This window comes from Blautia sp. MCC283 (assembly GCF_018785565.1).
GTDB lineage: Bacteria > Bacillota > Clostridia > Lachnospirales > Lachnospiraceae > Blautia_A.
Genome location: NZ_WQQB01000032.1, coordinates 1 through 57,671, shown reverse-complemented (window position 1 = coordinate 57,671; position 57,671 = coordinate 1). Strand labels below are relative to the sequence as shown.

Below are 57,671 nucleotides of genomic sequence, written 5' to 3'. Positions count from 1 at the left end.
GACTGGAAAAAGCAGCGAAGGCGAAAGACTGTTTCATTAAAATAGAGACAAGAGGCTCCGGCGGAGCAAAAAATGTACTTACGGATCAGGAGATCCAGGAAGCAGACTGCATTATCGTAGCAGCAGATGCCAAGGTTCCTATGGACCGTTTCGATGGAAAGAAAGTCATCGAATGTCAGGTTTCCGACGGAATCAGCAAGGCAGACCAGCTGGTTGACCGTGCCATTTCCGGAGATGTTCCGGTATATCATGGGGCAGCAGGCAGCCAGAGTTCTTCCTCAAATGCAAAAGCAGGCGGCGGAGCAGGCCACAAGATCTACATGCAGCTGATGAACGGTGTATCTCATATGCTTCCACTGGTTGTTGGCGGTGGTATCCTGATCGCCCTTGCATTTCTGATTGATGGTTTAAGCGTAGATTTAAGTTCCCTTCCGGCAGACCAGAGAGCAAACTTTGGTACCATCACACCGGTAGCGGCTGTTCTGAAAAATATTGGTGGAACCGCATTTGGGTTCATGCTTCCTGTACTGGCCGGCTTTATCGCAATGGCTATCGGTGACAGACCGGCACTTGCAGTTGGCCTTGTAGGCGGTATGATCGCAGCAAACGGAAAATCCGGTTTTCTTGGAGCTCTTCTTGCAGGTTTCCTTGCAGGATATCTGATCCTGGGACTTCGTAAAGTCTGTGATAAACTTCCGGAAGCTCTGGAAAAAATCGCACCGGTACTGATCTATCCGGTTGTTGGTGTCCTTCTTATGGGACTTTGTATGACATTCATTGTAGAGCCGATCATGGGTGGTATCAATACAGGATTAAATAATGCCTTGACAGGCATGGGAAATTCAAGTAAAGTAATTTTAGGACTGGTTCTCGGTGGCATGATGGCCATTGATATGGGAGGCCCGTTCAACAAAGCAGCATATGTATTTGGTACAGCGGCCATTGCGGCAGGTAACTATGACATTATGGCAGCAGTTATGGTAGGAGGCATGACTCCTCCATGTGCTATCGCACTTGCATCCCTGCTGTTTAAAGACAAATTTACAAAAGAAGAGCGTGAGGCAGGACCGACAAACTTTATCATGGGACTTGCATTTATTACAGAAGGAGCTATTCCTTTTGCAGCATCTGACCCGATCCATGTACTTCCGTCCTGTATCGTCGGTTCCGCAGTAGCCGGAGCGATCTCCATGTTCTTCAACTGTACACTGATGGCACCGCACGGCGGAATCTTCGTATTCCCGGTTGTAGGTAACGCACTGATGTATCTGGTCGCACTGGTTGTGGGAACTCTGATCTCAGCAATACTTCTCGGTGTACTGAAGAAAAAAGTTGCTTAAATTTTTAACCAAACTGCGGAGCAGTTATTTGGTTATGAGCAAGTAGCGAAGCGGATTGCGAATATCCGCTTGACAATTAAAAATAAAAACCTGGAGGATAAAAAAATGAAAGAATTCAAGTATGTAGTAACAGATAACGAAGGAATCCATGCACGTCCGGCAGGAGAGCTTGTGAAACTTGTAAAAGGCTTCGAGTCCAAGATCACAATCGAGAAAGACGGTAAGACTGTAGAGTGCAGAAAGCTTCTTGCACTTATGGGCCTTGGCGTAAAGAAAGGCCATGAGGTTACCTTCACATTCGATGGTGCAGACGAGGATGCAGCATACGAGGCAGTAAGCAAATTCATGCAGGAGAACCTGTAATTTCTGAATGAGTGAACAGAAGACATCCCGGTCCGGCTGATCGGGGTGTCTTTTTTAAAGGAGGAAAAACATGCTGACGGAGCAGAGATATGAGATCATACTCGGCCTTCTCAGAGAAAAAAACAGTGTCACGGTAACAGAACTGAAAGATATCCTGAATGCATCGGAATCCACGGTTCGCAGAGATATCACAGCACTTTACAAGGCAGGAAAACTGACCAGGGTTTTTGGCGGCGCAGTGGCACTGGAGCATACAGTCAATGCTTATGAGCCTACTGTAGCCCAAAAATCCGAGCTTAATATCGAGGAAAAAAAGAAGATCGCAGCTTATGCGGCATCTCTGATCCAGCCGGAGGATTTTGTATATCTGGATGCGGGAACGACGACCGGATATATGCTGGAACATCTTAACGGCTCCAGGGCGACTTTTGTGACCAACGGTGTTTCCCATGCAAGGACCCTGGCCCAGATGGGAATCCGTGTGCTGCTGATCGGCGGGGAGTTGAAAGGCTCCACGGAAGCGGTGATCGGAAGCCAGGCCATGCAGATGCTGAAGAATTATCATTTTACCAAGGGCTTTTTTGGAACCAACGGAATGACCCAGAGAGAAGGCTTTACCACACCGGAGGCCAATGAGGCACTGGTAAAACGAACAGCTATGGAGCAGTGCCTGGAAAAATATGTAGTGTCCGACAGTTCCAAATTCGGACAGATCAGTGCGGTGACGTTCTTTTCATTTGAAGGGGCGGTAATCCTGACGGAAAACTGTTCCAGAGAATATAAGGACTGCAGAAATATTCAGATCGTATCATAGAAAATTATAAAATGAAAAGATTATAAAAAAACCGGTTTGGAAGAAAATTCTTCGGAACCGGTTTTTGTGATCAGTTTTCCTTGGAGATCATGGATTCCAGATCTTCCACAGAAATGTCTTTCTTATGCATCAGTTTGAGAAGACGTTTCAGCTCTGCGGCTTCTTCTGCTTTCTTGGCTGCTTTATGAATTTCCTCCAGCTGAGCTGCAAGAGCAGTTTTCTCATCTTCCAGAGCTGCAATCTTCTCTGTGTAGGCAGCAATCTTGGAATCTACTTTGGAAATCTTTTCGTTCAGTACTTCTACTTTGGTACGTCTCTGTCCCATATGAAACCTCCTGATAAAATATTATTACTTATACAATAGCATAAAAGGTCTGAAAATACAATTATCAATTATATTTCATATTGACTTAGTGGGGAAAGTATGATAACTTAACGGAATGCGAACAGGAATGATCGTTTCAGATAAAAATAAATGGCAAAATTGTAATAGAAATTAAAGAGGTGAAGAAAACAATGGAAGAAAAAGAATTACAGGAAGCATTAAAAAAAGAAGAAGATCTGAAAGTCTATTTCCGCCAGCTGAAAAGCGTGGCGGTTGCCTTTTCGGAGGTGTGGATTCCACCTATCTTCTGAAAACAGCTCATGATACTCTTGGAGATCAGGTGATTGCGGTAACTGCAAAGTCCTGTTCTTTTCCGGAGAGAGAACTGAAAGAGGCGATCCACTTCTGCGAAAAAGAAGGCATCCGTCACTTTGTATGTGAATCCGAGGAACTGGACATTGAAGGCTTTTCCCATAATCCGAAGAACCGATGTTATATCTGTAAGCACGAGCTGTTTGAGAAGATCATCAACATCGCAAAGGAGCAGAAGATCGCATATATCGCAGAAGGCTCCAATATGGATGACAACGGAGATTACAGACCAGGGCTTCAGGCAGTGGCAGAACTTGGGGTGACAAGTCCTCTGCGCCATTCCAAGCTTGCGAAAGAAGAAATCCGTATCCTGTCCAGAAATCTGGGACTTCCTACCTGGGATAAGCAGTCTTTTGCCTGTCTTTCTTCCAGATTTGTTTACGGAGAAGAGATCACAAGGGATAAACTTTCCATGGTAGATAAAGCAGAGCAGCTTCTTCTGGATCTGGGATTCCATCAGGTTCGTGTGCGGATCCACGGAATGATGGCCCGCATTGAAGTGGAACCGAGAGAATTTTCCAAAGTTCTGGAAAACCGGGAAAAGATCACAAAAGAGTTTAAGACATATGGCTTTACCTATGTTACAATGGATCTGACAGGCTACCGGACAGGAAGCATGAACGAAACATTGGGAGAGTAATATGAAAATAATTGCAAGGATCAGAAGTGATTTTCCAACAAAATTTGGAATCCCGCGCCAGAGCGGCCGTGTGGAAGAACTGACAGCCCGTGTTGTTTTTGAACCGGAATACCGGGTACGTGAAGCGGTGAAGGGGCTGGAAGATTTTTCACATATCTGGCTGCTCTGGGAATTTTCTAAGGCAATCCGTGAGAACTGGTCACCTACGGTACGTCCGCCACGTCTGGGCGGGAATGAAAGGATGGGTGTATTTGCCACCAGATCCCCCTTCCGTCCAAATCCGGTAGGGCTGTCTTGCGTGAAACTGGAAAAGATCGATCTGGAGAGCAAAGAAGCCCCTGTACTGATCGTATCCGGTGCGGATCTGATGGACGAAACCCCCATCTATGATATCAAGCCATATCTGCCGGCGGCAGACTGCCATCCGGAAGCTCTGGGCGGCTTTGCGGCAAAAGTGGAGCAGCATTTCCTGAAAGTGGAGATCCCCGAAGAATGGAAGGCAAAGATCCCGGAAGATAAGATCTCTGCCCTGGAAGGGGTGCTTAAAGAAGACCCAAGACCTGCATACCAGAAAGATCCGGAGCGGATATATGGAATGCCTTTTGCAGGAATGGATGTACATTTCCAGGTAAAAGAGGGCATACTTACTGTATGCGGGATCACAGAATATAAAAAATCTGACAAAATTTAAAATTACCTTTGACAAACTTTTTAAGGCATGGTATTATAATAAACGAGTTAGCAAATACTAACTCAATATTTTAAACCAAGAGTTAGTTAAAGATAACCAGTAACAGTTATATAAAAAAAGTTCAGAGATCAAAGGAGAGTGAATTATGAGCGTTGTAATCGTAGGCGGTAATGAAAGAATGGTATGTCAGTATGAGGATATCTGTAAGGGATTCGGATGTAAGGCAAAAGTTTTTGCAAAAGAAAAAGGAGCCATGAAGAAAAAGATCGGTGTGCCGGATCTGATGATTCTGTTTACAAGTACCGTTTCCCACAAAATGGTAAACTGTGCAGTAGAAGAAGCAAAGAAAAAATCCATCCCTGTATGCCGCTGTCACACAAGCAGCGCTGCAGCTCTTGAGAATATTCTGAAACAGTACTGTGCATAAGAAACAGGTCAGGAGATACTTTTCTCTTGTATAATTTGACTTTTTTGCGGAAATGTAACGGAAAGACTTGCAAAATCATGAATTATTCAATAAAATAGCCGTAGGTTTCTGTGGTAAAGCGTTGCAGTGAATCGTGAATATGCAGCGCTGGAAGTCGAAATTACAGGTGAGAGGTGTTATCATGAAAAAAGTTGTAAAATTCGGTGGAAGTTCTCTTGCAAATGCGGAGCAGTTTCAGAAAGTGGGCGATATCATCCGCAGCGATGAGAGCCGCCGTTATGTAGTTCCGTCAGCTCCCGGAAAGAGATTTGACGAAGATATCAAAGTAACGGATATGCTTTACGGATGCTATGACGCAGCATCCAAAGGTGAGGATATCACTGAGAAACTTAATGCCATCAAAGAGAGATATTACGAGATCATCAAAGGTCTTGGGCTGAGCCTTTCTCTTGAAGACGAGTTCAAGAAGATCGATGAGGATTTCCGTGCACAGGCGGGAATTCAGTATGCGGCGTCCAGAGGAGAGTTCCTCAATGGTAAGATCATGGCTGCATACCTTGGATACGATTTCGTGGATGCGGCTTCAGTGATCCGTTTTGATAAAGACGGTAATCTGGAAGCGGAGGAGACAAATAAACTCCTTTCCAAGAAGCTCAGCAAATCCCAGCATGCGGTTATCCCGGGATTCTACGGAGCATGTGCGGATGGCACGGTGAAGACATTTTCCAGAGGTGGTTCTGATGTAACCGGATCCCTGGTTGCAAAAGCCATCCATGCAGATATTTATGAGAACTGGACCGATGTTTCCGGTTTCCTTGTAACAGATCCGCGTATCGTTCACAATCCGGAACCGATCGAGGCAATTACATACAGAGAGCTTCGTGAGCTTTCTTATATGGGTGCAACTGTTCTTCATGAGGATGCGATCTTCCCGGTTCGTAAAGAGGGAATTCCGATCAACATCCGTAACACAAACAGCCCGGAGGATAAGGGTACACTGATCGTGGAGAGCACCTGCAAAAAACCGAAATTTACCATTACCGGTATTGCCGGAAAGAAAGGTTTCTGTTCTATTAACATTGAGAAATCCATGATGAACAGTGAGATCGGTTTTGGCCGTAAGGTTCTCCAGGTATTTGAGGATCAGGGAATCAGCTTTGAGCATGTACCGTCCGGAATTGATACCATGACTGTATATGTTCACCAGGATGAATTTGAGGAGAAAGAGCAGCAGGTTATCGCAGGCATCCACCGTCTGGTACAGCCTGACTTTGTGGAGATGGAATCTGACCTTGCGCTGATCGCAGTTGTAGGCCGTGGAATGAAATCCCAGAGAGGTACTGCAGGAAGAATCTTCTCTGCTCTTGCTCACGCAAATGTAAACGTAAAAATGATCGATCAGGGTTCCAGTGAGCTGAATATCATCATCGGCGTTGAGAACCGTGATTTCGAAAAAGCTGTCAGAGCGATCTATGATATTTTTGTTCTGACACGGATCTGAACAAAATCCGAATATCCGCTTGACTCCGGAAGCAGTATCCGCCACAGGACATGTAACATACAGTCCTGTGGCGGATTTTTCTGTTAATCTGACCTGTTTATCCAAAAAAAATCCAAATAAATCTGACAAAATTTCCAAAGAAAAAGCAAAGATATTATACATTGTGTCGAAAAACACCTGACAGGAAATAAACAGTATTGACAAAAACTTAACTTTTGTGTAAAACAGACATATACAAAAACTTCAGAAAGGCAGGCGGTCAGCAATGGAGAAACAGATCAAACTGGATGAAAAAAGCGCACAGGAGTTTGTCAGTGCAGCCAGCAGATGCAATTTTGATATTGATGTATTTTACAACCGCATTATCATCGACGCAAAGTCAATCCTTGGACTTCTGAGTCTGGATCTGACAAAAACCCTGACAGTAAAGTGTTACGGAGAGGATGAAAATTTTAACCAGGTTCTTTCCAAATATGCGGTAGGCTGAGAAATATGAATAAAGAAAAAAGGTAATAAAAAGGCGCAGTTCATGAAAAGTAAAGCAGAACATGCGTCTTTTTTGATTGCAGAGAGATTTTTGTATGTGTTTTTGTGGTATAATCTTGAAATACAGCATTGCAGAAAAGGACAGCTGCAGGGTGAAGAACTCTGACAGCTGCAGGAGTAAATTATGGAAAAACCAAAAGTGCGAATTTCTGTCAGAAACCTGGTGGAATTTATACTGAGAAGCGGAGATCTGGATAACAGCCGTGGATCATCCGGAGATAAAGAAGCCATGCTAAAAGGTGGAAGACTTCACCGGAAGATCCAGCGAAGTATGAAGGGCAATTATCAGGCAGAAGTTTCCCTGAAAAGAGAAAGTGAATATGAAGATGTAATCATCCAGGTAGAAGGCCGCGCAGATGGAATTTTTACTGAGGACGGGGAGTTCTGGATTGATGAGATCAAAGGCACCTATGGAAATCTTCAGGCAATGGAGGTACCGGTACCTGTCCACCGCGCACAGGCAATGTGTTACGGGTGGATTTACGGAGAAAAAGAAGGCCTTTCCCAAATTGGGATCCAGATGACCTATTCCCATCTGGATACAGAAGACACCAGAAGGTTTCGAGAAATTTTTTCCATGGAGGAACTTAAAAACTGGTACCAGAAACTTCTGGATGATTACCATAAATGGATTTCCTGTTCGCTTTCCTGGAAAAAAGAACGGAATGCATCCATGAAAGATCTGCAGTTTCCGTTTCCTTACAGAGAAGGGCAGAGAGAGATCGTCAGTGGTGTATATCATACGGTTTCCAGTAAGAAAACGCTGTTTGTCCAGGCACCTACCGGAGTGGGAAAAACCATGTCTGCAATTTTTCCATCTGTACGTGCCATCGGAGAGGGGAAGGGCGAAACACTTTTTTACCTTACCGCAAAAACCATTACAGGAACAGTTGCCTGGGAAGCGTTCCATACTTTGCGTGAAAATGGACTGAAATTTAAGGTCACAGCCATTACCGCAAAAGAAAAGCTTTGTTTCCTGGATTCACCGGAATGTACACCGGAGAAATGCCCCTATGCGAAAGGACATTTTGACCGGGTGAACGATGCAGTCTATGAACTTTGGACAACCGAAGAGGTATATTCCAGAGAAGTGATCCGTGCTCATGCAGAAAAATGGCAGGTATGTCCTTTTGAGATGTGCCTGGATCTTTCCGTCTGGGTAGACGGGGTGATCTGTGACTATAATTACGCCTTTGATCCCAATGTCCATCTGAAACGCTTTTTCGGGGAAAATATTTCCGGAGATTATATTTTTCTCATTGATGAAGCGCATAATCTGGTAGAACGCGGAAGAGAAATGTACAGTGCGGAGATATCCAGACAGACACTTTTTACATTGCGGAAAAAAATCCGGAAACATTTTCCAAAACTCGCCAGGGCACTGGATAAAGCCAGCAGGCAGATGCTGGAACTGGAAGAGGATCTTAAGGCATCCCAAAATCCGTATCAGGTGCTTTCCAACCCAGGTGTACTGCCGGTTACGTTTCTTACCATTTCCGGTGAGCTGGAAGAAATTCTGGAAGAAAAAAATCTGGAAGAGGAGCTTCGAAAGGAGATCCTGGAATTTTATTTTGTTGTGCGTGATTTTCTGAATGTGTCAGAACTGGTGGATGAGAACTATGTGGTCTATACGGAATGCTTTGGGGAAAATGATTTCCGGCTGCGCCTGTTCTGCGTGAATCCGGCTGCAAACTTAAGTGAATACCTGAAAAAGGGAAGAAGTGCGGTATTTTTTTCCGCAACACTTTTTCCGATGTTGTATTACCGGGAACTTCTTACAACAGAAACAGATGCTTATGGAATTTATGTGCAGTCCCCGTTTTCGGCAAAAAACAGGAGAATTCTCATTGGAAGCGATGTAAGCAGCCGGTATACAAGAAGAAACCATACAGAGTACCGTAAGATTGCGGAATATATTTCCAGGTGTGTATGGCAGCGCCAGGGGAATTATATGGTGTTTTTTCCTTCCTATCGTCTGATGGAAGATGTATATCAGGTTTATGAGGAGGAATTTTCGGTAGACTGGGTGCGCTGTATCCGGCAGAATTCTGATATGACCGAACGGGAACGGGAGGAATTTCTGGAAGAATTTCAGAGCAGGGAAGGAACACTGGTAGGTTTCTGCGTACTTGGAGGAATTTTTTCCGAGGGGGTTGATCTTACAGGTGAAAGTCTGATCGGAGCGATCATAGTGGGAACCGGACTTCCGCAGATCGGCAGTGAGCGGGAGATCCTGAAAGAATATTATGACCGAAAGAAACAGAGCGGTTTTGATTATGCCTATCGTTATCCTGGTATGAATAAGGTTCTTCAGGCCGCCGGACGTGTGATCCGGACCAAAGAGGACAGAGGTGTGATCCTGCTTTTGGATGACCGTTTTCTGGGACGGGATTACGGAGAAATTTTTCCGAGGGAATGGAAAGACCGGAGCAGCTGCAGACTGAATACTGTAGAAGAGGCAGTAAGCAGGTTCTGGCGGTCGTTTACTTGACAGACGTAAGAAATCCGGTATACTGATAGAGAATTTATCCACATTGCAGACAGGAAGATATGAGACCCGGATAAAATCAGTAACTGTTAAATCCAAAGATAAGAAAAGTGAAAGAAGTATATGAGACAGAAAAAAATATTAAAAATACTGGCAGTGTGTTTCAGCACGGTAATGCTTACTCAGCCGGCATCAGCGGCGGCGCCGCAGCAGACGGCACAGGGCAGCCTTGGGTCTGTTACGGAGGAGTCCCAGATACTTCCGATTCCCGATGGAAGTGGGAAATACATTTTAAAAAGCAGTGGTTTTTACTGCCTGAATGAAGACGGAACCAGAGAAAATGCACCGGCAGTGCATTATTTTGATCATTTTGTGATTGATGGTACGGTATTTGACGGATATTATTATCATGATGAAAACGGTAAATTTGCAGCAGGAAATCCGCATATGGTCCAGATCAGAAATCTGACTGCCCCCACAGAGGACGGGAGCGGGGCGGAAGTTTCTTTTGATGGCTGTTATATGGTGAATAATCTGGGAAAACTCAGTGCTTCGCCGCAGGTGCGGTATATGGACAATCTGGTGGTGGATAAGACTACCTATAATGGTTTGTATTATTTTGATCAGTATGGAAAGATGGTCACAGATCCCGGAATACATTATCTGGAAATGAATGCGGCAGGACAGATGTTTGATGGCTATTATTATTTTGGCGGAGAAAACGGAGTCCTGGTGCAGGAAGAAGGTACCACACCGGAAGGCTTTCCTGTTGATGGAACAGGAAAGGTAGAAACAAAGGACCTGGGTATGGAGGGCCTGGAAACCAGGCTTACGGAACTTTTCGGTTCCTATGACGGTATCTGGAGTGTATATGTAAAAGATCTTACCAATGATAAGGAATTTCAGCTGAACAGCCAGCCCTTATATTCGGCCAGCCTGATCAAGGCGTTTGTTATGGCACAGACATATGCCAATATGGATACTGTTCTTCAGAGTGAAGCCGCAAAAATGAAAAAAGATGTTTCTGATCCGGCAGTCTCGACAAAAGTTAATGATCTTCTCTGGAATATGATCACAGTCAGTGATAATGAATCTTTTAATGAGCTGGTACGCCTGCAGACGACATCCGGTGTTTTTAAAGACGGGGCAGAGGCAGTGAATGCTTTCCTTGCGGAAAGTCAGTTTGCGGATACATCGGTACAGCATACCTTGAGTCCTTCCGCATCCAAAGATGCGGGGCTGGGAGGGAGAAATACCACTTCTGTAAAGGACTGTGGAGAGCTTCTTTCCCGGATTTATAAAGGGGAATGTGTATCAAAGGAAGCTTCGGAAGCAATGCTGAACCTCCTTCTGAATCAGCAGGTGACAACCAAGATCCCCAGTGGGATTTCCGCTTCTGTGGAAATCGCAAACAAGACCGGGGAGACGGATACAGACCAGCACGACATTGCCATTGTATATGGGGAGAAGACAACCTATATTCTCTGCGTAATGTCTGAGAACTGTAAATCCGGGGATGCAGTTTCGCACATTCGTGATATTTCAGGGATTGTTTACAATTATCTGAATATGCGGCTTGACCAGGATTGATTTGTGAGCTAAAATGAAAATCAGCCGAGCGGTATCTGAATGTTTCATACAAAACAGGAGGATTTCACGAGCTCACGAAAGGAGATTTTTATTATGAAGACAGTACATACAGACAAGGCACCGGCAGCCATCGGACCGTATTCCCAGGCAATCATCCATGGAGATACTCTTTACACATCCGGTCAGATCCCGGTTGACCCGGCAACCGGAGAAGTTGTGGGAACAACCATCGAGGAGCAGGCAGACCGCGTAATGAAGAATCTTGGTGCAGTTCTTGAGACAGCAGGTTCCAGCTATGAGAAAGCAGTCAAAACTGTATGCTTTCTTGCAGACATGAACGATTTTGCCGCATTTAACGAAGTATACGCAAAATATTTCGTAAACAAACCGGCACGTTCCTGTGTCGCAGTTAAGACACTTCCGAAGAATGTACTCTGTGAGGTAGAAGTAATCGCAGCAGTATAATATAAAACGAGCAGTAAATCCCCTGTCAGGAAGAGATGATCTTCCGGCAGGGGATTTTTTGCTGTGATTGATTTTTAAAAAGAAATCCTGTATAATACCAAACTGTAATATTGTATCATTCAGCGGATTGAGACGTACGCTGTGAATTATCAAGATAAGTCAGGAGGATATAAATACATGCGAGTCGATGCGGACGATTTTGCCCGACCTTGCAGCTGCGGGAGGGAGCACCACATAGACGTTAAGGAAATTGTAATTGAATCAGGAGCTATCGGGAAACTGGAAGAAGAAATGTCAGACGGAGATCTGAGAGAATACATTTCCCCGCTTCTGATCTGTGACACAAACAGTTACAAGGCAACAGAGGAACTGATGGAAGATATCTACGACCGGTGCCAGGTGCTGATCCTGGATGCCGAAGATCTTGAGGCAGATGAACGGGCCGTGGAAATTGTGGAGAATTATATGGAAGAGGACATTGATCTTGTTCTTGCGGTAGGCGCAGGTACGATCCATGATCTCAGCCGGTTTGTGGCCCATCAGTACCGGATTCCTTTTGTCTCTGTGCCCACCGCAGCCAGTTCAGACGGATTTACTTCTACAGTAGCAGATATGACATGGAACGGTGTGAAAAAGGCAGTAGCAGCATCTGCGCCGCTTTTTGTTTTTGCGGATACGGATATTTTTGCAAAAGCACCGAAGAGACTTACCGCTGCAGGTGTGTCGGATATTCTGGGGAAATATATTGCTCTGGCAGACTGGAAAATAGCCAGCATTCTTTCGAAAGAATATTACTGTGCAGAGGTGGTAAATCTGGAAACAAAAGCTGTCAGGACTGTGAAGGATAATCTGAAGGAGATTGCGGCTGGCGAAGAAGAAGCATGTGAGAAACTGATGTATGCCCTGGTGCTGTCAGGGCTTGCCATGCAGATGACCGGAAATTCCAGACCTGCATCCGGAGCAGAACATCATCTGGTACATCTCTGGGATATGGAAGTTGTGAACGGGCATCTGGATGCGCTGCACGGTGAAAAAGTTTCTGCAGGAACCATGCTGGTACTTCTGGAGTACAAGAAAATTGCGGATGCCATCCGAAAAGGAAACTGCAAAGTGCATACCTGTACAGAGGAAGACCGGGAACTTCTCCAGAGTACTTTTGGAAAAAAAGGAATTCTTGGAGCAATCGAAAAAGAAAATACGCCGGAACTTCTGGATGATGTGAGCACGAAAGAACTTTCCGATACGCTTCCCGGAATTCTTAAGATCATTGATGCACTTCCGGCGGTTACAGATATGCAGGAAATGATGAATACAGCTGGTTGTGTAAGCAGAGTCCGGGATATCGGACTGCCGGGAGAGGTGATCGAAGAGAGTCTTCGCCTTGCACCGTATACAAGAAGAAGGCTGAGTCTTTTAAGGCTTCGGAAGATGCTCACATACTGATCAGAAAAAGATCACAATAAGTTCTGTTGACTTGGCATAAATTTCAGGAAAGGCAGTGAGGAATGGTTTGATAAGAGTAGGAATGGGATATGATGTACATAAACTGACAGAAGGCAGAGATCTGATCCTTGGAGGAGTAAACATTCCCTGGGAAAAAGGCCTTCTTGGTCATTCCGATGCGGATGTGCTGATCCATGCGATCATGGATGCACTTCTGGGAGCTGCGGCTCTTGGAGACATCGGAAAACATTTTCCGGACACAGACCCTGCATATAAGGGAATTTCCAGTGTAAAACTTCTGGTACATGTTGCCGGACTTCTGAAAGAAAACGGCTATGCGGTGGGGAATATTGATGCTACGATCATTGCCCAGAAACCAAAGATGGCACCACATATTCCAGAGATGAGAGAAAACATTGCGAAAGCACTTGGAATTGAAATATCACAGCTGAATATCAAGGCAACTACAGAAGAGGGCCTTGGTTTTACAGGACAGGGAGAGGGAATTTCTTCTCAGGCGATCTGCTCCCTGTATAGAATCGGGAAATTGGAGGAAGAGTAACATGAAGATTTTTAACACACTCACAAGAAGAAAAGAGGAGTTCGTACCTCTGGAAGAGGGCAAGGTAAAAATGTATGTCTGCGGACCTACGGTTTACAATCTGATCCATATCGGAAATGCCCGCCCCATGATCATTTTTGATACGGTACGAAGATACATGGAATATAAAGGATACGAGGTTAACTATGTATCCAACTTCACAGATGTGGATGACAAAATTATCAAAAAAGCCATTGAAGAGGGTGTTTCCGCAGAGGAAATTTCCACCCGCTATATCAAAGAGTGCAAGAAAGATATGGCAGACATGAATGTAAAACCTGCCACAACCGCACCTCAGGCAACACAGGAGATCCAGGGCATGATCGACATGATCCAGACCCTTATTGACAAGGGATACGCGTATCCGGCAGCCGACGGAACCGTATATTTCCGTGTAAAGAAATTCAAAGAGTACGGCAAGCTTTCTCATAAGAATCTGGATGATCTCCAGTCCGGTTTCCGTTCTCTGAAGGTATCCGGTGAGGACCAGAAAGAAGATCCGCTGGACTTCGTACTCTGGAAACCGAAAAAAGAGGGCGAGCCGTCCTGGCCGTCACCGTGGTGTGACGGACGTCCTGGCTGGCATATCGAGTGCTCTGTCATGTCCAAAAAATATCTTGGAGAAGAGATTGATATCCATGCAGGCGGAGAGGATCTGATCTTCCCGCATCACGAGAATGAGATCGCACAGAGCGAGTGCTGCAATGGTAAGATTTTTGCAAGATACTGGATGCATAACGGTTTCCTCAACATCGACAACCGCAAGATGTCCAAATCTCTTGGAAACTTCCGTACTGTACGTCAGATCGGTGAGCAGTATGATCTTCAGGTCCTTCGTTTCTTTATGCTGAACGCGCATTACAGAAGCCCGCTGAATTTCAGTGCGGATCTGATGGAAGCAGCCAAGAATTCTCTGGAGCGTATCCTGGAAGCAGCAGGCAAGCTCAGCGACCGTAAGGACAATGCGGCAGTGGAGAATATCACAGAGGAAGAACTTGCACTTCTCAAAGAGGCAGAAGGCTTTGTTACCAAATTTGAAGCTGCCATGGATGATGATTTCAACACTGCAGATGCACTTGCTGCCATCTTTGAGCTTGTTAAATTTGCCAACACGAATGTAAACGAAAACAGCTCAAAAGAATTTGCGGCAGGTCTTTATGAGGAACTTTTCAAACTCAGTGATGTGCTGGGACTGAAGATCGAGAAGAAAGAGGAAATCCTTGATAAAGAGATCGAGGATCTGATCCAGGAGCGTCAGGCTGCAAGAAAGGCTAAAGATTTCAAGAGAGCAGATGAAATCCGTGACGAGCTTCTGAAAAAAGGTATCATTTTGAAAGATACAAGAGAAGGTGTGAAATGGCAGAGAGCTTAAGGGAGCTTAAAGAGCTGTTTGATCTGAAAGACGCAGATCTTCGGACCTATTCACCTCTGACACTGGCCTATATCGGGGATGGTGTTTATGAACTGGTGATCCGTACCATCCTTGTGAAAAAGGCAAACTGCCCGGTAAACCGTCTCCACAAAAAGGCCAGTAGCCTTGTAAAAGCGTCTGCGCAGTCTGGCATGATGGAAATTCTTGAACCGCTTCTGACAGAAGAGGAAAAAAGTGTATACCGGAGAGGAAGAAATGCCCATTCCGCTACCATGGCCAAACATGCGACTATGGCGGATTACCGGCGTGCTACAGGCTTTGAGGCACTGATGGGATATCTTTATCTGAAAGAGGATTTTTCAAGGATACTGGAACTGGTCCACGCAGGACTTGAGAAGGAGGAAATTTAAATTGACTGAAATGATAGAAGGAAGAAATGCAGTACTTGAGGCATTTCGTTCCGGCAAATGTGTTGATAAATTGTTTATTCTGGATGGCTGTCAGGACGGACCGGTTCGTACTATCGCAAGAGAAGCCAGAAAACATGATACCATCGTGAAATTTGTTCCGAAGGAACGTCTGGATTCCATGAGCGAGACCGGTGCCCACCAGGGTGTGATCGCGCAGGTTGCGGCTTACGACTATTCCACAGTGGAAGATATTCTGAAAAAAGCAGAAGAAAAAGGAGAGCCTCCTTTTATTATTCTTCTTGACAATATTGAAGATCCTCATAATCTGGGAGCGATCATCCGTACTGCCAATCTTGCCGGTGCCCATGGTGTGATTATTCCGAAACACAGAGCTGTAGGTCTGACAGCTACTGTCGCAAAGACTTCTGCCGGTGCCTTGAACTATACGCCGGTTGCCAAGGTTGCCAACCTTGGACAGACGATTGATGAGCTGAAAGAAAAAGGAATCTGGTTTGTGTGTGCGGATATGGACGGAGAAGTGATGTACCGCCAGAACCTGACAGGTCCCATTGGCCTTGTGATCGGAAACGAGGGAAATGGTGTCAGCCGTCTTGTAAAGGAAAAATGTGATTTTACTACCGCGATCCCGATGAATGGAGACATTGATTCCCTCAACGCTTCTGTAGCGGCAGGAGTGCTTGCATTTGAGATCGTGAGACAGAGAATGGCAAAATAACAGATACAGCTTAAGCTGTTCGGAGAAAAAATGTGCCGATATAATGAGACAGAGGACGAAGTTCTTATTCAGAGGCTTCGTGCCGGAGAATCCATGATTGCAGATTATCTGATGGAAAAGTACAAAGGTCTGGTCAGAAAAAAGGCAAGGGCCATGTTTCTTATTGGCGGGGATACCGACGATCTGATCCAGGAGGGTATGATCGGGCTGTTTAAAGCAGTCCGGGACTACCAGCCTGACAGGGAAACATCCTTTCAGTCCTTTGCGAATATGTGTATTGACAGACAGATCTACAGCGCGATCAAAAGTTCAAACCGTCAGAAACATCAGCCGCTGAATACGTATATATCCTTAAGTGACAGGGAAATGGAAGAAAATCTCAGAGATTCCTGTACGGAACATGATAATCCGGAAGCAATCCTGATTGACCGGGAAAATGTAACAGCGCTGAAAAAAGAAATGAAAAAGAGCTTAAGTTCTCTGGAAAATCAGGTGTTTCAGCTGTATATTGCGGGAAATGGCTATGTGGAGATCGCGGAAATTCTGGGTAAAACGCCGAAGGCTGTTGATAATGCCCTGCGAAGAATCCGCAAAAAAATGAAACGTTGTTTTGGAGAAAGTTAATTCCCCTCTTTTCTTTTGGATATAAAAGTATTAAAATGATGTTAAAAACAGCGGAACAAGAAAGGAGACCAATTATGGCAAAGATTAATAAATACTGGGGACTGGTTGCAGTAGGAGCTCTTACTGCGGCAGCAGCAGGAGCTATTGCAGCGATCATATCCAGAAAATCTGTATGTGAAGACGATTTTGAAGATGACTTTGACGATCTCGATGATCTTGAAGAGGATGAGAAGAAAGAAGAAAAAGAAGAGAAAGAAGTTTTCCAGGACTGGGACAAAACCGCATCTGAGACTGTAGAAGTTTCCAAAGAGACAGAAGAAGAGGATACAAAAGAAGCACCGGCTGAAGAAGAGACGGAAGCTGAAACAGAGACAGAGGAAGCTGCAGCTGATGAGGCGGAAGAAAAAACAGAAGAGGCAGAAGCTTCTGAGGATGCAAAATCAGAAGAGTAAAAAGAGAATCCTGTGCGCTGTGTCCGGGGACTGCAGTACACAGGATTTTTATGCGATAGTCATGAAAATACAAATTTTTAAAAAAATAAAAATAAAGTATTGACAATATGAAAGTCATCTGATAATATAAACAACTGTGAGCGGCACAAACGTCGCGAAACAAGCTGCTGTGGCTCAGTCGGTAGAGCGTCGCCTTGGTAAGGCGGAGGTCACGGGTTCGATTCCCGTCAGCAGCTTTTTTTGTGTCCAAAAACAGACAATTTTTTGTTTAAATACAGGTTTTGCGGGTTTCAAAAACTCCAAATATATGATAAGATAAAACATCAGGACGATATCTAGGAGGGAGAATCATGGACAACGAGACAGTTTCCAAAAACTTTATTGAGAATATTATAGACAAAGATCTTGAAGAAGGCGTTTATGACACTGTGCATACACGTTTTCCACCGGAACCGAATGGTTATCTTCATATCGGACATGCTAAGTCCATTCTTTTAAACTATGGGCTTGCAAAGAAATACAACGGAAAATTTAACCTTCGTTTCGATGATACAAACCCGACAAAGGAGAAATCCGAATTTGTAGAATCCATCAAGGCTGATGTAAAATGGCTTGGCGCAGACTGGGAAGACAGACTTTTCTTTGCTTCTGATTATTTTGACCAGATGTATGAGGCCGCTGTGAAGCTGATCAAAAAAGGCAAGGCATTTGTCTGCGACCTGACTGCAGACCAGATCCGTGAGTACAGAGGAACTCTTACAGAACCAGGTAAAGAGAGCCCATACAGAAACCGTACTGTAGAAGAGAACCTGCAGCTTTTTGAGGAGATGCGTGAGGGCAAATACGGAGACGGAGAAAAAGTTCTCCGTGCAAAGATCGATATGGCATCTCCGAATATGAACATGCGTGACCCGGTTATCTACCGTGTAGCACGTATGACACATCACAACACTGGAGACAAGTGGTGCATCTATCCGATGTATGACTTTGCTCATCCTATCGAGGATGCGATCGAAGGCGTGACTCATTCCATCTGTACTCTGGAATTTGAGGATCATAGACCGCTCTATGACTGGGTTGTAAAAGAACTGGAGTATCCGCATCCACCGAAACAGATCGAGTTTGCCAAACTGTACCTTACCAATGTTGTCACCGGTAAACGTTACATCAAGAAACTTGTTGAAGACGGAATCGTAGATGGCTGGGATGATCCGAGACTGGTATCAATCGCCGCACTTCGCCGCCGCGGATTTACACCGGAATCTATCCGTAAATTCGTAGAGCTCTGTGGCGTTTCCAAGGCCAACAGTTCTGTGGATTACGCAATGCTTGAGTACTGCATCCGCGAGGATCTGAAACTGAAACGTCCACGTATGATGGCGATCCTTGATCCGATCAAGCTTGTGATCGACAATTATCCGGAAGGACAGGTTGAGTACCTGGAAGCTCCGAACAACATGGAGAACGAGGAACTTGGAACCAGAAAGATCCCGTTCAGCGGAGAACTTTATATCGAACGTGATGATTTCATGGCAGAGCCTCCGAAGAAATACAAACGTCTTTATATCGGAAATGAAGTCCGTCTTATGAATGCATATTTTGTAACCTGCACAGGATATGAAGCAGATGATGACGGAACGATCCGTGTGGTTCACTGTACTTATGATCCGGAAACCAAAGGTGGAAATGCACCGGACGGACGTAAGGTAAAAGGAACCATCCACTGGGTGGAGGCATCCAATGCAGGTAAAGTTGAGGTAAGACTTTACGAGAACATCGTAGATGAAGAGAAGGGTGTTTACAATAAAGAAGACGGATCTCTCAATGTAAATCCAAACTCTCTCACCGTGACGAGCGCTTATGTTGAGCCGGAGCTTCTGAAAGCAAAAGGCTACGACAGTTATCAGTTTGTCCGCAACGGATTCTTCTGTGCAGACATCCATGACTCCAAAGAGGGCGCACCGGTATTTAACCGTATTGTGTCTCTTAAGAGTTCTTTTAAACTGCCGAAGGCATAAGATCAAAACAGCAAATTATATATAAAAGACAGTACGCCGGGATGTACAGAAATCCCGGCGTATTATATTTTATGATCCGGAAGGAATTCTCTTTTGACAATTCCGGTTGCACCTCCTTCCGTAAAAGGTTATACTGATAACACAGAAAGAGAGGAATACACACATGAGAAAGATTGTGCTTGCTTCTGCATCTCCCAGGAGACGGGAGCTTTTAAGCCAGGTGGGAATCACATTTGAGGTAAAACCTGCCAGTGGTGAAGAACGGATCACCAGCACAGAGCCCTCGAAGGTGGTTGAGGAACTTTCCTTCCAAAAGGCCATGTTTACCGCACATGCGCTGGAAAAAGAACAGGCGGATGATCTGGCGGACATTCTTATAATCGGAGCGGATACCATAGTCTCCTATGAAGGAAAGATCCTTGGTAAACCTTCAGACCCGGAGGCAGCAGTGAAGATGCTGAGTATGCTGCAGGGAAATACACACCAGGTATATACGGGTGTGACAGTTCTTGTAAGAGAAGAAGAAAACTGGAAAGTTCATACGTTTCATGAATGTACAGATGTAATTTTTTACCCGGTAACAAAGGAAGAGATCGCAGAATATGTAAACAGTAAAGATCCTATGGATAAGGCAGGAAGCTACGGAATCCAGGGTGCCTGGGGTGCTTATGTGAAAGGAATCCGCGGCGATTACAACAATGTAGTCGGACTGCCTGTGGCAAGGCTGATCTATGAGACAAAGAAACTTGGAATAAACCTGAGAGGATGAATGACAAAATGATAAAAGCTTGTATCTTTGACCTGGATGGAACGATTGCAGATACACTGGAGTCCATGGCATATGTGGCAAATGAGATCATGGAAAAGTTTTCCCTGAAACCGCAGCCGACAGATAATTTCCGTTATTACAGCGGTGAAGGCGCGGATATGCTGATCAAAAGATGTCTGATCGATGCCGGAGATCCGGATCTGGTCCATTATGAAGAAGTCCGGGAACTTTACCGTAAAAAATTTGATGAAGATCCCCTGTATAAAGTTGTACCATATAAGGATATGCCGGAAACCATTCAGAAACTGAAAGATGCGGGATTAAAAATGGCCGTATGTTCTAATAAACCGCATATTGCGGCACAGAAAGTCGTAAAAGCGATCTATGGAGATGTTTTTGACGAGGTAATGGGACAGCAGGAGGGAATCCGAAGGAAACCGGCACCGGATGGTCCGTTAAAGATCGCGGAAGAATTCGGAGTAAAACCGGAAGAATGCATGTATATCGGAGATACAAAAACGGATATGCAGACAGGTAAATCAGCCGGAATGTATACAGTAGGTGCACTCTGGGGCTTTCGTGACCGCAGGGAACTGGAAGAAAACGGCGCAGACATTGTAGCAGCGGTACCGTTGGAACTGGTTGCTATTTATGAGAAGAAAAATAATAAATAAAGGAGGACTTTTTTAAAATGTATAAGAAAGAATATGTCCAGACATTTCTGGAAAAACAGGGACAGCTTTTTGATGAGCCGGTAGCAGATGATTTTGAAGAGGCAGAGGCATTTCTGGAAGACTGTATGGCAGTAGTGCTGGATTCTCTGAAAGATGTAAAAAAATATCTGGATGGAATGGGTGCAGATGTAGAGGGACTTTCCCTGAAAGAACTGGAAGAAGAAAGTGAAGTGTTTAAACTTCCAGATGGAAAATATCTCATTGTTGAAGGCTGAGAGAAAAAACGGAAAGCAGAAATTACATCCTTGAAAATTAAATATGGTAAACTTGCATCAACAAAGGAAAGAATGCATAAATCTGAAAATGCAGGAAAACATAAGGATGTAAAGGAGGATGGAATATGAGGAAAAACAGAGTACTGGCAGTGATCATGGCCGTGCTTATGATGGTTACATTACTTCCATCTATGGTGTTTGCCGCTGCGGTTCCCCAGGGAGCTCTGGATGGCAAACTGAAAGTTAAGGGAACAATTGCAGTAGGTGTTACCTTAAGCGCAGATTATTCCAAGGTAAAGCCAGAAGGAATTACAGATGATTATGTGAGTTTTTCGTGGTCACTGAAAGATGGTGATGTGCTCACCGAAGTAGGAACAGATAAAACCTATAAGGTTGAAGAAAAGGATCTGGGATTTCCCATTGTTCTTAAGATCACAGGAAAAGAAGAAATGGGAATCAGTGGCGAACTTACTGTAACAACACAGGAAGTTTCCGCAACGGAGGAAGATGCCAAAGCTCTTGCACAGCAGAAGAAGACAGAAACATCTACCAGCGAGAGCGGATCAGATGAGACTTTGGAGCAGGATTCTCAGGACAGCACCATTACGATCACCGGATTGGGAGAAACTGATACAGATTCCGGAAATACCGAAGAGACAGAGGATTCGACAGAAGATCAGGCAGAGGATTCATCAGATACGACAGCCGGATCTGATGAAAAAACTGTTGAGACCGGGGAAACGAAAGCACAGAATGGTGACAGTGCTTCAACAGAAGAACTTACATATTCCGCAGTTGTATCCACAGAAGACGGAAGTGGTGTTTTAAATTTCGGAACTGTAACAGAAGGTTACACAGAGATACCGGAAGTACAGTATGTTACGATTACCAATACCGGAACTGCAGATCTGAATTTTAAAGAAATTTCTCCGGAGAATTTCATGGCTGAAGATATTAATGGACAGCCACTGAAAAGCGGAGAGCAGATTACGGTATGGGTAAAACCAAGAGAGGGACTGAACGCCGGAGAATATAAAGATCTGATCACATATCAGACAGAAGAAGGCGTGGATGTTTTCTTTGAGGCGGATCTCACTGTAGAAGTACAGACAGATGACGGGAATAACGGGAACGCGGATGCGGGGAAAGCATCGGAACCATCCGACAGTGAAGAAGGACAGTATGAACTGACAGCAGATCCTGCAGAGATTCCTTTTGATGACCTGACAGAGGGCTATACGGAGGTTGATCAGACAAGAACTGTAACCATAAGAAATACAGGTACAGAAACGGTAACTCTGAAACAGCCGCAGTCAGACAATTTTGATATTGAACCTGTCAGTGAAGGTGAAAATAATGGAGAAATCATGCTTGCCCAGGGCGATGAGCAGATGTTTACAGTTCAGCCAAAGCTGGGACTGGAAGCAAAAGATGATCCATATGAGGAAGATCTTGTTTTTGCCACGTCGGACAATAAGGCGTCAGCAGCTGTGAAAGCAAGCGTATTGGTAAATGGGGACAGTTTCACTGAAAATTCTGTAGATATTACCCCAAAAGATCTGAATTTTGGAGAGCTGGAACAGGGATATTCCAATGCCCCGGAAGCACAGACTGTAACAGTTACCAACACAGGTACGGAAGCGATCCGTCTGGTACAGCCAACAGCCAAGAATTTTGAAGTAGGAGCTCTTTCGGCTGAGGTACTCAATCCGGGCGAAGATAATCAGGCAACTTTTACTATCCAGCCCAAAACCGGCCTTTCTGCAGGAGAATACAGTGGCAAGATCAGAATTGTAGATAAAGATGGAAATATAGATGAGAACGTTTCGGTCTCCTTTACTGTAACGAAACCGGAACCGGTGTATGATCTTTCGGTCAAACCGGAAGAAGGTCTGAATTTCGGTACGGTGAACGAAGGTTATAAAGATCTTCCGGAAGCACAGACTGTAACAGTTACCAACACCGGTAACACAAAAATCACACTGCAGCAGCCAACCGGAAAAAATTATACCGTAGGAGCTCTTTCACAGACAGAGCTTGAGGCGGGAAAAAGTGCAACCTTTACAGTGCAGCCGAAGAAGGGTCTTTCCAAAGAAGAATATCTGGAAGACATTGTAATTTCCAACAGTGCAGATGTATCTGCTTATATTACTGCGTATTTCAGTGTTCGAAAAAATACTGATAACAGTGAGAAAGAGAATGATCTTACCGGAATCCGAAAACCATCATCGATCACAGATCTTCCAAATGGGACAGAGAAAACACAGAAAGCGCTGAAACTTCCGGAAACTGTGACGATCACAACAACAAAGGGAGAACAGAAAGCTTCTGTGAAATGGGATGTGAAAGGCTGTTCTTATGACCCTTCCTCTGTGGACAGACAGACATTCAATGTAAAAGGAACTGTTACACTCCCCGATGGTGTGAAAAATCCTGACAAGATCAGTACGGTGATTGCGGTAAGTATTACTGTAAATGCATATAAAGGTTCCGGGGTAAAGGAATCTGATAACAAGATCACGGGAATTGATCCCAATGGAAAATATGATACAAACACGAAAATCACTTTCACAGCGGTAGGCGCTGGTATGGATAACAGCAATCCGGTGAAGGGAGATACCCGTTTCCAGCCAAGGAGCTGGCAGATTACGGAAAAGCGTGACTGGGATTCGGAACCATATACAGCAACTTTCCGCGTAAGCAAACCAGGCGAGTATACACTGAAAGTCAATTTTGTGCAGCAGAGATATGACGGCTCCAGATGGACAGATACAGATGTCCAGTCTGAAAGCAAAGTTACATTTACTGTGTCACAGGCGGAGATCCTTACAGCAACACCAAGCCCTGCAGTTACGCAGTCCAGCCAGAAATCAGCGGTACAGACAGGAGACAGTACACCGATCATGACATTTGTGATCATCCTGATCGCTGCAGTTGTATGTATTGGAGGAATTCTTATATACCGCAGAAAGAAAAAATAAAAGCAGAATTATAAAAGATTCCCCTCGTGCATGAGAAATGTGTGAGGGGAATCTTTTTGCGTATGAAAAATTTATAGCCGACATTGTTACTAGCACTCGAAAATGGCGAGTGCTAAATTTTTCTTGACTTTTGCAAAAAGTCGTATTAGTATATATTTATTGAAAAAAACAACAGGTTTCCGGGTTTACCGGAACATAGGAAATAAAAAACAAAAGGAGAGTGACATACATGTCAGCAAAACATGGAAGTTTATCAATCAACAGTGAAAATATTTTTCCGATCATCAAGAAATGGTTATACTCCGATCATGACATTTTTGTAAGAGAAATGATCTCCAATGGATGTGACGCAATCACCAAACTGAGAAAACTGGAAGTTATGGGTGATTATACATTCCCGGATGGCTATAAACCGGCAGTAAATGTTATCGTAGATCCAGATCAGAAAACCCTGAAGTTTATTGATAATGGTATCGGTATGACTGCAGATGAGGTAGAGGAATATATTACACAGATCGCTTTTTCCGGTGCAACAGAATTTCTTGAGAAATATAAGGATAAGACAACAGATGATCAGATGATCGGTCATTTCGGACTTGGATTTTATTCCGCGTTTATGGTTGCGGATGAGGTACACATCGATACGCTTTCTTATAAAGAAGGATCTGCACCGGTTCACTGGACCTGTGACGGTGGTACAGAATATGAGATGACAGATGGAAACAAGACAGAACCAGGAACTGAGATCACACTTTTCCTTAATGAGGAGAGCCTGGAGTTTGCCAATGAGTACCGTATGCGTGAAGTAATCGAGAAGTACTGTTCTTTCATGCCGGTAAACATCTATCTTTCCAAAGCAAATGCAGAGCAGGAGTATGAGACTATCGATGAGGCAGATCTCCGTGAGGATGATGTAGTTGTTGAACATATCCACGAAGATGCCAAGACAGAGGAGAAAGAGAACGACAAAGGTGAAAAAGAAGTTGTAGAGGTATCTCCGGCAAAGGACAAAGTAAAGATCAACAAACGTCCGGTATCTTTAAGTGATACACAGCCGCTTTGGATGAAACATCCGAATGAGTGCACAGACGAAGAATATAAAGAGTTTTACCGTAAGGTATTTATGGATTACAAAGAGCCACTGTTCTGGATCCATCTGAACATGGATTATCCGTTTAACCTGAAAGGTATTCTGTATTTCCCGAAGATCAGAACAGAGTATGATTCCATTGAGGGAACAATTAAACTTTATAATAACCAGGTATTTATTGCAGACAATATCAAAGAGGTGATCCCGGAATTCCTTCTTCTCCTGAAAGGTGTGATCGACTGCCCGGATCTGCCACTGAATGTATCCCGTTCCGCACTGCAGAACGATGGTTTTGTAAAGAAAATCTCCGAGTACATTACCAAGAAAGTTGCGGATAAACTGACTGGAATGTGCAAGACAGACAGAGAATCTTATGAGAAATACTGGGATGATATCAGTCCGTTTATCAAATTTGGCTGCATCAAAGATGCGAAATTCGGCGAAAAGATGAACGACTATATCCTTTTCAAAAATCTGGATGGCAAATATCTTACTCTGAAAGATTGTATTGAGGAGAATAAGAAAGAAGAGAAGACAGAAGAGAAAACTTCCGAGGAATCCAAGAATGAGGAACCTGAGAAAACAGTGATTTATTACGTAACAGATGAGGTACAGCAGAGCCAGTACATCAATATGTTCCGTGAGGCCGGGAAAGATGCGGTAATCCTTAAACATGTGATCGATTCTCAGTTTATTTCTCATCTTGAGCAGCAGGATCAGAACGTACAGTTCAAGAGAATTGACGCAGATCTTACAGAAGAGCTTCGTGAGGATGGCGAGACAGATGAAGCAACGGTTAAAACTCTGACCGATGTATTCCGTAAAAATCTGGGTAAAGATAAACTGGAAGTAAAGGTAGAAAAGCTGAAAAATGAGGGAACAGCAGCGATGATCACTCTTCCGGAAGAGAGTCGCCGTATGCAGGATATGATGAAGATGTATAACATGTACGGAATGGATCCGAATATGTTCGGAGGACAGGAGGTACTTGTTCTGAATGCAAATCATCCACTGGTGAAATTTATAGCTGAGAATCAGGAATCTGAACATGTGCCGGTAATCTGCGAACAGCTTTATGATCTGGCTATGATGAGCCATAAGCAGCTTTCTTCTGAAGAAATGACAAAATTTGTAAAGAGAAGTAACGATATCCTTATGGTTCTTACCAAATAAAAAACATCGAAAAAAGGCTTTGCCCCTGTGGCAGAGCCTTTTTTGGGCTGAATGTGGATTTCAGATATCCGCTTGGCGCGGATTCGATTAAAAATTTCCTGCAATACATAAAAATTTCGAAATTACAGAAAATATCAGAGAGAATGTTACAATAACATTTACCATATGTTAATTTTATGTTATATTTGTAATATGGATTTATAGAAAAGCGGATATCTGTTATCCAGAATAAAGAGAGGTATATAAGTGAGAGTATTGCAGGTTGGCTTAGGTAACATAGGAGGAGGCTTGGAAGCTTTCGTCATGAATTATTACCGGGAGCTTTCGAAAATGGATGTGCAGTTCGATTTTGTCTGCATGTATGGTAAGATCGCTTATGAAAAAGAAATAAAAACACTTGGAGGCAGGATTTTCTATGTTCCCAATGTGAAAAAGAATTATCTGGGATATGTGAAACGATTTAAACAGATATTAAAAAAAGGAAATTATGATGTGGTGCATGTGAATATGCTGTCCGCAGCCAATATTGTTCCATTGCGGCTGGCATCGAAAGCCGGAGTCAGGAAGGTGATCGCTCATTCTCATAATTCTTCCTGTCCGGGAATGGTACGAAAATTCATGCACTGGTGCAACCGTGCCCGCATCAAAAGATATGCCACAGATTTTTTTGCGTGTTCGGAGGTGGCGGGAAGATGGCTGTTTGGGAATGAAGATTATGATGCCGGTAAGGTAGTTATCGTACACAATGCGATATCTATGGAACGCTATCTCTTTTCGGAAGATCATCGTGCGATTGTCCGCAGTGCGTTTGGCTGGGGAAACCGGTTTGTTGTAGGTCATGTAGGACGGTTTGATCCACAGAAAAACCATGAGGGGCTTCTGGATATTTTTAAGGAGATCCTGAAGAAGAGACCGGATGCTGTGCTGGCACTTGTAGGAAGCAGAGGCGGTCAGTATGAAAATATTCTGGAACGGGTAAAGAGTGAAAACCTGGAGGATAAGGTGTTTTTTCTGGGAAAGAGAACAGATATCGGAGCCTTTCTGTCTGCGATGGATGTATTTCTTTTTCCTTCTCTTTACGAAGGATTGCCCTTTGCACTTGTGGAAGCGCAGGCTAACGGACTTACCTGTGTGATTTCAGATACAATTTCCAGAGAAGTTAATGTGATTCCCGGACAGTTGAAACCACTTTCTCTTGGAACATCTCCCGAAAAATGGGCAGAAACTGTGGTAAGAGCAGGAAAAAGGCCGCGAGTCGGGAAGGAAGAGATTTATCAGGGACTTGTAGAAGGACATTTTGATATTTGCCGGGAGGCGCGACGATTGAAAAAACTGTACGGAGAATAAAAAATGGAAAAAATTGATTTTGTCATTCCCTGGGTAGATGGATCAGATCCGGCCTGGAGAGAAGAATTTCAGCGTTACAGTCCGACAAAGGGGACGGATGCAGGAGAGAACAGATATCGGGACTGGAATAATCTGAGGTACTGGTTCCGCGGAGTAGAAAAGTTTGCGCCCTGGGTAAATACAGTATGGTTTGTTACCTGGGGACATGTTCCGCAATGGCTTGACAGAAATGCGCCGAAGCTTCGGATCGTTCGCCATGAAGATTATATTCCGTCAAAATATCTGCCGACTTTTAACTGCAATCCGATTGAATTGAATTTTCACAGGATTCCCGGTCTGGCAGAGAAATTTGTGTATTTCAATGATGATATGTTTCTCCTGAGGCCTGTAGAGCCTGAGATCTTTTTTAAAAATGGTCTCCCAAGAGATTGCTGTATTGAAACCGCAATTGCACAGGATGATATCCGAAATCCTTTTGCGCATATTCTTCTTAATGATATGGCACTTGTAAACATGCACTATAAGAAACGAAAAGTTATCAAAAAAAATTTCAGAAAGTGGTTTCATCCTTCTTATGGAAACATGCTGTTGAGAAACATTCTTATGATTCCTTATCAGGAGTTTTCCGGGTTTAAGTATACCCATGTTCCAAGTGCGTTTTTAAAATCTACATTTGAAGAGGTCTGGAAGCGGGAGGGGGAAGTACTGGATGAGGTATGCAGGAACCGTTTTCGCAGTGTATTTGACGTTAATCAGTATCTGATGAAGTACTGGCAGTATATGGAAGGAACTTATGAACCGCAGTCTCCGAAAATTGGCCGTTTTTATAAGACAGGACTGGAAGACCAGAAGATCCTGGAAACGATCGCGGGGCAAAAGGCGGCTATGCTGTGCATCAATGATGAAGGAGGCAGCCAGGAAGAGTTTTTGAAAATGAGGGAGGCTGTAATAGAAGCCTTTCAGAAAATCCTTCCGGAGAGATCGTCCTTTGAACAAAAATAAGTATTTTCATGCTTGAAGATGGTATCAGGAAATTTATCTGGTATCATCTTTTTTATATGCACATATTGTTATTTTAATGACAATACGTGCATCTTTAACACAATTATATCTGTTTTATATAAGATAATGGATATTGCACTTGAATTATAGAAATAATATAGAAGATAATTCAAATCCGTATCTAATATGTAAAAAATAAATTTTCAGAAGAAAGCGAAAAAATCAAATAAGTGTCGTATTATATATGAGGATATTTTCCTAAAAAAGAAAATGCGCAAAACGGAGGGAAGATGTATGAAAAGAATATATGGACTGATCAGAAAACTTGGAGCGACTTCAAAATATAAGGGGTATTTCTTTGTAGCAGAAGCTGTAAAGATTTCCATGCGGCATCAGTATAAACCTATGCATATCACAAAAGATATTTATCCATGTCTGGCAACAAAATATAAATCGACTCCTACGAATATAGAACACGATATCCGAACATTGATCAATGTCTGCTGGGAAGGAAATAAAAGTTTTCTGGATGAGATCGCGGGATATCCTCTGGAATACAAGCCTACCAATAGTCAGTTTATTGATATGCTTGCATATTATTTGAGAGAAATGGAAGAAGAGAACTGATCACAGTTTTTCAAAAAGTATCTGATTCTGGTTCAGAAAATGGAGAATCATATCATCCCAGAACTGTTCCGGCTGTTTGGTCATTAAAAATGTTTTGAGAGAGGTTCCGGTAGTACAAAGAAGCGCGTTATTTTTAAATTGGAGATTTAAGTAGAATCCGTCAATCTGCTCGGAAGAAATTCCCAAATCTGTATTTCTCATAGCAGCCTCAATTCCATTACGGCTTAAGTGCAAGACAATCTTAAAGCTTAAGGGAGTGCGTTTTCCACGTATTACGGACCAGCAGAAAGGTCTGATTTCTTTCCACAGAGAATGGGTCCGTCCATGTTCCGTAAGTTTATTCAGGCTGTCTGTGTCAAAAAAGTCTCTTTGAAGTCTGCCGTCGATCGTAAATGTGTTGAAGGTTGTTATCGATGCTTCAGACAGGCAGAATTTATCAAATACTTCTCCTATAAAAAGCTTGTTTGTAAAATCCCGGATATCTGTGATTTTTAATGCCAGCATGTTACACTTCCTTTCTTGCTTGATTATGTGTAGACATTATAGCGCAGATAACGAAAAAAGGACAGACTTTTTAAAAAACTCTTTTCAAATACGTGTTTATGTGATACCATAGATGTGGTATTGAATACTACATATAATGGAAAAGAGGACGATATAATTGAGTTATAAGATTGCGATAGATAGCTGCGGAGAACTGCTGAATGAATGGAAAGATGATGAGAGAATTGAAGCTGTTCCGTTAACACTGATGGTTGGTGGCGAGAGTATTATGGATGATGAAACTTTTGATCAGAAAGATTTTCTGAAAAAGGTTGCTGCATGCCCGGAATGCCCGAAATCTGCATGCCCGTCTCCGGAACGCTACATGAAAGCTTACGAATGTGAAGCAGACCATATTTATGCAGTTACACTTTCTTCTGAACTGAGTGGCTCCTACAACAGTGCGGTTCTTGGAAAGAGTCTGTTTCTGGAGGATAACCCCGGGAAAAAAATCCATGTATTTAATTCCAGGTCTGCATCCGGTGGAGAAAGCCTGATTGCCATGAAGATCGTGGAATGCGAAGAAAAGGGACTTTCTTTTGAGAAAATTATAGAGACTGTAGATAAGTATATTGAAGAAATGAGTACATTTTTCGTACTGGAGAATCTGGAAACTCTGCGTAAGAATGGACGTCTGAGCAGAGTAAAGGCTCTGGTGGCCAGTGCACTGAAGATCAAACCGGTTATGGGATCTACTCCGGAGGGAAGTATCTGTCAGCTTGATCAGGCCAGAGGAATGAACAAGGCAATTGTGAAGATGGTGGAACATGTTGGAGAAAAAGGAATCAATATCCATGAAAAGACGGTTGCCATCACACACTGTAACTGTCCGGAAAGAGCGAAGATGCTGGAAGAAGCTATCCGGGAGAGACTGAATCCTGCGAAGATCGTTGTTATGGATACTGCAGGGGTCAGCAGCATGTATGCAAACGATGGAGGCGTTATTGTGGCTGTCTGATCTTATGACAGCAGAAGCTTTTGGTCTGCAGTTCAGAAAATTATCACATTTCTTTCTGGAGTTGCTGCTTTCCTTTTGAAAACAGATGTGCTATAATAAACGAAGTATTTGAATCGGCAAAGGAGAACAACAATGAGCCAGAAGAAAGTTGACAAATATAAAAACAACAAATTTGGACGAAGCAGTGCTCAGAAGAAAGAACGGGTGGAATTTGTTCTTGAGATGGCGGCGTGGATTCTGATCGCAGCACTGTTTGTAGGCTGGATCGGCTATTCCGCTTACGCGAAGATCCAGGCGAAAGAGGCCAGTGTGAAAGTAGATACAGTAATGGATACATCAGCACTGACAGATTATATTTCAGGATTATCATCAGACAGCGCCGAGTAAGGGATTATTTGACCGGATCAGGCAGCGAAGGCAGATTACAGATATTTGTTTGACGACAGTGACAGAAATAGCTAAAAATGAAGAGATCTCCAGGATGTATAAATGAGCATCCCGGAGATTTTTTTGTATAGAATAATATAATAAAAAAACAGGTCTGCTCTGGAGCAAACCTGTTTTGACTTATACGTTTCTTATGGTTATAGATTTATCTGGTAAATTATAACTTTGTAACGTTAGCAGCCTGCATTCCGCGAGCGCCTTCTGTTAAGTCGTAGGATACAGCCTGTCCCTCTTCAAGAGATTTGAAGCCTTCACCGTTGATTGCGGAGAAATGTACGAATACATCCTGTCCGTCCTCACCTGTGATAAAACCATAACCTTTTTCTGCGTTGAACCACTTTACAGTTCCCTTGTTCATTTTGTGTTACCTCCATAGAAATAAAAAAGTTAAAATAGCCTTCTGATGATAATAAAAAATCACCAGATTTTACAGACTATATTCATGTAAATATAATCTCTAAAAACTAGTGATTTTACATTAAATATCTTGCCATGTTCTGATTATATAACCCGTGTTTTGAAATGTCAAGGAGAAAATTCCGGCAATTTCAGTACATAAAACAGGACTGAATGGCTTTGTAAAAAAATTCTTTATAAAAAGAGAATTTTCGTGTATGATATAATAGAATGTAAGCGGATTGAAATATCCACTTGATAAAAACCAGGATGAGAGGAGAACATAAATGGGGATTCTGATTCGAGGAGGCCGGATCGTGGATGCGGCCACAGATACGGATAAAACAGGCGACATTTATCTGGAAGACGGGATCATCACGGAAATAGGGCAGAAGCTGAAAAAGAAAGATGGAGACCGTGTGATTGATGCAAAAGGAAAGCTGGTCATGCCGGGAATCATCGACCTTCATGTCCATTTTCGTGATCCGGGACAGACACATAAGGAAGACATTATGAGCGGTGCGGCGGCAGCTGCCCATGGAGGTGTGACAACAGTAGTTGCCATGCCAAATACAACTCCTACCATTGATAATCCGGACAGAGTAAATTATGTACATAATAAAGCGGCCCAGGTTTCCGGCATTCATGTGCTTCAGGCAGGTGCTGCCACGAAGGGTGAGAAGGGAACGGAGCTTTCGGATATCGCAGGAATGGTAAAGGCCGGTATCCCGGCAGTTTCCGAAGATGGTAAATCAGTGATGAATACAGCACTCTGTAAAGAAGCAATGAAAATTGCGGCAGAATGCGGAGTTCCGTTTTTTGATCACTGTGAAGATATTGACCTGCGTGGGGACGGATGTATGAACGATGACGAGAATGCCAGAAGACTGGGACTTCCGGGAATCTGCAATGCGGTGGAGGATACCATTACGGCCAGAGATATCATTCTGGCGCTGGAAACAGGTGTGCATCTTCACCTCTGCCATTGTTCCACTTATGGTGATGCCGAGATGATGAAGTTCGTAAAAGAAAAAGGATATGATAATATCACGGCAGAAGTGTGCCCTCACCATTTTATCCTTTCATCTGATGATATAAAAACCGATGATCCGAATTACAAGATGAATCCGCCTCTTCGTACACCGAAGGATGTGGAAGCGCTGAAACAGGGGTTGAAAGATGGTACCATTGAGGTAATCAGTACAGATCACGCACCACACAGTGCAGAGGAAAAAACAGGTTCCATGAAGAATACGCCATTTGGAATCGTAGGACTTGAGACAAGCCTTCCGCTTACCTACACAGAGCTGGTAGAAAAAGGTGTGATTACATTAAAACAGATGGTGGAGAAGATGTGCCTGAACCCTGCAAAGATTCTGGGACTCGAAAGCGGAACGCTGCAGGAAGGCCACCCGGCAGATGTGATTATTGTAGATACGGAGCAGGAGTATACTATCGATAAAAATAAATTTGTTTCCAAAGGTCACAATACGCCATTTGACGGATGGAAAGTAAAGGGAAAAGTTCTTTATACCATCTGTGACGGAAAAATTATATTTGAAAATCAGGAGGAGAAATAATCATGATTAACAAACTGATCAGCAACATTCGCAAAACAAATGCACCAATCGTTGTAGGACTGGACCCTATGCTGAATTATATTCCGGAACATATCCAGAAGAAGGCTTTTGCAGAGTTCGGGGAAACCTTGGAAGGTGCTGCAGAAGCAATCTGGCAGTATAACAAAGGAATTGTGGATGCCACCTATGATCTGATTCCTGCAGTAAAACCACAGATTGCCATGTATGAGCAGTTTGGTATCCCGGGGCTGATCGCATACAAGAAGACCGTTGATTACTGTAAATCCAAAGATCTGGTTGTGATCGGTGATATCAAGAGAGGTGACATCGGATCTACATCTGCAGCCTATGCAGTTGGACATCTGGGACAGGTTCAGGTAGGCTCCAAGAAATATGCAGGTTTTGATGAGGATTTTGCTACAGTCAATCCGTATCTTGGTTCTGATGGTGTGAAACCTTTTATGGATATCTGCAAAGAGGAGAAAAAAGGTATTTTTGTTCTGGTAAAAACTTCCAACCCGTCAAGCGGTGAGTTCCAGGATCGTGTTATTGATGGCCGTCCGCTCTATGAGCTGGTAGGCGAGAAAGTTGCACAGTGGGGCGATGAGCTTATGGGCGACGAATACAGTTATGTAGGCGCTGTTGTAGGTGCAACTTATCCGGAAATGGGAAAAGTATTAAGAAAAATCATGCCGAAGACATTTATCCTTGTTCCTGGATATGGGGCACAGGGTGGAAAAGGAGCAGATCTTGTCCATTTCTTTAATGAAGACGGACTTGGAGCTATTGTAAACTCTTCCAGAGGAATCATTGCTGCATACAAGCAGGAAAAATATAAAGAGTTTGGTGCTGAAAATTACGCAGATGCCTCCAGAGCGGCTGTAAAAGATATGATCGCGGACATCAGCGGCGCACTGGAGAACAGATAATACAGGAGGCATTTTATGAGCACGTCAGAAAATAAGAAAACAAAAAAGTCCTGTAAGATTCTAAGCCAGGAATGTATAGGTACAGATATTTACAGCATGTGGCTGGATGCGGGGGAAATTGGGAAAAATGCAGTGCCGGGACAGTTTGTATCTCTTTACAGCCGCAACGGCAGCAAACTTCTTCCAAGACCCATCAGTCTCTGTGAGATCGATAAGGAAGAGGGAAAACTGAGACTGGTATATCGTGTTACCGGAAAAGGAACTGGTACGGAGGAATTTTCCAGACTTCATGCAGGAGTACCTGTTGAGACATTGGGACCTCTTGGAAATGGTTTTCCACTGGATGCAGTAAAAGGCAAAAAAGTATTTCTCATGGGCGGTGGAATTGGAATCCCGCCAATGCTGGAAACTGCCAAAGAGCTGGATGCAGAGAAGATCATGGTTCTTGGATACAGAGATGAGCTGTTTCTGAATAAGGAATTTGAAGCTTACGGAGATGTCTATGTGGCAACGGAAGATGGATCTGCCGGAACAAAGGGAAATGTCATGGATGCTATCCGTGAGAATGGCCTTGAGGCAGATGCGATCTTTGCCTGTGGACCGGCGCCAATGCTCCGTGCCATCAAGGCATATGCCCTTGAAAAGGGAATTCCCTGCTGGATTTCCATGGAAGAGCGTATGGCCTGTGGTGTAGGTGCATGCCTTGCCTGCGTATGTAAATCCAAAGATGTAGATTCCCATTCCCATGTACATAACAAGCGAGTATGTAAAGATGGACCTGTATTCTTAAGTACGGAGGTAGAGTTATGAGCAGAATGAAGGTAAATCTTGCCGGCGTAGAGCTTAAGAATCCGGTAATGACAGCGTCCGGAACATTTGGTTCCGGAGCGGAATACAGTGAATTTGTGGACCTGAATAAACTTGGTGCGGTTGTGACAAAAGGTGTGGCCAATGTACCGTGGCCGGGAAATCCTACACCAAGGGTGACTGAAACAGCGTCCGGAATGCTCAATGCCATCGGCCTTCAGAATCCGGGAATCGATGTATTCTGTGAGAGAGATATTCCGTTCCTTAAGAAATATGACACAAAGATCATTGTCAATGTCTGCGGAAAATCCACGAAGGATTACTGTGAGGTTGTGGAACGCCTTGGAAATGAGCCTGTGGACATGCTGGAGATCAATGTTTCCTGTCCGAATGTCAAGGAAGGCGGGATTGCCTTTGGCCAGAATCCGAAAGCTCTTGAAGACATTACGAAAGAAGTTAAGAAATATGCAAAACAGCCGGTGATCATGAAGCTGAGCCCCAATGTTACCGATATTACCGAGATGGCGAAAGCAGCAGAAGCCGGTGGTGCAGATGTGCTTTCCCTGATCAATACTCTGACAGGAATGAAGATCGATATCAACCGTCGTACATTTGCGCTGGCAAATAAAACAGGCGGAATGTCCGGCCCTGCAGTAAAACCGGTCGCTGTCCGCATGGTATATCAGGTGGCAAATGCGGTATCCCTTCCGATCATCGGAATGGGTGGCATCGCAACCTGTGAGGATGCACTGGAGTTTATCATGGCAGGCGCTACTGCCGTATCTGTGGGAACCGCAAACTTTTTCAATCCTTATGCAACAGAAGAAATTGCGGAGGGAATCCAGGCATTTCTTGAAAAAGAGAAGGTTGAAGATATCAATGAACTGATCGGTGTGGTGAAATAACGGGAATTTCCATAATTTGCAATTCTGTTATACATATGTTAGAATGAACGCGGATAAGCAAAGTGATTGCACACACGAATCACAGCAGAACAAAGAAAGAATATCCGTTTTGCTGTGTACATGAAAAATATGGAGGATTAAATAAATGGAACAGTATAAGCAGGAATTTATTGAGTTTATGATCGACTGTAATGTCCTGAAATTTGGAGATTTTACTACGAAATCGGGAAGAAAAACACCATTTTTTGTAAATACAGGATTTTATCGTACCGGTGCACAGCTTCGTAAACTGGGTCAGTATTACGCAAAAGCGATCGAGAGCAAATTCGGACTGGATTTTGATGTGCTGTTTGGACCGGCATATAAAGGAATTCCTCTTTCTGTGGCAGCAACCATGGAAATCAGTGAAATGTACGGAAAGGATATCCGTTACTGTTCCAACCGTAAGGAAGTAAAAGACCACGGAGATAAGGGAATCCTTCTTGGCAGCCCGATCCAGGATGGGGATAAAGTAGTGATCATTGAGGACGTTACGACTGCCGGAACATCCATTAAGGAAGCACTTCCGATTATCAAAGCACAGGGAGATGTAAATCCGATCGGTCTTGTGGTTTCTGTTGACCGTATGGAACGTGGTCAGGGAACCAAGAGTGCTCTGAAAGAGATTGAAGAGAATTATGGTCTTCAGACTACAGCAATTGTAACCATGGCTGAGGTGGTTGAGCACCTCTACAATAAAGAATACAAAGGCCGTGTTGTGATTGATGATAAGCTGAAAGCAGCCATCGATGCATATTATGAGCAGTACGGTGCAGAATAATACTGGTACAGAATATCATAATAAAAGAGCAGCGGATTCCGAATGTCCGCTTTTACTGGGAGGACACAGACTTATGAATGAAAAAATTTATAAAACCATGGCGAGCAGCGGGGCGGGAAGTCTTGCACTCGGTATTGTCGTTCTGGTGACGGGACTTGTCACAGGGATTCTGATGATCGTGAACGGTGCGAGACTGCTCAAAAGAAAATCAGAGATTTTGATCTAGGAAAAATATAAACAAAAATTCCGGAAAGCCGCACTCTGTTTCGTGTGGCTTTTCGGGCATTTAAGCAGGGGAGAATATTGAAAAAGGGGACAAAACACAGAGTAAAAAAACTCGGGACAGCTTTTTTTGTGCTGTATGTCCTGATACTTGTATACCTTCTTTTCTTTTCGGAAGGTTATGGCCGGGTAGCAGACGCGGAAAGAGAATTTCGATATAATTTTGTTCCGTTTGTTGAAATCAGGCGTTTTTGGGTCTACAGGAAACAATTAGGGATGTTTGCACTTTTTACAAATATTTTCGGAAATGTGCTGGGATTTATGCCATATGGGTTTGTTCTTCCGGTGATAAACCGAAGAATGCGAAATGGCTTTTTTATTATATTATCCGGTTTTTCCATCAGTCTGACGGTGGAGGTGATCCAGCTGATCACCAGGGTCGGATGTTTTGATGTGGATGATATGATACTGAATACTCTGGGCGCGGCACTGGGATATGGAATTTACGCAGTCTGCGACAAAATTAGGAGAAAACATTAATGGCAAGAAGATATCGATATGCATTTGCAAAAAAAAGAGAAGCTGCGAAAGGAAAGTGGTCCGTAGGACTGGCAGCAGCTTCCCTCGTGCTGTTTATTGTGGCAGTTGTGCTTGCACTTTTTCTTGACGGAAAGCTCGGGGGCCTGATTGGCGGAACCGGGCTTTTTGCGATGCTGCTGTCAGCATACGGCTTTGCACTGGGCCTTTCCAGCTTTTCAGAGGAAAACCGGAAACACCGCACAAGTATGATCGGATCAATCTTAAACGGTGTGATTCTGGTAATCTGGCTGGGACTTTTTTTATCAGGAGTATAAAAAATGGAAGAAAAAGAACGATTAAAAAAACAGCTTGATTTTATCCTGGAAGTAGATAAAGTCAAAAATATTTTCCGTCAGACGTATCTTGCAGACGGAAACAGGAAAGAAAACGATGCGGAACATTCCTGGCATCTGGCGCTGATGGCAGTGCTTCTGAAGGAATATTCCAACGAGGAAGTGGATCTGTCGAAGGTAATTCCCATGGTACTGGCACATGATCTTGTGGAGATTGATGCGGGAGATACCTATGCGTACGATGAGAAAGGGGCAGCCACCAAGGATGCCAGAGAGCGAAAAGCAGCGGAACGGATCTACGGATTGCTGCCGGAAGATCAGGGACAGTGGCTGAAAGCACTCTGGGAGGAGTTTGAGGCCTACGAAACTCCAGAGGCGAAATTTGCCCATGTGCTGGATAACTGTCAGCCATTGTTTCTCAATGATGCTTCCAACGGAAGAAGCTGGGAAGAACATCAGGTAAAGAAAAGTCAGATTTATAAGAGAAACCAGAAAACAGGAGAAGGCTCCGAAGTGATCTGGGAATATATGAAAGAACTGATCGACAAACATATTGCCCTGGGGCATGTGATTGATGATGAAAAAGATGGGAGATGAAGTTTTGGACGAATGCATGAAAGAACGTTACGGACTTGCAAAAGAGCGGATCCGTGAGGTCATAACAGAAGAGACGGTAAAAGAACCGTTTGGAGATTTTTTCAGAAAGATGGCGCAGTTTCTTTCCATGACAGCAGATGTGATGGATGAGGAGAATGTGGAACTTACCCTGGAGGAGCTGAAGGAGCGAAATCATCGCTTTTATCAGGATATCCTTCCGGAAAACTATGAAAGCAGTTATGGAAATCCGGCTTATGCAGTAAATAAGCTGGGAGATTATGGAAAAGCTTTCAGTTTCCTGTATGCAGAACTTGCCGGAACAGTGGCTTATGCACATGAGAAAAGACTGTGGGATATGACAGTATCCATGGAACTGTTTCTGGAAGTATACTCTGCATTTTGTGAGGAAGAGCTTCCGGAGGCTGCAACAATAGAGGGAATCCTTCGTTCCTATGTGAATGACTACTGTCAGGATATGATGGAACAGAGAATCCGGGAGGGCGTAGATCCGGAACTTGATTTTGCAGCAGAGATTATTATGAATTCTGATCTTTCTGATCTGAGATATCTGTATCGTTACGGAGAGTATGTTTCTGAGAATGAGACAGGAGTGGCGGAGTTCTTAAATTCCCTTTCCCAGGAAGAGATCGATAAGATGGCTTCTACTTATACAGAAGGTTATCGGATCGGATTTATCACCGGACGAAAAGATATCACAAAGAAGAAAACCGTAAATATCCGTTACAGCCTTGGATTTGAGCGTATGGTAAAGGCTGCGATCCTTCAGTTTGAAAAAATGGGACTGAAACCGGTGATCTACCGTCATGCAACACATGCAGTGAACAAAAGAGGCGCAGTTCGTGTGGGCTATACCGGTGGCGTTGCCAATCCGCAGTACGATTACGATCATCGTCAGGACAGTGCACTGTTCCTGGACGGAGATTTTGTGCAGCGAAAACTCCGTGCCATGCAGACTTCTTATGAGAAGTACAGAGAACTGGCAGAGGTACATGGAGGCCCGGCCTGCATTGACACGTTTGGAGAAAATCCGTTCTCTCCGGTAAGCAAACCGGAAGCTTACGCATTAAGTGAGGCACAGCAGAAGCTGCAGACAGAGCTTGACAATGAATCCGGACAGATCGTAAACCGTTACATTAAAGGTGATGAGAGAAGTTTTACCATTATTGCCTATCCGGTTCCTGAGATCGGTGGAAATTATGAGGAAATTTTCCGTGAGATCGTAAAGATCAATACTCTGGATTATCATCTTTATCAGGAGATCCAGCAGACGATCATCAATACTCTGGACACCTGTGAGTGGGTGGAGGTCAAAGGCCGTGGAGATAATGAGACGGATCTTCTGATCCATCTTCATGAGCTGACAGATCCGAAGAAACAGACGAATTTTGAGAACTGCGTGGCAGATGTGAACATTCCGGTAGGAGAAGTCTTTACCTCCCCGCAGCTTGCAGGAACCGGCGGGATCCTTCATGTGAAAAAAGTATATCTGAACGGATTGCAGTTCCGTGACCTGAAACTGGTATTTGACTGCGGTCAGGTGATCGATTATACCTGCTCCAATTTTAAAACAGAAGAAGAAAACAGGAAGTATATCGAGGATAACATCCTCCATCATCATCCGAAGATCCCGATGGGTGAATTTGCCATTGGTACAAACACCACAGCTTATGTGGCAGCACTGAAATACGGAATTGCGGACAAGCTTCCGATCCTGATCGCAGAGAAAATGGGACCGCATTTCGCAGTGGGTGATACCTGCTACAGCTGGGCAGAAGATACACCGGTATACAATCCGGACGGAAAAGAGATCATTGCCAGAGACAACGAGATTTCCGAGATGCGTAAGGATGATGTAAGCCTTGCTTATTATGGATGCCACACGGATATCACCATTCCTTATGATGAGCTTGGAAGCATCCGTGTGATTGATGATGAGGGAGAAATGATCTCCATTATTGAAAATGGAAGGTTTGTTCTTCCTGGAACCGAGGAATTAAACCGTCCTTTTGAAAATCTTCCATTAAATATTAATATAAGTTAATTAGTAAATTTACAGTTTTTCCGATCGTATTGACAGAAAGTGAGAATATACGTAGAATAACCATAACAATAGTCAAACAACTACAGGTAAACATTCAGTTAGTGTACCACGAAAGGAGAACACAATGGCAAAAGTAGGAATTGTAATGGGTAGTGATTCAGATATGCCGGTTATGAGTAAAGCAGCAGATATCCTGGAGAAACTGGGAATTGATTATGAAATGAAGATCATTTCCGCACACAGAGAACCAGATGTATTTTTCGAGTATGCAAAGACAGCAGAAGAAAAAGGCTTCAAAGTGATCATCGCAGGCGCAGGAATGGCAGCTCATCTTCCGGGAATGTGTGCGGCGATCTTTCCAATGCCGGTAATCGGTATCCCGATGCATACAACATCTCTGGGAGGAAGAGATTCCCTTTACTCTATCGTACAGATGCCAAGCGGTATCCCGGTTGCCACAGTAGCGATCAACGGCGGTGCCAATGCGGGACTTCTTGCAGCCAAGATCCTTGCAACTTCTGATGCAGAGCTTCTTTCCAGACTGAAAGCGTACAGCCAGGATCTGAAAGAACAGGTTGAGAAGAAAGACGCAAGACTTCAGGAAGTTGGATACAAGAACTACTAAGAACCGGTTATAAATTTTTTACCATAAAAATAAAAGAGTGTTGTCATAAGGAGGACATTATGGATTACAAGACTTCAGGCGTAGATATTGAGGCAGGATACAAATCAGTAGAGCTGATGAAAAAACACATTGCCAAGACAATGAGACCGGAGGTACTTGGAGGAATCGGTGGATTCTCAGGTGCATTTTCCATGGAGAAATTCAAAGATATGGAAGAACCTACACTGGTTTCCGGAACAGACGGATGCGGAACCAAGGTTAAGGTAGCCATGGTTATGGACAAACATGATACCATCGGAATCGATGCCGTAGCCATGTGCGTGAATGATATTGCGTGTGCAGGCGGCGAGCCACTGTTTTTCCTGGACTACATTGCCTGCGGCAAAAACTATCCGGAGAAGATCGCAGAGATCGTAAAAGGTGTTGCAGAAGGCTGCGTACAGTCTGAGGCGGCTCTGATCGGCGGTGAGACGGCAGAACATCCTGGACTTATGCCGGAGGATGAGTATGACCTTGCCGGATTTGCCGTAGGAATCGTTGACAAAAAAGATCTTCTCACAGGAGAGGCCCTGAAACCGGGAGATGTCCTGATCGGTATGGCATCCACAGGTGTTCACAGCAACGGATTTTCTCTTGTACGTAAAGTATTCGACATGACAAAAGAATCCCTGGATACTTATTATGATGAACTTGGAACAACTCTGGGAGAGGCACTGATCGCACCGACCAGAATCTATGTAAAAGCACTGAAGAGCATCCGCGAGACCGGAGTGAAGATCCATGCATGCAGCCATATCACAGGCGGCGGATTCTATGAGAACATTCCGCGTATGCTGAAAGAGGGAACCAGAGCTGTTGTCAAGAAAGACAGCTATCCGGTACTTCCAATCTTCAAACTTCTTGCAGAAAAAGGAAATATTGAAGAGCATATGATGTACAATACATACAATATGGGCCTTGGAATGATCCTGGCAGTAGATCCAGCAGATGTTGACAAAACAATGGAAGCGATCCGTAAGACTGGTGACAAGCCATATGTAGTAGGAAGCATCGAAGAAGGAGAAAAGGGAGTGACCTTATGTTAAAGATCGGCGTTCTTGTTTCCGGCGGAGGAACAAATCTTCAGGCAATCCTGGATGCCATTGATGCAGGAGAGATCACAAACGCAGAAGTGGATATCGTGATCAGCAACAATGCTTCTGCCTACGCACTGGAAAGAGCCAGAAAACATGACATAGAAGCGATATGTATCGCACCAAAAGACTATCCGGACAGGGAGGCTTTCCATAAAGCATTGCTTTCCAAACTTCAGGAGAGAGGGGTAGACCTGATCGTTCTTGCGGGATATCTGGTTGCGATTCCTCCGATGATGGTGGAGGCATATCCAAACAAGATCATCAATATCCATCCATCTCTGATCCCGTCTTTCTGCGGAAAAGGTTTCTATGGACTGAAGGTTCATGATGCAGTTCTTGCAAGAGGAGTAAAAGTAACCGGTGCTACGGTTCATTTCGTAGATGCAGGTACAGATACAGGCCCGATCATCCTTCAGAAAGCGGTGAAGGTAAAAGACGGAGACACATCCAAGGAGCTTCAGAGACGTGTAATGGAGAAAGCAGAATGGAAGATCCTTCCGGAAGCCATCAATCTTATCGCCAATGACAAGATCACAGTGACAGATGGAATTGTTTCTTTAAAGTAATCACAAAACAGATGAAACAAAGGAGTAAACAGATGAAAGTATTAATCGTAGGAAGCGGCGGAAGAGAGCATGCAATTGCATGGAGTGTTGCAAAAAGCCCGAAAGTTGACAAGATTTACTGTGCACCTGGAAATGCAGGAATCGCAGAGTACGCAGAATGCGTAGATATCGGAGCAATGGAATTCGAGAAACTGGCAGCCTTTGCCAAAGAAAAAGAGATCGATCTTACCATCGTGGGAATGGATGATCCTCTTGTGGGCGGAATCGTAGATGTATTTGAGGCAGAGGGACTTCGTGTATTCGGACCGCGCAAAAACGCAGCCATTCTGGAAGGCTCCAAGGCTTTTTCCAAGGATCTTATGAAGAAATACGATATCCCTACTGCAGCTTATGAGAATTTTGATGATCCGGAGAAAGCTCTGGAATATTTAAGAACCGAAGCAAAATTCCCGATCGTTCTGAAAGCAGATGGCCTTGCACTTGGAAAAGGTGTTCTGATCTGCCAGGATCTTGCAGAGGCAGAAGCCGGCGTAAAAGAGATCATGGAAGATAAAAAATTCGGAAATGCTGGAAATACCATGGTAATTGAAGAATTCATGACAGGTCGTGAAGTTTCCGTGCTTTCTTTTGTAGATGGAAAGACCATTCGCACCATGACATCCGCACAGGATCACAAACGTGCCAAGGATGGAGACCAGGGACTGAATACCGGTGGAATGGGAACATTTTCCCCAAGTCCGTTCTATACTCCGGAAGTAGATGAATTCTGTAAGAAATATATTTATCAGAAGACTGTAGATGCCATGGCATCTGAGGGACGTCCGTTTAAGGGAATTATTTTCTTTGGACTGATGCTTACTGCAGATGGCCCGAAGGTACTGGAATATAATGCAAGATTTGGTGATCCGGAAGCACAGGTTGTTCTTCCGCGTATGGAGAATGATATTATTGAAGTGATGGAAGCCTGTGTAGACGGAAATCTGGATCAGATTGATCTGAAATTCGAAGACAATGCGGCAGTATGTGTTGTTCTTGCAAGTGATGGATATCCTGTAAAATATGAAAAGGGTATTCCGATTCAGGGATTTGAGAACTTCAAGGACAAAGATGGATACTACTGTTTCCATGCTGGAACCAAATTTAAAGACGGCCAGATCGTTACAAACGGAGGCCGTGTTCTTGGTATCACTGCCAAGGGAAAAACGCTGAAAGAGGCAAGAAAGAACGCATATGCTGCTACTGAGTGGATCAGTTTTGCAAACAAATATATGCGTCATGACATTGGAAAAGCGATCGACGAGGCATGAATTGGTCAGTTTTCACAGGCACAGCTTGACGAAAACAGGGATTTCATTGTACAATAGTAACAACTATGAAACACAGTGAGTAGTTACGAATAATAAAAAGCTGGATGCCATTTCTTTGCTGAAGTGTCGCATCCAAGTGATGAGGCAGAGAGGACAGAAAAATGGGAATCAGTGTAGAAGAAGCAATTCATGAACTCAGAAACAGGGAAGAAGTATTTGTTGCATATTCACAGGCAACCAAGCTTCCGTATGTAACCTGTGATGATGAGACATTTAATGATCAGGCGAGAATTTTTGCCACAGAAGAAGAAATAAAAGAATATGGAAAACAGCTCCTGGAGGATAAGATCCTTCTTATGGGCATGAAATATGAGAAGAAAGATTTTCCGAGACTGTATGGAACGCTGTATGCAATCGGAGTAAACAGTGTAATCTGGATTGACGGAGAAGAGCAGATTGAAATAGAAATTGGAAAAATCGCAAAGCAGAGAGATATGAGTAAAATCGAGCCGGCGAAGAGACCGCTTCTGAATCCATCTCTTGAGCTTTCCGGTATTTACTTTATGCAGGAACTTCGCCGTCCGGTAAAACAGGAAGAACACAAAAATATCCGTGAGCTTGAAGAAGAGCTGATCGCGAATTTACGAAAAGCAGAATTTCTGATTGCTATCAATGCAGAACAGGAAGAAGACGGAAAACTTCATATTCCATATCTGAAAAACAAAGAGGACAAGATTCTGCAGCCTGTATTCACAGATGTTATGGAGTTTGAGAAATTCGGAAGAGGTAAAAATCTCCGTGTTGCAAAAGTAACCATGGACAAACTTCCGAGCCTGATGATTCCACAGGCAAACGCTTATGTGATAAATCCACTGGGCTTTAATCTGATTCTGAACAAAGAACAGGTAGAAAAGATTGCAGGGATCAGCAAATAAAAACAAAAAATTACAGCAGGCTGCCAGGATGAAACTGGGCAGCCTTTTGCTGTTGTAGAGGAGAGATTGCCCTATGGTGATAGAAATCGATTTTAACAGTGATGAGGCGATCTATATGCAGATCACCAATCAGATCATAATGGGGATAGCTACATCAAGACTTCATGAGGGGGATGCTCTGCCCTCTGTACGGCAGCTTGCAAGTATTGCAGGAATTAATATGCATACGGTAAACAAGGCATATGCACTGCTTCGGCAGGAAGGTTTTGTAACCATTGACAGACGGAAGGGCGCTGTGATCTCCATTGATGCGGATAAGGTCAGAGCTCTGGAAGAAATGAAACAGAATCTGACAGTGGCAATGGCATGGGGATGTTGTAAAAATGTAACAAGGGAAGAAGTTCACCAGCTGGTGGATGAGATTTTTGACGAATATGACACAGACAGATAGGAGGAGACATCATGCAGGAACGATATACAAAACAGGCGGAGAATGTTCTTGTTCTGGCAAAACAGGCAGCCAGCTCCTGCGGACATAGTTATATTGGCACGGAGCATCTGTTGGTCGGTCTTGTGGAAGAAAAAGAGGGAACTGCCGGAAGAGTGCTGGAAGAATTTGGAATCCAGGCGGATAAGACTATGGCGTTGATCGACGAGCTGATCGCACCGCCGGGAAATACATTAACTGCACAGCAGCCGGGATTCAGCCCAAGGACGAAAAGAGTTTTGGAAAATGCCTATATAGAGGCGGAGGCCATGCATTTTGAAAAGGCAGGTACGGAGCATCTTCTGCTGTCCATGTTAAAGGAAACAGACTGTGTAGGTACAAGGCTGCTGTATACAATGGGAGCGAATATCCAGAAACTTTATGCTGCAGTTCTTACAGCTATGGGGATGGACAGTGATGCTATTGCAGAAGAATTTCAGGCAGTGAAAGCTTCCAGGGGAAGAAATGGCAGTGTCACACCGACTCTCGATCAGTACAGCCGTGATCTTACAGAGATGGCAGAAGAAGGTAAACTTGATCCGGTGGTAGGAAGGGATAAGGAAATTGCCAGACTGATCCAGATCTTAAGCAGAAGGACCAAGAATAATCCATGTCTGACGGGAGAGCCGGGAGTCGGTAAAACTGCTATTGTAGAAGGTCTTGCACAGCGGATCGTTACCGGAATGGTCCCGGATACTGTGAAGAATAAAAGAGTAGTGGTTCTGGATCTTTCCGGAATGGTAGCCGGAAGTAAATACAGAGGCGAGTTTGAGGAACGTATCCGTAATGTCATTGATGAGGTGAGAGAACAGCAGAATATCCTGCTTTTTATTGATGAGATCCATACGATCATCGGGGCAGGTGGAGCAGAGGGAGCTCTGGATGCGTCCAATATCCTGAAACCATCTCTTTCCAGGGGAGAGATTCAGCTGATCGGAGCGACGACTCTGGAGGAATATCGTAAATATATCGAAAAAGATGCTGCACTTGAACGGCGATTCCAACCGGTTATGGTGGAAGAGCCTGATGAAGAGGAAGCAATTGAAATCTTAAAAGGCCTGCGCCCTTATTATGAGAAACATCATGGGGTAGAAATTCAGGATGAAGCACTGGAGGCCGCAGTAAAAATGTCAGTCCGTTATATCAATGACCGGTTCCTTCCGGATAAAGCGATTGATATTATTGATGAAGCGGCATCCAAGGTTCAGCTTGCCGGATATCATCCGTCCCCGGAAGCAGAAGAACTGGAAAGAGAAATCCATGAGATCCTGAAAGAAAAAGAACAGGCCGTTGTAAACGCGGACCTCGAAAGCGCCAGAAAGGCTCAGGCCAGACAGAACAGCGTAGAGGCTGAGCTTGAAAAACTCCGCAAAAAGGCTGAGCGTAAAAACAGGTGGAAATCTCCTGTAGTTGGAGAAGCGGCTGTTGCAGATATTGTATCTGACTGGACGAAAATCCCGGTGCAACGTCTGACAGAAGGGGAATCCCGACGCCTGGCAAATCTTGAAAAAGTTCTGAAAAAGCGAGTGATCGGTCAGGATGAAGCGGTGTCAGCAGTTGCCCGGGCTGTGAAACGAGGCAGAGTTGGTCTGAAAGATCCGGCTAGACCAATTGGCTCTTTCCTGTTTCTGGGACCTACCGGGGTTGGAAAGACAGAACTTTCCAAAGCTTTGGCAGAAGCAGTGTTTGGAAGTGAACAGGCAATGATCCGTGTGGATATGTCTGAATACATGGAAAAACACAGTGTATCTAAAATGATTGGTTCTCCTCCAGGATATGTAGGATATGAAGAAGGCGGACAGCTCAGTGAAAAAGTCAGAAGAAATCCGTACAGTGTAATTCTTTTTGATGAGATCGAAAAGGCACACCCGGATGTATTTAATATTCTTTTACAGGTGCTTGATGATGGGCATATTACAGATGCCCATGGTCGGAAAGTGGATTTCAAACAGACGATCATTATTATGACGTCTAATGCCGGAGCACAGATGATCATGGAACCGAAACATCTTGGATTTATGTCCGGAGACACGGAAAAACAGAATTATGACAGGATGAAATCCGGAGTAATGGAAGAAGTACGAAGGATGTTCAAACCGGAATTTCTCAATCGAATCGATGAGATCATGGTATTCCATTCTCTTAATAAAGAAAATATCCGCAAGATTGTCACTATTCTTCTGAAAAACCTGGAAAAAAGATGTCAGGAACAATTGAATATCACATTGAAAGTCACAGGAGCGGCAAAAGATCTTATCGCGGATGCCGGTTTTGACAGCAAATACGGCGCAAGACCGCTTCGCCGTGCAATTCAGACGAAGATTGAAGACGAGATGGCAACAGAGATTCTGGAAGGCCGGATCAAAGCCGGAGATACTGTACAGGTAAAGGTGAAAGATAAAAAAATCTGTTTTGTATCCCAGAAATCACAGGAGTAAAAAGCCGTTTTTTGAAAAGTATAAGATTTTTTTCACTTCCTATGGCAAAAAGAAAAGAAATAAGTTATAATTAACATCATCGTAATGATACAACAAAAGAATTTCAGGAGGACATAAGATCATGGCAGTGGTACAGGAATTGATCCGTACAGAAGATAACGGTACTATCAGTTTTGGAGATTATGAGTTAAATCAGAAATCCAAACTGTCGGATTATCAGTATCAGGGAGATATGTATAAAGTAAAAACATACAAGGAGATCACCAAGCTTGAGCGCAATGGAATGTTCGTATATGAGTCTGTTCCGGGAACAAGCGTATTCCATCTTGAGCAGGATGGAACAACCATGAGTTTTGAAGTACAGGGATTTGAGGATTCTCAGATCACAGTTGAGCTTGAGGCTGAGACAGAATATCAGGTATTTATTGATGGAGCAAGCACAGGTACTATGACTACGAACCTGGGCGGCAAGCTTTCTTTCAGCGTTGAGCTGGATACGAACACCAAAGCAGAAGTAAAAATCGTAAAATGCTAAAAAATAAAAAAACAGTATATTTCTGCCAGGAATGCGGATATGAATCAGCCAAATGGATGGGACAGTGTCCGGCATGTAAGGCATGGAATACATTTGTAGAGGAAACTGTTTCATCCAAGAAGTCAGCTTCCTCCAACGCAAAGATATCACAGAAAAAGACAGAACCTGTAATTTTGCGAGATATCAGTCTTTCGGCTGACGAACGCCAAAGTTGTGGGATCGGTGAACTGGACAGGGTGCTGGGAGGAGGAATTGTTCCTGGCTCCCTCGTTTTAGTGGGCGGAGATCCTGGAATCGGAAAGTCTACATTACTGCTTCAGGTTTGCAGGAACCTTTCTTCACAGGGCGTGTCTGTATTATATATTTCCGGTGAAGAATCTTTGCGCCAGATTAAGCTGCGGGCGGACAGACTTGGAAGTTTTAATGATAAACTGAAACTTCTGTGTGAGACTAATCTGGAGAATATCCGTGAGATCATTGAACGGACGAAACCGGATGTGGCAGTTGTAGATTCTATTCAGACCATGTTTCATGAAGATATCACGTCTGCACCGGGAAGCGTTTCGCAGGTAAGAGAATCCACGAATGTTCTGATGCAGATCGCAAAAGGTATGGGCGTATCCATTTTTATTGTCGGTCACGTGACAAAAGAGGGAAATGTAGCAGGTCCCCGTGTGCTGGAGCATATGGTAGATACTGTGCTTTATTTCGAGGGAGACAGACATGCCTCTTACCGGATACTGCGGGCGGTGAAGAACCGTTTTGGCTCCACTAATGAAATCGGAGTTTTTGAAATGCAGAATACAGGTCTGGAAGAAGTAAGGAATCCTTCAGAATTCCTGCTAAATGGAAGGCCGGAGAATGCATCCGGTTCTGTGGTTGCATGTTCCATGGAAGGAACAAGGCCTATTCTGGTGGAGATTCAGGCGCTGGTGTGTCAGAGCAATTTTGGAATTCCGAGAAGAACAGCAGTTGGTACGGATTTTAATCGTGTAAATCTCCTTATGGCAGTGCTGGAGAAGAAAGCAGGAATCCATCTTGCTGCTTCGGATGCTTATGTGAATATTGCCGGAGGAATGAAGATGACGGAGCCCGCTATTGATCTGGGAATCTGTCTGGCAATCATTTCCAGTGCAAAAGATATTGTGATCCCTGATTCTGTAATGGTTTTTGGCGAGATTGGCCTGAGCGGCGAAGTCAGGGCAGTCAGTATGGCTGGTCAGCGAGTGCAGGAAGCAAAGAAACTGGGGTTTGAAACTGTGATCCTGCCGGAGGTGAACCGGGCAGCTACAGAGAGCATCAGGGGAATTCAACTGGTATATGTTGCCGGAATCCGTGATGCGATTTCATATATAATGAGGTAAGAAAGTATGAAAAAGGTTTTGTCAGTAATTATTCCAGTCTACAATATGGAAAAATATATCCGTCAATGTCTGGAATCACTGATGATTAAAGAAGTTCTGGATAAAATAGAAATTCTGGTAGTTTTGGACGGCTCAACAGACCGGTCTGAAGAGATTGCGATGGAATATGCAAAAGCACATCCATATTCCGTCCGGGTGATCAGTAAGCCCAATGGGGGCCATGGATCTGCAATCAACACAGGTATGGATAATGCAGTTGGGGAATATGTGAAAGTGCTGGACAGTGATGACTGGGTAAACGAAAAAGGCTTTGTCACACTTGTGGAAAATCTTGAAAAGGCAGAAGCAGATATTGTGTGGACCAATTTTTTCTGGGTCTATGAACAGACCGGAAAAAGAAGTGTTCAGAACAGACATCCTTTTCAGGGGGTGGAATATGGCAGAAAATACGATTTTCATGATGTTGCGGAAAAAACGTTTGTTAAAATGCATTCCATGACCATACGAACAGAGCTGGTCCGCAGAACAGGTATGCGGATCGATGAGAACTGTTATTATGTAGACGTGGAGTTTGTCATGTATCCGATCCCGGAAGTCAGGACTATCGTATTTCTGGATGAGTTTGTATATATGTACAGACTGGGACGGCAGGGACAGAGTATGACTCTGGAAAAAATGCGTAAAAATCACCGGAATCATGAGAAAGTTCTGAAGAGTCTTCTGAAGTACTATCGCAAAAAAGAATCAGAGGGAACTGACAGGGAGTATCTTGTGTATCTTGAAAAGGGAATTGCCAATGTTCTGAGCAGCCATTTCAAGATTTATCTGAGTTTTCCCTGCTCTGTGAAAATGTGCCACAGACTGCGCAGAATGGATGGGAAAATTAGTGAGTGTTATCCAAATATCTATAATTCAGTCGAAAATAAATTTGTATGGGCTATCAGAAAGAGCAGATATCTGTTATACTATCCGGGACACTTTATCATGAGACTGAGGGAGAAACTAAATGAAATATAGAACAGTGCAGACAATGATGCTTCCGGACTGTGCAGAAGAAAACTACGGACTTTATTATCAAGGTACGGGAGGAATTCAGGTACAGCAGGGTGAAAAAAAATCATTATCCGTACCGGAAAATGAGAAAGCAGATCTGTTTACGTATTTTAACGGGTTTTACCCGAAACAGTGGTCGCAGTATGCACAGCTGGACGGATTGCGGATAAAAGTTACAGTTTCAGGAAACTGCCGGGTGTTGCTGTGCCATATAGATGGAAGCAGAACGGTTGTGGATGAAGAAAAAGAAAGCAGGACTGCGGCAGATATTAAAAACGAACTAGTTTTTGAAGTGTCAGATGTTATTGAAAATATAGCAGCTTTCTGGATCTGCGTAGAAGGACTGGCGCAGGGCGGAGTTCTTTATGATGTTGATTTTCAGTCGGCAGTTGAAGTGCAGCAGGCAGTTCGGCCGGCAGTGGTGATCTGTACCTGCCGCCGTGAAAAAGAAGTTATCAGTAATCTTGAACGGATTTCCAGAATGGATCTGGAGGAACGGCCGGGGATTTTTCTTATAGATAATGGAAATACTCTGACAGAGGAGATGGTTCCGGACTGGGTTCATCTTGTACCAAACCGAAACTGTGGCGGTGCTGGTGGTTTTACCAGAGGAATGATCGAAGCTTTGAAAGACCCGGGATTTACTCATGTGATCCTCATGGATGATGATATTGTCCTGAATCCGGAAGTACTGACGAAAACAATGCTGTTTTTATCTTCCGTAAAAAAAGAATGGCAGGATGCACCGCTGGGTGGTTCCCTTATTGAAAGAGATATTCCCTGGAAACAGTTTGAATGTGGAGCTTTCTGGAACAGAGGAAGGATTCAGGGATGCGGCCAGAATATGGATCTGCGAAAGAGAGATGCTCTTCTTAAGAATACGGAATCTCAGAACTGGGATTATGGTGGCTGGTGGTATTGCTGTATACCGGTATCCGCAATCCGGGAAAAGGGTCTTCCGTTGCCTGTTTTTATTCACAGAGATGATATCGAATATGGAATTCGTATGGGTAAGCTGATGACTCTCAATGGAATCGGTGTGTGGCATGAAGCTGTCACCAAGAAACTTCCTCAGATCGGAGAGTATTATGATATTCGAAATATGGCGATCTTAAATGCAATCCATTATGATGACTGGGATAAACGCCAGTGGAAAAAATTTCTTGTCAAATGGACGGCAGGAAATCTTTTAAGAGGAAGGTATGACTATATTTATCTGAATATCTGCGCTATGCTGGATTTCCTGAAGGGAGAAAAGTGGCTGGAAAACACGGATGGAGTGGAAATTCATAAACAGGTGGCCAGTCGACTTCCAAAACTGGAAAAACTGGACAAAAAAGAAAAGAATGTATTTTACACGACACCAAATGTTAGCGTTTACACTGTGGCAAAAAAGAAACATATTGTTTATGAGGACTCTGCAGGCTTTTGTCTCAGAGCAGACAAAAATCTGCCGGAAACTATACGTCTGAGCATATATTTATTACTGGCATTGAGAAAAACAGACAGGTACTTTGAAAGAGCCAGGGAGAGCTACGGCAGGAACTGGAAGAAATTAATAACAGAAGAGTTCTGGAATAATTATTTGGAGATTAATAAAGATGAGTAAGAATTATAAACTGCAGAATATCCTGTTCTGCGACAATGACAGACTGGAAGCATACTGGGAGATGTTCTTTAAAAGCAGCCGTCCGGTATACGACAGAGAGAATAAGACGATTGTTTTGGGAGCAGGTCAGGTAATTGATTTCTGTACCTATTTTAACTCGATTTCTCTTTTAAAATGGAAAACATACACATATGCAGAAAAACTGATTCTGAGATTACGTGTAAAAGGAGAAATGGAGATCCTTCTTACAGGTTATGAGAAGAAAGATACACAATATATCCGAAAAGTTCTCCGCAGAGCAAAAATCTCAGCAGAAGAAGCACAGGAGATCTGTCTTGAATATCCGGAGAACAATTTGATGCTGGCTGGTTTCGAAATTCATACACATGGTATTTGTGTAATCTATAGTGGTGAGTATATCACAGAGATTGAGGAAGACCAGATGCGTCATGTATCACTGCATCTCTGTACAACAACATTTAAGAAAGAAGACTATATCCTTCCGAACATTCAGCTTCTGAAAGAGACCGTCCTTGCGGGTAATGACAGCCTTGCAGAGAATTTGTGGATCCATGTGGTAGACAATGGCCGTACACTTCCGGCAGAAGAGATTGAGACAGAGCACGTAATGGTACATCCGAACCTTAATGTAGGTGGAGCCGGCGGATTTACAAGAGGTATGCTGGAAGCGATGGATCATAAGGAAAAACCGACCCATGTTCTTCTTATGGATGATGATGTTATGATCCTTCCGGAGAGTCTGATCCGTACTTATAATCTTCTGAAGATCATTCGTCCGGAGTATGAACATCATTTTATCAGTGGAGCGATGCTTTTCTATGAGCAGATGAATTTCCTGTATGAAGATGTAGGATTTATGGATCATGAGGGAACTTATGGCCCACTGAAAGACAGGGTAGATACCCGAAAGATTGAAGATGTTCTTCGCTGTGAAGAGATGATCCATGAGCCGAAGAATGCTTATGCAGGCTGGTGGTACTGTTGTATCCCTATGGAATTTGTGCGTAAAGATAATTTGCCTCTTCCGGTATTTGTACGTGGAGATGATGTTGAATACAGCCTTAGAAACAAGGCGAAGTTTATTACACTCAGTGGTATCTGTATCTGGCATATGGGATTCACCAACAAGTTCAACGGCGCAATGGAATTTTATCAGGTGCATAGAAACACCCTGATGCTTCAGGCTGCCAGCGGAGTATGCCAGAATGCGGATATTATGACCCGTATCCGCAAGCTGGTCCGTGTAAATCTGCTTCGTTTTAATTATGACGGTGCAGAGCTTCTTCTGGATGCAGTTGAGGATTATATGAAGGGATATAAATTCTTTATGAAGAATCAGGGGGAGAAGCTCCTGAAAGAAAAATCTCAGAAAAATGAGAAAATGGAGCCGCTTTCTAATTTCCCGGAAGCACCGACGAAAGTATACAGCGTTTATGCACAGGATCTTCCGCGTAAATCACTGGAGACATTCCTCTACAGAATTACTTATAATGGTCATTTCTGGCCAGAAAAATGGCTGAAAAAGGGAACTGTGCCGATTGCCTATGACTGGTATTATACACCGCACAGATACTTTTTCAGAAAAAGACTTCTTGCGGTTAATCCACATCTGAAAATGGGTGCGTACAGGGAGATGGACAAGAAAAGATTCTTTGAACTGTTTAACAGGGAACGAAAACTTTTCAGTCGTTACAAGAAGATCCATGTACGTCTTGAAAAAGAATACAGAGACCACAGAAAAGAATTCACTTCAGAAAGTTTCTGGAGAAAATATTTGGAGATGGATAAATGAGTGTAAAACATATAGGGGATTTAAAGAAAACAGAGTGCTATGGCTGTAGTGCGTGTGTTTACAGTTGTCCTTTCGGGGCAATTACAATGGAACAGGATAGAGAGGGCTTTCGCTATCCTGTTGTAGACGAAGAAAAATGTACAGGATGTGGAAAATGCAGAAAAATCTGTCCATCCATCTGTCCAAAAGATATGAGCAATGCTCCGGAACCGGAAAGTTATGCGGTATGGGCGGAAGATAACGTTCGAAGAGACAGCAGTTCCGGCGGATTTTTTACAGTACTTGCACGTTCTGTATTTGCACAGGGCGGAGTTGTCTGTGGCGTTGTGATGGATGAGGATTTTAAGGTATTCCATACAGTGGCTACAAATGAAAAAGAGTTTGTTCCTATGCGTGGTTCCAAATATGTCCAGAGTGACCTGAGAGATATTTTCCCAAAAGTTAAAGAGTTTCTTGGGAAAGGTAAAAAGGTGCTTTTTACAGGAACACCTTGTCAGGTTGCTGGATTAAAAGCTTATCTTGGCGGTGAAGAAGAAAATCTTCTTACAGTTGACCTGATGTGTCATGGTGCTCCATCTGAGAAAGTATTTGAACGTTATGTTGACGAAACATTTGGTAAAGAAAATCTGAAAGAGTTTCATTTCCGCACAAAACGCTATGGATATAATTGTACAACCTGTGAGGCTGTATTTAAAAACGGAAAGAAATATGTAGGCGGAATAGAGTTTGACCCATTTGTTCTGGGATTTACAAGAAGTCTTTTCTTAAGGAGAACATGCGAGAGCTGCAAGTATGCTTCTTTCCCGCGTCAGGGAGATCTTACAATGGGTGATTTCTGGGGGATTTCCCTGTATAAGAGAGATCTTAATGATGGACGTGGTACTTCTCTGGTTCTGGCCAATAATGCAAAGGGGGCGGCAGTTCTGGAGTCTGTTAAAGACAGTGTAAAACGCATTGAGAAAACGCCGCTGGAAGCTGCTGTCAAGAAAAACCGTTTTGGTGAGAAAATGCAGGTTCATTCCCAGAGAAGAAGATTTTTTGAAATGCTTGATTACACAAGCATGCATAAAGCGGTTAAATATTGTATGGAAGGCCGTTATGATGTAGGTATTCTTGGCGTGTGGTTTGGATGTAACTACGGAAGTATTGCGACATATTATGGCCTGTCTAAAATTCTGGAAAAGATGGGCTTGTCTACTCTTATGATCGATAAACCGGGATTTGTTGGCCAGGATCGTGAGCTGGATAAGAGTAATCACAGCCGTATTTTTGCAGATACTCATTTCCATGTGAGCAGAAGGTATCGATTAAATGAGATGCATATGCTGAACCATATCTGTGATTCTTTTGTTATTGGATCAGATCAGGTATGGAATCATGGTATTGCCCGCAATTTTGGAAACAGTTTTCTTATGGATTTTGTTCGTGACGAGAAAAAGAAGATTGCGGTATCCGCTTCCTTTGGACATGATCGTGATTTCCGACCGGATCGTGAGCGGATTATGGCCAGTGAGTATTTTAAACGGTTTGATGGAATTTCTGTTCGTGAGGAGTCTGCAGTTGGCCTGATGAAGAAGGTATTTGGTGTAGATGCGACCAGAGTTTTGGATCCCGTATTTGCGGTAGATAAGAGTGTGTATGATGACATAGCGGCGGAATCTGACCGTAATGAGACAGAACCCTATATGCTTACCTATATTTTGGATCCAACTCCTGAGAAGAAAGAGGTTATTAAGTATCTGTCAGAAAAGTTGGGTCTTCGTACATTGCATATTCTGGATGGAACTCCATGGAATTTCCAGGAGAATAAAGAGAAAATGGGAATGGATACGGTTCTGGAGAATATTACGTTCCAGGATTGGATTTACTACTTTAAAAACAGCAGTTATGTATTAACAGATTCCTGCCATGGTATGAGTTTTGCGCTTATATATGGTAAACCGTTTGCTGGTATTGGTAATGCGAAAAGGGGTATGACGAGATTTTCTTCTCTGACAAAACTGTTCCATGTTGAGAATCGTTTGGTGACGAATCCTCTGGATATTATGAAGAATGAGCTGTTTCTGCAGGATCCGGATTATAATGAGATTAATGGGATTATGGAAACAGAGAAGGTTCGTTTCCATGAGTGGCTTAACGGGGTGATGTTCTCTGAGAAGGAAGTTAAGACTTATCAGGCGTTTCCTGTGAAGGTTGCTCCGGTGATCGAGGATGATATTAAATTAAAGATCGAGGGTCCTGCTCCGGTGCAGGCTCGTCCGACTTTCCTGCGCAGGGTTTATTATCATCTGCCGTCTGGTATTCAGGATAGAGTGAAACCTATTGTTAAGAATTATATCAAAAAGAGAGCACAGTAATTTTTGTGATGTAGTTTTATATTGAGTTTTGGCAGCCGCTGTACGTTTTGGGTATGGCGGCTGTATATAGTGAAAGGGAGTGTTTATTTATGGGTATTGGTAATTTTGGAAATATGATGAAGGTTATGAATGCCTGGAATACGTTTAAACAGAATCATCCGAAGTTTCCGGCGTTTTGCAGTGCTGTTTCAAAGCGTGGGATTCGTGAGGGGAGTATTCTTGAGGTGACGTATATTAGTCCTGAGGGGGAGAAATTGACTACGAATATTAAGGTTCAGGCTAGTGATATTGAGCTGCTCAGGCAGATTTCTGGGGGGAATTAGAGGAGAGTTGGAAGGACGCCGCGGGGGTGGCGTTCTTTTTTTCTGGGCTGGAATGTACGTCAGAGGAAGGAGATATCGGCCAGGATAGGATACCGGACGCCAGAGGGATGTGGCATCGATTCGGGCAGGGCTTCGTGAGACGGGGAGAAAGCCGGGCGCCAGAGGGAGAAAAACCATTGCGGCAGGGCCAGAACTCGCCGCTGGCTCAAACAGCTGACCCTGCCGCAATAACGCCCTCTCCCGGGACCTAAGTTGTATCACCCCTCCTCCGCAACAGCCCGAACCGATATCCTCTCCCTCTGGCTGACACTTCCAGCCGGCAGGAAAAAAGATAAAACCCGGGCAGGGGACGGACGCGGGGCGTCCTGTCCTGGGATTGTGGGAGTGTAGCTGTATCGGCGTAGCGTCTTAGCTGAAATACCGAAGAGCCCAGAAGAAGGATTGGCATAACGATTCATTATAAATATTGAAGAGTTTGGAAATCAGGTCAGTATAACGTTCCACAGTAAATATTGAAAAATTCGGAAACCAGGTCAGTATAACGCTCTATTGTAAATATTGAAGAGTTCGGAAACCAGCTCAGTATAACGTTCCACTGTAAATATTGAAGAATTCGGAAACCAGCTCAGTATAACATTCCACTATAAGTGCCGAAGAATCCAGGAACCCAGATCGGCACAGCGTCCCACTCTGGATACCGCAGCATACAGACAAAAGTCAACCGTGTTACACATCGAAGATGTAACACTCTTTCCGTGCCCAACGGGGTGGGAGCGCGAGGGAGGGCGTTCGGGCTTCGGAACTTTGAGATCGCCTTCCCTCGCACTTA

The 57,671-nt window shown here is 43.7% G+C and carries 55 protein-coding genes, 1 tRNA gene and 1 pseudogene (1 of these 57 running past the window's edge); 54 read left to right on the top strand and 3 right to left on the bottom strand.

Annotated elements, in window-relative coordinates; genetic code table 11:
* From GPK81_RS11335 to GPK81_RS11325, 3 genes are all read left to right on the top strand, one after another.
* Positions 1-1,340 carry the 3' portion of a PTS fructose transporter subunit IIABC gene (locus GPK81_RS11335; protein ID WP_215707049.1) on the top strand. Its footprint begins 574 nt before the window's first position, so 1,340 of the gene's 1,914 nt are visible here — the last part of the coding sequence; the start codon falls outside the window, past its left edge; its stop codon occupies positions 1,338-1,340.
* A 105-nt stretch (positions 1,341-1,445) separates the two neighbouring features.
* On the top strand, positions 1,446-1,703 hold the full coding sequence (locus GPK81_RS11330) for an HPr family phosphocarrier protein (RefSeq protein WP_015525831.1): 258 nt from the start codon (positions 1,446-1,448) through the stop codon (positions 1,701-1,703).
* 70 nt (positions 1,704-1,773) lie between these two features.
* The gene (locus GPK81_RS11325) at positions 1,774-2,517 is read left to right on the top strand and encodes a DeoR/GlpR family DNA-binding transcription regulator (protein WP_021977553.1); all 744 of its coding nucleotides are present in this window, start codon (positions 1,774-1,776) and stop codon (positions 2,515-2,517) included.
* A gap of 70 nt (positions 2,518-2,587) precedes the next feature.
* On the opposite strand, the gene GPK81_RS11320 is transcribed toward GPK81_RS11325, so the two are convergent.
* A complete protein-coding gene (locus tag GPK81_RS11320; RefSeq protein WP_021977554.1) occupies positions 2,588-2,842 on the bottom strand; it encodes a hypothetical protein in 255 nt (84 codons plus the stop codon).
* Between the two features lie 191 nt (positions 2,843-3,033).
* On the opposite strand from GPK81_RS11320, the pseudogene larE reads away from it, so the two are divergent.
* The 25 genes and pseudogenes from larE (at position 3,034) to GPK81_RS11195 (ending at position 29,156) form a co-directional block, all read left to right on the top strand.
* Positions 3,034-3,854: pseudogene (larE, locus tag GPK81_RS11315) on the top strand (ATP-dependent sacrificial sulfur transferase LarE).
* Position 3,855: 1 nt separating this feature from the next.
* On the top strand, positions 3,856-4,545 hold the full coding sequence (gene tsaA / locus GPK81_RS11310) for a tRNA (N6-threonylcarbamoyladenosine(37)-N6)-methyltransferase TrmO (RefSeq protein WP_215707048.1): 690 nt from the start codon (positions 3,856-3,858) through the stop codon (positions 4,543-4,545).
* 145 nt (positions 4,546-4,690) lie between these two features.
* Entirely contained in the window at positions 4,691-4,972 is a 282-nt protein-coding gene (locus tag GPK81_RS11305; RefSeq protein ID WP_015525835.1) for a DUF2325 domain-containing protein, read from the top strand.
* 181 nt (positions 4,973-5,153) lie between these two features.
* On the top strand, positions 5,154-6,473 hold the full coding sequence (locus GPK81_RS11300) for an aspartate kinase (protein WP_021977557.1): 1,320 nt from the start codon (positions 5,154-5,156) through the stop codon (positions 6,471-6,473).
* Positions 6,474-6,738: 265 nt separating this feature from the next.
* Complete coding sequence (locus tag GPK81_RS11295; protein WP_021977558.1) at positions 6,739-6,960, top strand: HPr family phosphocarrier protein; 222 nt, start codon at positions 6,739-6,741, stop codon at positions 6,958-6,960.
* Between the two features lie 183 nt (positions 6,961-7,143).
* Positions 7,144-9,510 carry an ATP-dependent DNA helicase gene (locus tag GPK81_RS11290; protein WP_021977559.1) on the top strand — a complete coding sequence of 789 codons (2,367 nt, stop codon included), beginning with the start codon at positions 7,144-7,146 and terminating at the stop codon, positions 9,508-9,510.
* Positions 9,511-9,630: 120 nt separating this feature from the next.
* A complete protein-coding gene (locus GPK81_RS11285; protein WP_118064381.1) occupies positions 9,631-11,097 on the top strand; it encodes a serine hydrolase in 1,467 nt (488 codons plus the stop codon).
* Between the two features lie 93 nt (positions 11,098-11,190).
* Positions 11,191-11,562, top strand: a complete 372-nt coding sequence (locus GPK81_RS11280; protein ID WP_021977561.1) for a RidA family protein — start codon at positions 11,191-11,193, stop codon at positions 11,560-11,562.
* Between the two features lie 177 nt (positions 11,563-11,739).
* Entirely contained in the window at positions 11,740-13,005 is a 1,266-nt protein-coding gene (locus GPK81_RS11275; RefSeq protein WP_021977562.1) for a sn-glycerol-1-phosphate dehydrogenase, read from the top strand.
* 70 nt (positions 13,006-13,075) lie between these two features.
* Entirely contained in the window at positions 13,076-13,567 is a 492-nt protein-coding gene (gene ispF, locus GPK81_RS11270; protein ID WP_118064411.1) for a 2-C-methyl-D-erythritol 2,4-cyclodiphosphate synthase, read from the top strand.
* Position 13,568: 1 nt separating this feature from the next.
* Positions 13,569-14,978: a cysteine--tRNA ligase gene (gene cysS, locus GPK81_RS11265; RefSeq protein ID WP_021977564.1), complete on the top strand. Its 1,410-nt coding sequence runs from the start codon at positions 13,569-13,571 to the stop codon at positions 14,976-14,978.
* Positions 14,963-15,388 carry a Mini-ribonuclease 3 gene (locus tag GPK81_RS11260; protein ID WP_021977565.1) on the top strand — a complete coding sequence of 142 codons (426 nt, stop codon included), beginning with the start codon at positions 14,963-14,965 and terminating at the stop codon, positions 15,386-15,388. Before cysS ends, GPK81_RS11260 begins: the two co-directional genes overlap by 16 nt.
* A gap of 10 nt (positions 15,389-15,398) precedes the next feature.
* Positions 15,399-16,124, top strand: a complete 726-nt coding sequence (gene rlmB / locus GPK81_RS11255) for a 23S rRNA (guanosine(2251)-2'-O)-methyltransferase RlmB (protein WP_118064413.1) — start codon at positions 15,399-15,401, stop codon at positions 16,122-16,124.
* A gap of 30 nt (positions 16,125-16,154) precedes the next feature.
* A complete protein-coding gene (sigH, locus tag GPK81_RS11250; protein ID WP_118064383.1) occupies positions 16,155-16,748 on the top strand; it encodes an RNA polymerase sporulation sigma factor SigH in 594 nt (197 codons plus the stop codon).
* Between the two features lie 74 nt (positions 16,749-16,822).
* The gene (locus GPK81_RS11245; RefSeq protein ID WP_021977568.1) at positions 16,823-17,200 is read left to right on the top strand and encodes a hypothetical protein; all 378 of its coding nucleotides are present in this window, start codon (positions 16,823-16,825) and stop codon (positions 17,198-17,200) included.
* Positions 17,201-17,363: 163 nt separating this feature from the next.
* Positions 17,364-17,436: transfer RNA gene (locus GPK81_RS11240), tRNA-Thr, on the top strand.
* Positions 17,437-17,550: 114 nt separating this feature from the next.
* Positions 17,551-19,218, top strand: coding sequence for a glutamine--tRNA ligase/YqeY domain fusion protein (locus GPK81_RS11235; RefSeq protein ID WP_021977569.1), 1,668 nt, complete (start codon positions 17,551-17,553; stop codon positions 19,216-19,218).
* 163 nt (positions 19,219-19,381) lie between these two features.
* Positions 19,382-19,987 (top strand): Maf family protein, encoded by a 606-nt coding sequence (locus GPK81_RS11230; protein ID WP_118064385.1) that lies wholly within the window; start codon positions 19,382-19,384, stop codon positions 19,985-19,987.
* Positions 19,988-19,995: 8 nt separating this feature from the next.
* A complete protein-coding gene (locus GPK81_RS11225) occupies positions 19,996-20,661 on the top strand; it encodes an HAD family hydrolase (protein ID WP_021977571.1) in 666 nt (221 codons plus the stop codon).
* Positions 20,662-20,678: 17 nt separating this feature from the next.
* Positions 20,679-20,936 (top strand): hypothetical protein, encoded by a 258-nt coding sequence (locus tag GPK81_RS11220; RefSeq protein ID WP_021977572.1) that lies wholly within the window; start codon positions 20,679-20,681, stop codon positions 20,934-20,936.
* Positions 20,937-21,061: 125 nt separating this feature from the next.
* Positions 21,062-23,917, top strand: a complete 2,856-nt coding sequence (locus GPK81_RS11215) for a choice-of-anchor D domain-containing protein (RefSeq protein WP_215707047.1) — start codon at positions 21,062-21,064, stop codon at positions 23,915-23,917.
* Positions 23,918-24,146: 229 nt separating this feature from the next.
* On the top strand, positions 24,147-26,180 hold the full coding sequence (htpG, locus tag GPK81_RS11210; protein ID WP_118071158.1) for a molecular chaperone HtpG: 2,034 nt from the start codon (positions 24,147-24,149) through the stop codon (positions 26,178-26,180).
* A gap of 246 nt (positions 26,181-26,426) precedes the next feature.
* Positions 26,427-27,527, top strand: a complete 1,101-nt coding sequence (locus tag GPK81_RS11205) for a glycosyltransferase family 1 protein (RefSeq protein WP_147344080.1) — start codon at positions 26,427-26,429, stop codon at positions 27,525-27,527.
* 3 nt (positions 27,528-27,530) lie between these two features.
* Positions 27,531-28,529, top strand: coding sequence for a Stealth CR1 domain-containing protein (locus GPK81_RS11200; RefSeq protein ID WP_021977576.1), 999 nt, complete (start codon positions 27,531-27,533; stop codon positions 28,527-28,529).
* A 294-nt stretch (positions 28,530-28,823) separates the two neighbouring features.
* On the top strand, positions 28,824-29,156 hold the full coding sequence (locus tag GPK81_RS11195; RefSeq protein WP_021977577.1) for a sporulation initiation factor Spo0A C-terminal domain-containing protein: 333 nt from the start codon (positions 28,824-28,826) through the stop codon (positions 29,154-29,156).
* On the opposite strand, the gene GPK81_RS11190 is transcribed toward GPK81_RS11195, so the two are convergent.
* Positions 29,157-29,660, bottom strand: a complete 504-nt coding sequence (locus GPK81_RS11190) for a DUF5721 family protein (RefSeq protein WP_021977578.1) — start codon at positions 29,658-29,660, stop codon at positions 29,157-29,159.
* A gap of 157 nt (positions 29,661-29,817) precedes the next feature.
* Here GPK81_RS11190 and GPK81_RS11185 point away from each other — a divergent pair, with 157 nt between their 5' ends.
* Together GPK81_RS11185 and GPK81_RS11180 are read left to right on the top strand one after the other, a co-directional pair.
* Entirely contained in the window at positions 29,818-30,657 is an 840-nt protein-coding gene (locus GPK81_RS11185; RefSeq protein ID WP_215707046.1) for a DegV family protein, read from the top strand.
* Positions 30,658-30,789: 132 nt separating this feature from the next.
* The gene (locus GPK81_RS11180; protein WP_021977580.1) at positions 30,790-31,044 is read left to right on the top strand and encodes a hypothetical protein; all 255 of its coding nucleotides are present in this window, start codon (positions 30,790-30,792) and stop codon (positions 31,042-31,044) included.
* Positions 31,045-31,261: 217 nt separating this feature from the next.
* Here GPK81_RS11180 and GPK81_RS11175 read toward each other — a convergent pair whose 3' ends face one another.
* Positions 31,262-31,462: a cold-shock protein gene (locus tag GPK81_RS11175; RefSeq protein WP_015525894.1), complete on the bottom strand. Its 201-nt coding sequence runs from the start codon at positions 31,460-31,462 to the stop codon at positions 31,262-31,264.
* 325 nt (positions 31,463-31,787) lie between these two features.
* On the opposite strand from GPK81_RS11175, the gene GPK81_RS11170 reads away from it, so the two are divergent.
* The 24 genes from GPK81_RS11170 to GPK81_RS11055 all read left to right on the top strand — a co-directional run bounded on the left by GPK81_RS11170 (position 31,788) and on the right by GPK81_RS11055 (position 56,842).
* Positions 31,788-33,080 carry a dihydroorotase gene (locus GPK81_RS11170; protein ID WP_021977581.1) on the top strand — a complete coding sequence of 431 codons (1,293 nt, stop codon included), beginning with the start codon at positions 31,788-31,790 and terminating at the stop codon, positions 33,078-33,080.
* A 2-nt stretch (positions 33,081-33,082) separates the two neighbouring features.
* Complete coding sequence (gene pyrF / locus GPK81_RS11165) at positions 33,083-34,009, top strand: orotidine-5'-phosphate decarboxylase (RefSeq protein WP_148447728.1); 927 nt, start codon at positions 33,083-33,085, stop codon at positions 34,007-34,009.
* A 15-nt stretch (positions 34,010-34,024) separates the two neighbouring features.
* The gene (locus tag GPK81_RS11160) at positions 34,025-34,819 is read left to right on the top strand and encodes a dihydroorotate dehydrogenase electron transfer subunit (protein WP_173762127.1); all 795 of its coding nucleotides are present in this window, start codon (positions 34,025-34,027) and stop codon (positions 34,817-34,819) included.
* Positions 34,816-35,721 (top strand): dihydroorotate dehydrogenase, encoded by a 906-nt coding sequence (locus GPK81_RS11155; RefSeq protein WP_021977584.1) that lies wholly within the window; start codon positions 34,816-34,818, stop codon positions 35,719-35,721. The genes GPK81_RS11160 and GPK81_RS11155 overlap by 4 nt, the downstream gene beginning before the upstream one ends.
* Positions 35,722-35,866: 145 nt before the next feature.
* Positions 35,867-36,541 carry an orotate phosphoribosyltransferase gene (pyrE, locus tag GPK81_RS11150; RefSeq protein WP_173762128.1) on the top strand — a complete coding sequence of 225 codons (675 nt, stop codon included), beginning with the start codon at positions 35,867-35,869 and terminating at the stop codon, positions 36,539-36,541.
* Positions 36,542-36,614: 73 nt separating this feature from the next.
* Positions 36,615-36,767 (top strand): hypothetical protein, encoded by a 153-nt coding sequence (locus tag GPK81_RS11145; RefSeq protein WP_173762129.1) that lies wholly within the window; start codon positions 36,615-36,617, stop codon positions 36,765-36,767.
* A gap of 44 nt (positions 36,768-36,811) precedes the next feature.
* Positions 36,812-37,303 carry a VanZ family protein gene (locus GPK81_RS11140; protein ID WP_330597639.1) on the top strand — a complete coding sequence of 164 codons (492 nt, stop codon included), beginning with the start codon at positions 36,812-36,814 and terminating at the stop codon, positions 37,301-37,303.
* Complete coding sequence (locus GPK81_RS11135) at positions 37,303-37,617, top strand: hypothetical protein (RefSeq protein ID WP_021977588.1); 315 nt, start codon at positions 37,303-37,305, stop codon at positions 37,615-37,617. The genes GPK81_RS11140 and GPK81_RS11135 overlap by 1 nt, the downstream gene beginning before the upstream one ends.
* Before the next feature lie 3 nt (positions 37,618-37,620).
* Positions 37,621-38,232, top strand: a complete 612-nt coding sequence (locus GPK81_RS11130) for an HD domain-containing protein (RefSeq protein ID WP_148447736.1) — start codon at positions 37,621-37,623, stop codon at positions 38,230-38,232.
* Positions 38,213-40,294 carry an aminopeptidase gene (locus GPK81_RS11125; RefSeq protein ID WP_420360594.1) on the top strand — a complete coding sequence of 694 codons (2,082 nt, stop codon included), beginning with the start codon at positions 38,213-38,215 and terminating at the stop codon, positions 40,292-40,294. The genes GPK81_RS11130 and GPK81_RS11125 overlap by 20 nt, the downstream gene beginning before the upstream one ends.
* Before the next feature lie 124 nt (positions 40,295-40,418).
* A complete protein-coding gene (gene purE, locus GPK81_RS11120; RefSeq protein WP_015525905.1) occupies positions 40,419-40,919 on the top strand; it encodes a 5-(carboxyamino)imidazole ribonucleotide mutase in 501 nt (166 codons plus the stop codon).
* 59 nt (positions 40,920-40,978) lie between these two features.
* Positions 40,979-42,004 carry a phosphoribosylformylglycinamidine cyclo-ligase gene (purM, locus tag GPK81_RS11115; protein WP_148447737.1) on the top strand — a complete coding sequence of 342 codons (1,026 nt, stop codon included), beginning with the start codon at positions 40,979-40,981 and terminating at the stop codon, positions 42,002-42,004.
* A complete protein-coding gene (purN, locus tag GPK81_RS11110) occupies positions 41,998-42,621 on the top strand; it encodes a phosphoribosylglycinamide formyltransferase (RefSeq protein ID WP_148447739.1) in 624 nt (207 codons plus the stop codon). The genes purM and purN overlap by 7 nt, the downstream gene beginning before the upstream one ends.
* Positions 42,622-42,653: 32 nt before the next feature.
* Positions 42,654-43,928 carry a phosphoribosylamine--glycine ligase gene (gene purD, locus GPK81_RS11105; protein ID WP_173762131.1) on the top strand — a complete coding sequence of 425 codons (1,275 nt, stop codon included), beginning with the start codon at positions 42,654-42,656 and terminating at the stop codon, positions 43,926-43,928.
* A gap of 161 nt (positions 43,929-44,089) precedes the next feature.
* The gene (locus tag GPK81_RS11100; protein WP_173762132.1) at positions 44,090-44,863 is read left to right on the top strand and encodes an SseB family protein; all 774 of its coding nucleotides are present in this window, start codon (positions 44,090-44,092) and stop codon (positions 44,861-44,863) included.
* Between the two features lie 73 nt (positions 44,864-44,936).
* Positions 44,937-45,314: a GntR family transcriptional regulator gene (locus GPK81_RS11095; protein WP_021977595.1), complete on the top strand. Its 378-nt coding sequence runs from the start codon at positions 44,937-44,939 to the stop codon at positions 45,312-45,314.
* A gap of 11 nt (positions 45,315-45,325) precedes the next feature.
* Positions 45,326-47,788, top strand: a complete 2,463-nt coding sequence (locus GPK81_RS11090; RefSeq protein WP_252196644.1) for an ATP-dependent Clp protease ATP-binding subunit — start codon at positions 45,326-45,328, stop codon at positions 47,786-47,788.
* A gap of 121 nt (positions 47,789-47,909) precedes the next feature.
* A complete protein-coding gene (locus GPK81_RS11085) occupies positions 47,910-48,323 on the top strand; it encodes a hypothetical protein (RefSeq protein WP_021977597.1) in 414 nt (137 codons plus the stop codon).
* Complete coding sequence (gene radA / locus GPK81_RS11080) at positions 48,317-49,687, top strand: DNA repair protein RadA (RefSeq protein WP_021977598.1); 1,371 nt, start codon at positions 48,317-48,319, stop codon at positions 49,685-49,687. The genes GPK81_RS11085 and radA overlap by 7 nt, the downstream gene beginning before the upstream one ends.
* A gap of 6 nt (positions 49,688-49,693) precedes the next feature.
* Complete coding sequence (locus GPK81_RS11075) at positions 49,694-50,704, top strand: glycosyltransferase family 2 protein (protein WP_215707045.1); 1,011 nt, start codon at positions 49,694-49,696, stop codon at positions 50,702-50,704.
* Positions 50,694-52,349 carry a glycosyltransferase gene (locus GPK81_RS11070; protein WP_021977600.1) on the top strand — a complete coding sequence of 552 codons (1,656 nt, stop codon included), beginning with the start codon at positions 50,694-50,696 and terminating at the stop codon, positions 52,347-52,349. The genes GPK81_RS11075 and GPK81_RS11070 overlap by 11 nt, the downstream gene beginning before the upstream one ends.
* Complete coding sequence (locus GPK81_RS11065) at positions 52,342-54,162, top strand: glycosyltransferase (protein WP_021977601.1); 1,821 nt, start codon at positions 52,342-52,344, stop codon at positions 54,160-54,162. The genes GPK81_RS11070 and GPK81_RS11065 overlap by 8 nt, the downstream gene beginning before the upstream one ends.
* A complete protein-coding gene (locus GPK81_RS11060; protein ID WP_021977602.1) occupies positions 54,159-56,519 on the top strand; it encodes a polysaccharide pyruvyl transferase family protein in 2,361 nt (786 codons plus the stop codon). Before GPK81_RS11065 ends, GPK81_RS11060 begins: the two co-directional genes overlap by 4 nt.
* Positions 56,520-56,608: 89 nt before the next feature.
* Positions 56,609-56,842, top strand: coding sequence for a hypothetical protein (locus GPK81_RS11055; protein WP_021977603.1), 234 nt, complete (start codon positions 56,609-56,611; stop codon positions 56,840-56,842).
* The last annotated feature ends 829 nt before the right edge of the window (positions 56,843-57,671 follow it).

Excerpts from the sequence above, each read along its gene's own strand:
- GPK81_RS11330 (WP_015525831.1), top strand. The coding sequence starts at position 1,446 with ATGAAAGAATTCAAGTATGTAGTAACAGATAACGAAGGAATCCATGCA.
- GPK81_RS11325 (WP_021977553.1), top strand. The coding sequence starts at position 1,774 with ATGCTGACGGAGCAGAGATATGAGATCATACTCGGCCTTCTCAGAGAA.
- GPK81_RS11320 (WP_021977554.1), bottom strand. The coding sequence starts at position 2,842 with ATGGGACAGAGACGTACCAAAGTAGAAGTACTGAACGAAAAGATTTCC.
- tsaA (WP_215707048.1), top strand. The coding sequence starts at position 3,856 with ATGAAAATAATTGCAAGGATCAGAAGTGATTTTCCAACAAAATTTGGA.
- GPK81_RS11305 (WP_015525835.1), top strand. The coding sequence starts at position 4,691 with ATGAGCGTTGTAATCGTAGGCGGTAATGAAAGAATGGTATGTCAGTAT.
- GPK81_RS11300 (WP_021977557.1), top strand. The coding sequence starts at position 5,154 with ATGAAAAAAGTTGTAAAATTCGGTGGAAGTTCTCTTGCAAATGCGGAG.
- GPK81_RS11295 (WP_021977558.1), top strand. The coding sequence starts at position 6,739 with ATGGAGAAACAGATCAAACTGGATGAAAAAAGCGCACAGGAGTTTGTC.
- GPK81_RS11290 (WP_021977559.1), top strand. The coding sequence starts at position 7,144 with ATGGAAAAACCAAAAGTGCGAATTTCTGTCAGAAACCTGGTGGAATTT.
- GPK81_RS11285 (WP_118064381.1), top strand. The coding sequence starts at position 9,631 with ATGAGACAGAAAAAAATATTAAAAATACTGGCAGTGTGTTTCAGCACG.
- GPK81_RS11280 (WP_021977561.1), top strand. The coding sequence starts at position 11,191 with ATGAAGACAGTACATACAGACAAGGCACCGGCAGCCATCGGACCGTAT.
- GPK81_RS11275 (WP_021977562.1), top strand. The coding sequence starts at position 11,740 with ATGCGAGTCGATGCGGACGATTTTGCCCGACCTTGCAGCTGCGGGAGG.
- cysS (WP_021977564.1), top strand. The coding sequence starts at position 13,569 with ATGAAGATTTTTAACACACTCACAAGAAGAAAAGAGGAGTTCGTACCT.
- GPK81_RS11260 (WP_021977565.1), top strand. The coding sequence starts at position 14,963 with ATGGCAGAGAGCTTAAGGGAGCTTAAAGAGCTGTTTGATCTGAAAGAC.
- rlmB (WP_118064413.1), top strand. The coding sequence starts at position 15,399 with ATGATAGAAGGAAGAAATGCAGTACTTGAGGCATTTCGTTCCGGCAAA.
- sigH (WP_118064383.1), top strand. The coding sequence starts at position 16,155 with ATGTGCCGATATAATGAGACAGAGGACGAAGTTCTTATTCAGAGGCTT.
- GPK81_RS11245 (WP_021977568.1), top strand. The coding sequence starts at position 16,823 with ATGGCAAAGATTAATAAATACTGGGGACTGGTTGCAGTAGGAGCTCTT.
- GPK81_RS11235 (WP_021977569.1), top strand. The coding sequence starts at position 17,551 with ATGGACAACGAGACAGTTTCCAAAAACTTTATTGAGAATATTATAGAC.
- GPK81_RS11230 (WP_118064385.1), top strand. The coding sequence starts at position 19,382 with ATGAGAAAGATTGTGCTTGCTTCTGCATCTCCCAGGAGACGGGAGCTT.
- GPK81_RS11225 (WP_021977571.1), top strand. The coding sequence starts at position 19,996 with ATGATAAAAGCTTGTATCTTTGACCTGGATGGAACGATTGCAGATACA.
- GPK81_RS11220 (WP_021977572.1), top strand. The coding sequence starts at position 20,679 with ATGTATAAGAAAGAATATGTCCAGACATTTCTGGAAAAACAGGGACAG.
- GPK81_RS11215 (WP_215707047.1), top strand. The coding sequence starts at position 21,062 with ATGAGGAAAAACAGAGTACTGGCAGTGATCATGGCCGTGCTTATGATG.
- htpG (WP_118071158.1), top strand. The coding sequence starts at position 24,147 with ATGTCAGCAAAACATGGAAGTTTATCAATCAACAGTGAAAATATTTTT.
- GPK81_RS11200 (WP_021977576.1), top strand. The coding sequence starts at position 27,531 with ATGGAAAAAATTGATTTTGTCATTCCCTGGGTAGATGGATCAGATCCG.
- GPK81_RS11195 (WP_021977577.1), top strand. The coding sequence starts at position 28,824 with ATGAAAAGAATATATGGACTGATCAGAAAACTTGGAGCGACTTCAAAA.
- GPK81_RS11190 (WP_021977578.1), bottom strand. The coding sequence starts at position 29,660 with ATGCTGGCATTAAAAATCACAGATATCCGGGATTTTACAAACAAGCTT.
- GPK81_RS11180 (WP_021977580.1), top strand. The coding sequence starts at position 30,790 with ATGAGCCAGAAGAAAGTTGACAAATATAAAAACAACAAATTTGGACGA.
- GPK81_RS11175 (WP_015525894.1), bottom strand. The coding sequence starts at position 31,462 with ATGAACAAGGGAACTGTAAAGTGGTTCAACGCAGAAAAAGGTTATGGT.
- GPK81_RS11170 (WP_021977581.1), top strand. The coding sequence starts at position 31,788 with ATGGGGATTCTGATTCGAGGAGGCCGGATCGTGGATGCGGCCACAGAT.
- pyrF (WP_148447728.1), top strand. The coding sequence starts at position 33,083 with ATGATTAACAAACTGATCAGCAACATTCGCAAAACAAATGCACCAATC.
- GPK81_RS11160 (WP_173762127.1), top strand. The coding sequence starts at position 34,025 with ATGAGCACGTCAGAAAATAAGAAAACAAAAAAGTCCTGTAAGATTCTA.
- GPK81_RS11155 (WP_021977584.1), top strand. The coding sequence starts at position 34,816 with ATGAGCAGAATGAAGGTAAATCTTGCCGGCGTAGAGCTTAAGAATCCG.
- pyrE (WP_173762128.1), top strand. The coding sequence starts at position 35,867 with ATGGAACAGTATAAGCAGGAATTTATTGAGTTTATGATCGACTGTAAT.
- GPK81_RS11145 (WP_173762129.1), top strand. The coding sequence starts at position 36,615 with ATGAATGAAAAAATTTATAAAACCATGGCGAGCAGCGGGGCGGGAAGT.
- GPK81_RS11135 (WP_021977588.1), top strand. The coding sequence starts at position 37,303 with ATGGCAAGAAGATATCGATATGCATTTGCAAAAAAAAGAGAAGCTGCG.
- GPK81_RS11130 (WP_148447736.1), top strand. The coding sequence starts at position 37,621 with ATGGAAGAAAAAGAACGATTAAAAAAACAGCTTGATTTTATCCTGGAA.
- GPK81_RS11125 (WP_420360594.1), top strand. The coding sequence starts at position 38,213 with ATGAAAAAGATGGGAGATGAAGTTTTGGACGAATGCATGAAAGAACGT.
- purE (WP_015525905.1), top strand. The coding sequence starts at position 40,419 with ATGGCAAAAGTAGGAATTGTAATGGGTAGTGATTCAGATATGCCGGTT.
- purM (WP_148447737.1), top strand. The coding sequence starts at position 40,979 with ATGGATTACAAGACTTCAGGCGTAGATATTGAGGCAGGATACAAATCA.
- purN (WP_148447739.1), top strand. The coding sequence starts at position 41,998 with ATGTTAAAGATCGGCGTTCTTGTTTCCGGCGGAGGAACAAATCTTCAG.
- purD (WP_173762131.1), top strand. The coding sequence starts at position 42,654 with ATGAAAGTATTAATCGTAGGAAGCGGCGGAAGAGAGCATGCAATTGCA.
- GPK81_RS11100 (WP_173762132.1), top strand. The coding sequence starts at position 44,090 with ATGGGAATCAGTGTAGAAGAAGCAATTCATGAACTCAGAAACAGGGAA.
- GPK81_RS11095 (WP_021977595.1), top strand. The coding sequence starts at position 44,937 with ATGGTGATAGAAATCGATTTTAACAGTGATGAGGCGATCTATATGCAG.
- GPK81_RS11090 (WP_252196644.1), top strand. The coding sequence starts at position 45,326 with ATGCAGGAACGATATACAAAACAGGCGGAGAATGTTCTTGTTCTGGCA.
- GPK81_RS11085 (WP_021977597.1), top strand. The coding sequence starts at position 47,910 with ATGGCAGTGGTACAGGAATTGATCCGTACAGAAGATAACGGTACTATC.
- radA (WP_021977598.1), top strand. The coding sequence starts at position 48,317 with ATGCTAAAAAATAAAAAAACAGTATATTTCTGCCAGGAATGCGGATAT.
- GPK81_RS11075 (WP_215707045.1), top strand. The coding sequence starts at position 49,694 with ATGAAAAAGGTTTTGTCAGTAATTATTCCAGTCTACAATATGGAAAAA.
- GPK81_RS11070 (WP_021977600.1), top strand. The coding sequence starts at position 50,694 with ATGAAATATAGAACAGTGCAGACAATGATGCTTCCGGACTGTGCAGAA.
- GPK81_RS11065 (WP_021977601.1), top strand. The coding sequence starts at position 52,342 with ATGAGTAAGAATTATAAACTGCAGAATATCCTGTTCTGCGACAATGAC.
- GPK81_RS11060 (WP_021977602.1), top strand. The coding sequence starts at position 54,159 with ATGAGTGTAAAACATATAGGGGATTTAAAGAAAACAGAGTGCTATGGC.
- GPK81_RS11055 (WP_021977603.1), top strand. The coding sequence starts at position 56,609 with ATGGGTATTGGTAATTTTGGAAATATGATGAAGGTTATGAATGCCTGG.